The 57671-nt window shown below is 74.8% G+C and carries 24 protein-coding genes (1 of these 24 running past the window's edge); 15 read left to right on the top strand and 9 right to left on the bottom strand.

The annotated features are described in order from the left end of the window. Nucleotides 1-98: 98 nt before the first annotated feature. The 3 genes from ACZ7EC_RS27280 to ACZ7EC_RS27290 form a co-directional block, all read right to left on the bottom strand. A complete protein-coding gene (locus tag ACZ7EC_RS27280; RefSeq protein WP_182790363.1) occupies nt 99-728 on the bottom strand; it encodes a dTDP-4-dehydrorhamnose 3,5-epimerase family protein in 630 nt (209 codons plus the stop codon). A gap of 20 nt (nt 729-748) precedes the next feature. Next, on the bottom strand, nt 749-1525 hold the full coding sequence (locus tag ACZ7EC_RS27285) for a class I SAM-dependent methyltransferase (RefSeq protein WP_037663946.1): 777 nt from the start codon (nt 1523-1525) through the stop codon (nt 749-751). Nucleotides 1526-1714: 189 nt separating this feature from the next. Beyond that, a complete protein-coding gene (locus tag ACZ7EC_RS27290) occupies nt 1715-3415 on the bottom strand; it encodes a TlrC/CarA/OleB/SrmB family ABC-F type ribosomal protection protein (protein ID WP_471066631.1) in 1701 nt (566 codons plus the stop codon). Nucleotides 3416-3842: 427 nt separating this feature from the next. Between ACZ7EC_RS27290 and ACZ7EC_RS27295 the strand changes: the two genes are divergently transcribed. Together ACZ7EC_RS27295 and ACZ7EC_RS27300 are read left to right on the top strand one after the other, a co-directional pair. After that, entirely contained in the window at nt 3843-5012 is a 1170-nt protein-coding gene (locus ACZ7EC_RS27295) for a macrolide family glycosyltransferase (protein ID WP_011113124.1), read from the top strand. A 153-nt stretch (nt 5013-5165) separates the two neighbouring features. Then, nucleotides 5166-6140 (top strand): Gfo/Idh/MocA family protein, encoded by a 975-nt coding sequence (locus ACZ7EC_RS27300; RefSeq protein WP_471066634.1) that lies wholly within the window; start codon nt 5166-5168, stop codon nt 6138-6140. A 13-nt stretch (nt 6141-6153) separates the two neighbouring features. On the opposite strand, the gene ACZ7EC_RS27305 is transcribed toward ACZ7EC_RS27300, so the two are convergent. Continuing rightward, a complete protein-coding gene (locus ACZ7EC_RS27305; protein WP_471066635.1) occupies nt 6154-7131 on the bottom strand; it encodes an NAD-dependent epimerase/dehydratase family protein in 978 nt (325 codons plus the stop codon). A 157-nt stretch (nt 7132-7288) separates the two neighbouring features. On the opposite strand from ACZ7EC_RS27305, the gene ACZ7EC_RS27310 reads away from it, so the two are divergent. After that, a complete protein-coding gene (locus tag ACZ7EC_RS27310) occupies nt 7289-8566 on the top strand; it encodes an activator-dependent family glycosyltransferase (RefSeq protein ID WP_471066636.1) in 1278 nt (425 codons plus the stop codon). A 14-nt stretch (nt 8567-8580) separates the two neighbouring features. Here the strand turns inward: ACZ7EC_RS27310 and desII are convergent, their stop codons facing one another. From desII to ACZ7EC_RS27330, 4 genes are read right to left on the bottom strand one after another with little or no spacing between them, the layout of a single operon-like run. Then, the gene (desII, locus tag ACZ7EC_RS27315; RefSeq protein WP_011113120.1) at nt 8581-10053 is read right to left on the bottom strand and encodes a dTDP-4-amino-4,6-dideoxy-D-glucose ammonia-lyase; all 1473 of its coding nucleotides are present in this window, start codon (nt 10051-10053) and stop codon (nt 8581-8583) included. Between the two features lie 42 nt (nt 10054-10095). Beyond that, nucleotides 10096-11295, bottom strand: a complete 1200-nt coding sequence (locus ACZ7EC_RS27320; protein WP_471066638.1) for a dTDP-4-dehydro-6-deoxyglucose aminotransferase — start codon at nt 11293-11295, stop codon at nt 10096-10098. A gap of 4 nt (nt 11296-11299) precedes the next feature. After that, the gene (locus ACZ7EC_RS27325; protein WP_011113118.1) at nt 11300-12514 is read right to left on the bottom strand and encodes a cytochrome P450 family protein; all 1215 of its coding nucleotides are present in this window, start codon (nt 12512-12514) and stop codon (nt 11300-11302) included. Continuing rightward, a complete protein-coding gene (locus tag ACZ7EC_RS27330; protein ID WP_471066640.1) occupies nt 12511-13734 on the bottom strand; it encodes an acyltransferase family protein in 1224 nt (407 codons plus the stop codon). Before ACZ7EC_RS27330 ends, ACZ7EC_RS27325 begins: the two co-directional genes overlap by 4 nt. A 436-nt stretch (nt 13735-14170) precedes the next feature. Here ACZ7EC_RS27330 and ACZ7EC_RS27335 point away from each other — a divergent pair, with 436 nt between their 5' ends. The 12 genes from ACZ7EC_RS27335 (at nt 14171) to rfbB (ending at nt 57207) form a co-directional block, all read left to right on the top strand. Then, the gene (locus ACZ7EC_RS27335) at nt 14171-25135 is read left to right on the top strand and encodes an SDR family NAD(P)-dependent oxidoreductase (RefSeq protein ID WP_471066642.1); all 10965 of its coding nucleotides are present in this window, start codon (nt 14171-14173) and stop codon (nt 25133-25135) included. A 12-nt stretch (nt 25136-25147) separates the two neighbouring features. Beyond that, the gene (locus tag ACZ7EC_RS27340; RefSeq protein WP_471066644.1) at nt 25148-36118 is read left to right on the top strand and encodes an SDR family NAD(P)-dependent oxidoreductase; all 10971 of its coding nucleotides are present in this window, start codon (nt 25148-25150) and stop codon (nt 36116-36118) included. Continuing rightward, a complete protein-coding gene (locus ACZ7EC_RS27345; RefSeq protein WP_471066646.1) occupies nt 36115-46002 on the top strand; it encodes an SDR family NAD(P)-dependent oxidoreductase in 9888 nt (3295 codons plus the stop codon). The genes ACZ7EC_RS27340 and ACZ7EC_RS27345 overlap by 4 nt, the downstream gene beginning before the upstream one ends. Next, nucleotides 45999-47102, top strand: coding sequence for a cytochrome P450 (locus tag ACZ7EC_RS27350; RefSeq protein ID WP_471066648.1), 1104 nt, complete (start codon nt 45999-46001; stop codon nt 47100-47102). Before ACZ7EC_RS27345 ends, ACZ7EC_RS27350 begins: the two co-directional genes overlap by 4 nt. A gap of 11 nt (nt 47103-47113) precedes the next feature. Then, entirely contained in the window at nt 47114-48391 is a 1278-nt protein-coding gene (locus ACZ7EC_RS27355) for an activator-dependent family glycosyltransferase (protein ID WP_359382791.1), read from the top strand. 165 nt (nt 48392-48556) lie between these two features. Next, nucleotides 48557-50998 carry a glycoside hydrolase family 3 C-terminal domain-containing protein gene (locus ACZ7EC_RS27360; RefSeq protein ID WP_471066650.1) on the top strand — a complete coding sequence of 814 codons (2442 nt, stop codon included), beginning with the start codon at nt 48557-48559 and terminating at the stop codon, nt 50996-50998. Nucleotides 50999-51042: 44 nt separating this feature from the next. After that, nucleotides 51043-52050 (top strand): aldo/keto reductase, encoded by a 1008-nt coding sequence (locus ACZ7EC_RS27365; protein ID WP_471066652.1) that lies wholly within the window; start codon nt 51043-51045, stop codon nt 52048-52050. 52 nt (nt 52051-52102) lie between these two features. Next, nucleotides 52103-52915: an SAM-dependent methyltransferase gene (locus ACZ7EC_RS27370; protein WP_471066653.1), complete on the top strand. Its 813-nt coding sequence runs from the start codon at nt 52103-52105 to the stop codon at nt 52913-52915. A gap of 14 nt (nt 52916-52929) precedes the next feature. Further along, entirely contained in the window at nt 52930-54165 is a 1236-nt protein-coding gene (locus ACZ7EC_RS27375) for a class I SAM-dependent methyltransferase (protein WP_471066655.1), read from the top strand. A gap of 33 nt (nt 54166-54198) precedes the next feature. Next, nucleotides 54199-55419 carry a cytochrome P450 family protein gene (locus ACZ7EC_RS27380; protein WP_471066657.1) on the top strand — a complete coding sequence of 407 codons (1221 nt, stop codon included), beginning with the start codon at nt 54199-54201 and terminating at the stop codon, nt 55417-55419. After that, on the top strand, nt 55416-56207 hold the full coding sequence (locus ACZ7EC_RS27385; protein ID WP_471066658.1) for a thioesterase II family protein: 792 nt from the start codon (nt 55416-55418) through the stop codon (nt 56205-56207). The genes ACZ7EC_RS27380 and ACZ7EC_RS27385 overlap by 4 nt, the downstream gene beginning before the upstream one ends. Nucleotides 56208-56220: 13 nt before the next feature. After that, nucleotides 56221-57207 carry a dTDP-glucose 4,6-dehydratase gene (gene rfbB, locus ACZ7EC_RS27390; protein WP_037663520.1) on the top strand — a complete coding sequence of 329 codons (987 nt, stop codon included), beginning with the start codon at nt 56221-56223 and terminating at the stop codon, nt 57205-57207. Nucleotides 57208-57280: 73 nt separating this feature from the next. On the opposite strand, the gene ACZ7EC_RS27395 is transcribed toward rfbB, so the two are convergent. After that, nucleotides 57281-57671 carry the end of an outer membrane protein assembly factor BamB family protein gene (locus ACZ7EC_RS27395; RefSeq protein ID WP_471066659.1) on the bottom strand. It continues 1241 nt past the right edge of the window, so the window shows 391 of its 1632 coding nt (coding positions 1242-1632); the start codon falls outside the window, past its right edge — the gene reads right to left on this strand; the stop codon is at nt 57281-57283.

Consider the following 57671-nt stretch of genomic DNA (forward strand, 5'->3'; position numbering starts at 1 on the left):
CACCCCCCCCCCCCCCCCCCACCCCCCCCCCACCCCCCCCCCCCCCCGCCCCCCCCCCCCCCCCCCCCCCCCCCCCCCCCCCCCCCCCCCCGCGGTCCCTACAGGGCCGCCTCCAGCGCCAGGCAGGTCTCGTAGTCCGGCAGAATGCCCGCCTCCAGAGCCCCGGCCAGCGAGGGAGCCGCGACATCGCGCTCGGACAGCACCGGTTCGACGTCGTCGAGTCTGACGGGCAGGCCGAGCGCCGGGTCCAGCGGGGAGACCGCCAGCTCGTTCTCCGCCACGTACGGACCGGACATGAGGTACACCATCGTGGTGTCGTCCTCCAGCGCCACGAACACATGGCCCACGCCGACCGGCAGATACGTCGACCGGAAGCTCTCCCCGCCGAGCTGGACGGTGTCCCACTTTCCGAAGGTGGGCGAGCCGACCCGCAGGTCGACGACGAAGTCGAGCGCCCGGCCCCGCCCGCAGTAGACGTGCTTGGCCATGCCGGGAGGCGTCGAGGTGAAGTGCACACCGCGCACCACACCGCGGCGCGAGTGGCTCTGGCAGGTCTGGAAGACGGGGAAGGAGTGCCCGGTCGTCTCCGTGAACTGCGGTTGCTGATACGTGGTCACGAACAGGCCGCGACTGTCCGGGAACACCGTGGGGGTGAACTCGTAGGCACCCTCGACGGCGAGTTCCCGGACGGTCGTGGGCGCGGTCGCGCCGATGGGTCGAGTCGTCATCGCGGAGGCCGGCGATCCGTTCACTCGCCCCACTTCAGGTAGATGACCGGCGGCTCACGGCCGGGCAGCTGGCGCAACGGCGCGTGGTCCAGGCCGAAGACCTCCCGCAGCGCGGTGGTCTCACCGGGCCACTTGGGGTGGGCCAGCTCGTCGAACGCGAGGATGCTCCCCTTGGTCAGATGCGGCCGGATCGCCTCCAGCAGTTCCCTGGTCGGCTGGTAGAGATCCAGGTCGAAGTAGGCCATGGCGATGACCGTCTCCGGGTTGTCCGCCAGGTACTGCGGCACCGTCTCGCGTACGTCGCCCTGGACGACGAAGGAACGCTGCGTGTGCCCGAAGGGCTCGCCGGCCTCGTGCGCCGCCAGGACCTCGCGCAGATGGCCGACCTCGTCCTCCGGCACCGCGAAGCGTCCGGGATGGGCGCTCGTGCTGACCTTGTCCACGTCGTCGATGTCGTCGGGGAAGCCCGTGAAGGTGTCGAAGCCGATGATGCGGCGCAGCGAGTTGTACGGCTCGTAGATGCTGCGCAGGGCCGTGAGCGTGGCCAGGTGACGGCCGTGCAGTACCCCGAACTCCATGATGACGCCCGGTATCTCGGGCAGCATCCGGTACAGCGCGTCCATGCTGAGCAGATCGGCGAGCTGATGGCGGCGCAGATAGACGGGCAGGTTGTCGATCAGGTACTTCGGAGGGATGGGGCTGTCCACGAGGAGCTTGGTGAGCCGCTCACGCGCGTCCCGTTCCTGCTCCGACTCGTGGGGAACGATGCGCGGGTCGGTGAAGCCGTCCTTGGCCATGAGGGGCCGTTCCTTTCGCCAGTGGTTCAGAAGAACCGGAACGTGGTCACTTGCCGGGGGGCCGGTCCCCGCGAACCGCCGGAGGGGACCGGCGGGGGAGTCCGCACGGCGCCGCGCCACTGCGCGTACCGACTCCCCCCGGCGAACCCCGAGGATCGTTGCACGGGGTGCGTGACAGGAACAGCCGGATCAGTCGCGGATCGAGCCGTCCTCCAGCCGCACCGTGCGGCCGTTGAACCGCCTTTCGAGCATGCGGTCGTGGGAGACGACGACCAGTGCCCCGCGGTAGTGCGACAGGGCCTCTTCGAGGTCCTCCACCAGCGCCGGCGACAGATGGTTCGTCGGCTCGTCGAGCACCAGCAGGTCCACCGGCTCGTGCAGGAGACGGGCCAGGGCGAGCCGCCGGCGCTGGCCGACGGAGAGCCGGCCCACCGCGGTGGCCAGATCCGACGGCCGGAACAGCCCGAGGCCCAGCAGCGCCCCGCGATGTGCCTCGGCGTCACCGGGCAGCCCCTGGCTGAACGCCTCCAGGAGGCTGAGTCCGGGCGAGGTCACCGGGGTCTCCTGCGGCAGCCAGCCGGTGCGCGCCGGATGGACGCTCGTGCCCTGGTCCGGTTCCAGATCCCCGACCAGCACCCGCAGCAGGGTGCTCTTGCCGGCTCCGTTCGGACCCGTGATCAGCACGCGCTCCGCCGGGCGCACCTCGAAGTCCGGCACGTGCAGCCGGTCCGCCACCTCGACGTGGTACAGCCCGGCGACCACCGAGGTGCCCGCGGCGTCGCCGCCCTGGATGCGGGGGGCGAAGCGCATCGGCCTGGGCGGGCGGGGGACCGGGTTCTCCTCCAGCCGGCGCAGCCGCTCCTTGGCGTTGCGCACGCGCGCCGAGATCTGCTTCTCCACACTGCGCTGATGACGGCCGTTCGTCCGGTCGGTGTTGCCCCGCGGCCCGGCGGCCGCGTGGTCCGTCGCGGCGCGCGTCAGCTCGCGCTGGCGGGCCAGGTCCTCCTTCCACTCCTGGTGCTGCTGCTCCCAGCGCAGCCGCGCCGCCGCCTTGGCCTTCACATAGCCGGCGTAACCACCGCTGTGCCGGTGGATGGTGTGCTGTTCGCCGTCGACGTCCCACAGGGCCGTCGCGACCCGCTCCAGGAAGACGCGGTCGTGGGAGACGACCAGGACGCTGCCGCGGTGGGAGCGCAGGTGCTCCTCCAGCCATTCCAGCGCGCTCCGGTCCAGGTGGTTGGTGGGCTCGTCGAGCAGCATCAGCTGCGGTGCGGCGGCCAGCACACAGGCCAGGCCCAACCGCGCCTGCTCACCGCCGGACAGGCTGGCCAGCCGCCGTGTGGTGTCCACGGACGCCAGGCCCAGGCCGTGCATGGCGGCCTGCACGCGGGCGTCGGCCGCGTAGCCGTCGCGCGCCTCGAAGGCCTCCATGAGATTGCCGTACTCGGCCAGCAGGTCCGTGAGTTCGTCGCCGTCCGCCTCGGCCATCGCCGCTTCGCAGCGGCGCAGTTCCTGCTCCAGCGCGCGCAGTTCGGCGAGGGCGTGGTCGATGGCGTCCCGCACGGTGTCGTCGGGTGCCAGCTCGGGTGTCTGCGGCAGATAGCCGGTGCCGCCGGGGGCACGCACCAGCACCCGGCCCGCGTCGGGCTTGTCCAGCCCGGCGAGCAGCCGCAGCAGGGAGGACTTGCCGCAGCCGTTCTCCCCGATGACACCGATGCGTTCGCCGAGGGCGACGGACTGGTGCACGCCGTCCAGCAGGCGGCGGTTGCCGCGGCTGAGCTGGATGTCGTCCAGGACGACCTGGAAGCCGCCCGGCGACTGGGCGTCCGGTGCCGCCGGGCGCTCCTCGACGAGGGCGGGGGAAGAGGAAGTGGAGGGGGAGTTATGCATGAGTACGCACGCCGTTTCATCCGTGGGTCCGAAAGGTCGACCGAGGGCGAGCACTGCTCGAACGGGTTGCCGGAGAAAGGCATGACCGCATGGCGCAGGACACGGAACAGAAGGCTGTCGTGACAGACCAGTGCGGCGCTTGAACGACGCTGGAGGGCCGCTCAAGGAGCGGCGCGCGCCGTGCCTGTGGCGCCCGGAGCCTGAAGTGCTCGCGGGGGCGGCGTCAGATGTAGTAGAAGCCTGCGGCGGCGAAAGCGGTAATCACGCATTGGATCTTAGCAGAGATCCCGATGCGGTGGGACGCCACCCGGACGGAACCGGCCAAGCCCCGATCGTTTTCGGCACCCGTGGCGGCGGGCAGACGCGCACTCGCGCCCGCGCTCGTTCTTCCCGGCGAACCGCCCAGCACCGAAATGAGCACAGCCCTATGTTCCGTCGCCACATCGCGATGATCGGCAGCCCCATCGTCAGCCATGTCCTGCCCGGCATCGAGGTCATCCGGGAACTCGTCGCACGGGGGCACCGGGTGACGTACGCCGACGCCCCGAACGTCGCCGACCTGATCCGGTCCACCGGCGCCGAGTTCGTCCCCTGCCCCACCACCCTGCCCGTCGCCGACAACGACTGGCCGCACGACCCGATCGCGGCGGCCTCCCTCTTCCTCGACGACGCGATGCAGGCCCTGCCCCGGCTGCGCGCCCACTACGACGAGGACCCCGCCGACCTCTACCTCTACGACATCGGCTCCTTCGCGGGCCGCGCCCTCGCCGAGGCGCACCGCCGCCCGCTGGTGCAGCTGTCCCCGAGCTACGTGGCCTGGAAGGGCTACCAGGACGAGGTCGGGGACCTGCTGAATCAGCTGCCGGGCGCCGACGCGTACCGGCGGCGGTTCGCGTCCTGGCTGGCCGGGTGCGGCGCGACCACGCTGGACGTGGACACCTTCACCGGCATGCCCGCCCGCACCGTCGCCCTGATCAGCAGGGCCATGCAGCCCCACGCGGACCGCGTGGACGGCGGCGCCGTGACCTTCGTCGGCCCCTGCCTGGGGGACCGCAGCGAGCAGGGCGGCTGGACCCGGCCGCCGGGCGCCCGGAAGGTGCTGCTGGTCTCCCCCGGCTCCGCCTACACACCGCCCCCGGAGTTCTTCCGCGAGTGCCTGGCGGCCTTCGGCCCGCTGGCCGGCTGGCACGTGGTCCTCCAGATCGGCAGGCGGACCGACGCGCGGGAGCTCGGGGAGATCCCGCCCAACGTCGAGGTGCACCACTGGGTGCCGCAACTCGCGATCCTGGAGCAGGCCGACGCCTTCGTCACGCACGCCGGCATGGGCGGCAGCAGCGAGGGGCTGTACACCGGCGTGCCCATGATCGCCGTGCCGCTGGGCGCCGAGCAGTCCGGCAACGCCGACCGGCTCGTCGCGCTCGGCGTTGCCCGCCGTATCGACACCGCGGACGCCACCGCCGATACTCTGCGCACGGCGCTGCTGGAGCTGACCGCCGACCCGGAGGTCCGCCGCCGCTCGGACGCGCTGCGCGCCGAGGTGCGGGCCGAGGGCGGCACCCGGCGGGCCGCCGACATCATCGAGTCCGCCCTGCCCTAGGAGCTTTCGGCTGGATCAGGCCGGATCAGGGAGCGGCGCCGGGGCCCGCGGGTCCGGCAAGATCCAGCGGGAGGTCCCAGCGCCCCCTGCCCGCTCGGGCCGCCTCGGGGCTGCGGCGACGGGCCCCACGCTGCGCCACGAGGAGGAACTGCCATGGACAGGGTACGGATGGGCGTGCTGGGCTGCGCCGACATAGCCTGGCGGCGCATGCTGCCCGCGCTCGCCTGCCATCCCGGCGTCGAGGTGGTCGCGATCGGGAGCCGGGACGCGGCCAAGGCGGCCGTGTTCGCCCGGCGGTTCGGCGGCCGGCCGGTGACCGGGTACGAGGCCGTGCTCGACCGGTGCGACCTCGACGCCGTCTACATCCCGCTGCCACCCGCGCTCAACGCCGAGTGGACCCGGCGGGCACTGGAGGCGGACAAGCACGTCCTGTGCGAGAAACCCATGACCGTCTCCGCACGGCAGGCGGGCGAACTGCGGGACCTCGCCCGCGCCCGCGCCCGGACCCTGTTCGAGAACTACATGTTCCTCTGCCATCCCCAGCACCGGGTGGTCGACGACCTGGTCGCCGCCGGAAGGATCGGTGAAATCCGTTCCCTGACAGCCGACTTCACCATTCCCGGCAAACTGCCCGGCGACATACGCCACCGCCGGGACCTGGGCGGCGGCGCGCTCACCGGCGTCGGCGGCTATCCGCTGCGCACCGCCCTGCGCTACCTCGGCCCCGGCCTGCGGGTCGTCGGCGCGCATCTCAAGCGGGACGCGCGCACCGGCGTCGACACCGGCGGGGCGGCGCTGCTCGCCGCGCCCGGCGGCGCCGTCGCCCACCTCGGGTTCGGACTGGAACACGCCTACCGCGGCCGCTACGAACTGACCGGGTCCACCGGACGCATCGTCGTCCCCAGGGCCTACACACCGCCCCCGGACCACACCGCCGTCGTCCGCCTCGAACGGGACGGATCCCACGAGGAGTTCGCCGTGCCCCCGCACGACCAGTTCCGCTCCGTGCTGACGGCCTTCGCCGAGGGCATCCGCTCGGGCACCCCGTCCCCGCTCACCGGCCGGGCCCTGACGGACCAGGCCGCGCTGGTCGAGGACGTCTACGCGGCCGCGCGGCGCGGCGGCTGACGGCCCGCGCTCGTCAACGCACCGGTGCCCGGCGCCGGGCGACCGCCGCCACGACGTCGTCGACGGCCCGGCTCAGCGGGACCTCGGGCCGCCAGCCGGTCACGTCCCGGAAGGCCGAGGAGTCGACCCGGAGGTCGTGGAAGTCGCCCGTCTCGGCGTACTCGGGCGGGGCCACCGACCGCACCGGGACCGGCGGGCGGCCGGTGTGGCGGGCCGCGCTGGCGGCGATGGCCCGGAACAGCTCGCCGAGCCCGACGACGTGCCCGCCGACCGCGCAGGCCCGGCCGTCGAGGTCCGCCGCGTGGTCCAGCGCGGTGACGAGCGCGCGGGCCGCGTCGGTCACATCGAGGAACTCGCGCCGCACGGCGCCGTCGTGCCACAGGGTGAGGGCCTCGCCCGCCAGGGCCCGGCCGGCCATCGCGGGGGCCACGCCCGCTTCGCTGCCGACCGTGGTGGGCAGGCGCAGCGCGATACCGCGGACGGTGCCCCGGAGCGCGGCATCGAGCAGGTGCCGCTCCGCGGCGGCCTTCTGCCGGGCGTAGGCGCTGCGCGGGGGGCCGCCGTCCGTCACCTGGTTGGTGCTGGCGAGGACGACCGTGGGGGCCGGCCGCCCGCCGGGGGGCGCCGCGCAGCGTTCGACCACCTCGCGCACCAGGTCCACGTTCACCCGCTCCGTCTGCGGGTCCGAGGCGGCCGACCGCCACGAGCCCCGCCCCGTCATGCGGGCCACCAGGTGGATCACCGCGTCGGCGCCCCGGACGGCCTCGGCGACGGCGTCCGGCGCGGTGAGGTCGGTCCGCATCACCGCCGCCTCCGCGCGGCCGCCGGCCGGCACGGTGAACGGCCCGCGCGCCACGGCGCGCAACCGCACCGGACGGCGGGCGAGTTCCCGGACCACGGCCGATCCGATGTACCCGGAGGCGCCCAGGACGACGATCAGGGGACGGCGGGAGGTGTCCCGCCCGGTGCCGGGGGAAAGGGGACCGGCCATTGCTGCTGCCTCTTTTCGTGGGGTGCCGCCGCGCCGCGCCCTCGAGAGAGACTCGTCCCCGTGTCCAGGGAGGATCGCCTCGCGTAGGCAGAACGCGGCCGCCTCGGCAGAATCACCGACCGTCCGTCGGTTGTTTTCGAGTCTGGGGAGTCGGCTCATGCGTGTGCTCATCGCGGCTTTCGCACACACTTCGCACTTTCACGGCATGGTGCCCCTCGCGGGGGCGCTGCGTGCCGCGGGACACGAGGTGCGCGTGGCCAGTCAGCCCGGCTTCGCGGACGAGATCACCGGCGCCGGGCTCACGGCCGTACCCGTGGGGGCGGACCACCGGCTGATGGAGGCGATGCAGGAGAAGGGCGCGGAGATCCAGCGGTACTCCGCGGACATCGACCTGTCCCGCCCCGAAGTCTTCGACTGGGACTACGTGTTCCGTCTGTACGACCTGTCGGTGCCCTACTTCTACTCGGTGATCAACGACGAGTCGTTCGTCCGGGAGCTGGTCGGGTACGCCCGCCGGTGGCAGCCGGACCTGGTGCTGTGGGAGCCGTACACGTTCGCCGGGGCCATCGCGGCGCGGGCGTGCGGCGCCGCCCACGCCCGTGTGCTCGGCGCGAGCGACCTGAACGCCTACTTCCGCCGGACGTTCCTCGACCGGCTCGCCGAGCAGCCCGCCGGACGGCGCCCCGACCCGCTGCGGGAGTGGCTGGCGGACGCCGCCGGGCGCCACGGGGTGCCGTTCGACGAGGAGCTGGTGGTCGGCCAGTGGAGCGTCGACCTGCTGCCCGAGCGGTTCCGGCTCGACCTGTCGCTGCCGACGGTGCCGCTGCGGTACGTGCCGTACAACGGCCGGGCCGTCGTGCCGGACTGGCTGCGCACGGCCGGGCCCCGGCGCCGGGTGTGCCTGACGACGGGCTCCACGGGGACCGGCTTCACCGCCGACCCGGCCGTCTTCCACCGTTACCTCCGGGTGCTCGCGCAGGTCGACGCGGAGATAGTCGTCACCGCCGACGCCGCCGCCCTGCGGGCGGTCGGCCCCCTGCCGGACAACGTCCGGGTCGTCGGCTTCGCCCCGCTGGACGTCCTGTTGCAGACGTGCGCGGCGGTGGTCCACCACGGTGGCTTCGGCACCTGGTCGACCGCCCTGTACCACGGGGTGCCGCAGGTCATGGTGCCGTTCATCTGGGACACCGTCCTGCGGGCGCAGCAGACGGCCGCCGCCGGCGCCGGCCTGTTGCTGCGGGAGGGCGAGGTGACCGCCGAGGGCCTGCGGGACAGCGTGGCGCGGGTGCTCGCCGAACCCTCGTTCCTCGACGGGGCCCGCCGGCTGCGGGGCGAGGTCCGCGCGGAGAGCAGCCCCCACGATGTGGTGCCGGTGCTGGAGGAACTCACCGGCAGGCACAGGGCCGCCGCGCCCGTGGCGGCGGCCGCGGGCTGAGCCGCGGGGCACGCTCACGCCGGAGCGTCCGCGCCCAGCAGACCCCGGTACGCCCCCCAGCCGTCGGCGACGTCCTGCTCCATCTGGTTCAGCCGGGCCGTCACGACCTGGTCGAATCCGTCGAGGAAGAACTCGTCGCCGGGCCGCGGCTCGATATGCGGATTGCTCTCGACGAACGCGCGGACGACGTCGTGCAGGCTCCTGTCCGGGGTGACGCGTCCGGCGATGTAGCGGTCCGCGCCGGCCAGGCCGGGGAAGCCCGACTCGCGGTAGAGGTACACGTCGCCCAAAAGGTCGACCTGCACCGCGATCTGCGGGTGCGCGGAACCGCGCATGGCCGCCGGGGTGATGCGCGGCAGCCGGGCGTCCACCCCGCTGCGCAGGCTCTCCAGGGCGTACCCCAGATCGATGTGCAGCGAGGGCGTCCGCTCCCGCGCGTACGCGGTGAAGTCCCGCAGCGCGTCGCGCAGCCGGGCGCGCTCGTCGGCCGCGAGCCGGCCGTCGTCCCGCCCGCTGTAGTCCTCGCGCACCGTCACGAAGTCGAGGGGGCGGCCGGGGGAGCGCTCGTCCAGGCCGGCCACGAAGTCCACGAGGTCCATGAGCCGGTCGGCCCGGCCGGGCAGGATGATGTAGTTGAGGCCGAGCCGCGTCGGGGCGCCGTGCTCCGCCCGCCTCTCCATGTACGCGCCCAGGTTCTCCCTGACCCGCCCGAAGGCGCGCGGCTTGGTCGTGGTGGCTTCGTACTCCTCGTCGCTCAGCCCGTACAGCGAGGTGCGGATCGCGTGCAGCGACCACAGCCCCGGCTGGCGCTCCAGCGTGCGGTCGGTGAGCGCGTAGGCGTTGGTGTACAGCGTCATGTCGAGGCCGCGCCGGCCGCCGCGCGCCGCGAGTTCGCCCAGCCCCGGATTGGTGAGCGGTTCCAGCCCGCCGGAGAAGTAGACCGTCGAGGGCTGTGTCTCGGGCACCTCGTCGATGACGGACGCGAACATGGCGTTGCCCGCCTTGAGCGCGGACGTCTCGTAGCGCGCGCCGGTGACGCGCACACAGAAGTGGCAGCGGAACATGCAGGTCGGCCCCGGATACAGGCCGACGCTGTAGGGGAAGGCCGGGCGGCCGTGCACCGCGGCGTCGAGCGCGCCCGTCCGCTCCAGCGGCAGGATGGTGTTGGTCCAGTACTTCCCCTGCGGGCCCCGCTGCACGGCCGTGCTCAGCTCGGGTACCCGGTGGAAGAGACCGAGCAGCGCGGCGAAGGCCGGGCGGTCCACGCCCAGCAGGTGGCGGGCCTCTTCCAGGGTGGTGAACGGGTGGGAGCCGTACCGCGTCGCCAGGTCGACGAGGTGCTCCGCCCGCTGCCGGGCCCCGTCGCCGGTGTCGCCGAGCTGGCCGAGGCGGATGCGCACCGCCTCGATCGCCGCTGCACGGTCGCCTCCGGGGCGTGCCGCGTCCTGTATCGCGGGGGCGGGCGCTGCCGCTTGGACGGTGTCCACGAGAACTGTTACCTCCGGGTCGGACTGGGGGACGGACGGCGCTCAGGAGAGCGCTGTTTGGGCCCACATCGCATCGATCTGCGCGCCGCGCTCCGCGGCGAGCCGGATGATGCTGCACACCCGGCGGATGTCCTCGAAGGACACCGACGGCCCGGTGGGCAGCGCGAGTACCTGCTCGGACAGGTGCTCGGTGTGTTCCAGCCGCAGCGGGGGGTCGGTCCGGTAGGCGGGCATCAGATGGCAGGGGGGCGAGAAGTACAGCTGGGGGAAGACCTTTTCGGCCTGCAGCAGGGCCCGCAGCCGGTCGCGGTGCAGACCGGTGACGGTGCGGTCCGTCCGCAGGATCACGTACTGGTGGTTGTTGCGTTCCTGCTCGTGGAAGGAGAGCACCTCGGTGCCGGGGACGCCGCTCAGTTCCGCCTGGTAGAGGGCGTGGTTCTCACGATTGCGCTCGCGGGTCGCCGGGAAGGCGTCGAGGGAGGTCAGACCCATCGCGGCCGAGCACTCGCTCATCTTGGCGTTCATGCCGACCGCGGTCACGGACTTGTCCCGGTCGATGCCGAAGTTGCGCAGGGCCACGAGCCGTTCGGCCAGTTCGCCGTCGTCGGTGGTCACCGCGCCGCCCTCGAAGGCCATGACCGTCTTGGTGGCGTGGAAGCTGAACACTTCCGCGTCCCCGAAGCCGCCGACCGGCCGGCCGCCGGAGGTGCAGCCGAAGGCGTGGGCCGCGTCGAAGAACAGTCGCAGCCCGTGCTCGGCGGCCAGCTTCTCCAGCTCCAGGACCGGAGCCGCCCGGCCCCACAGGTGGACGCCGAGGATGGCCCCGGTCTCGGGGGTGATCAGCTCCTCGACCCGGCCGGGGTCGAGGCAGCCGGTGACCGGGTCGACGTCGCAGAACACCGGCTCGAGCCCCACCCAGCTCGCCGCGTGCGGAGTCGCCGCGAAGGTCAGCGAGGGCATGATCACCTGTCCGGTGATGCCCGAGGCCTTCAGGACCAGTTGCAGCGCCGCGGTGGCGTTGCAGGTCGCCACGGCGTACCGCACCCCGGCGATGTCGGCGATGCGGCCCTCCAGTTCGGTGGCCAGCGGGCCGCCGTTGGTCAGCCACTCGTTGTCCAGGGCCCATTCGAGCCGGGCGAGGAACCGCGCCCGGTCGCCGACGGTGGGCATGCCCACCAGGAGCGGGCGCAGGAACGCCTCGGGACCCCCGAAGACCGCGAGATCGGTGAGCGCGCGCTTCATGGACTCACCCCCAGGAGACGGGCAGCTCGACCGGGCCCCGCATGAAGGCGTGGCGCCAGGTCAGGTCGGATGCGGAGGCGGCCAGTCGCAGGTCCGGGAAGCGCTCCAGGAGGGCCTCGAAGGTGACTTCCGCCTCCGCCCGTGCCAGCGCGGCGCCCAGGCAGTAGTGGATGCCGTGGCCGAAGGTGAGGTGGCCGCCGTCGTTGCGGTCGACCCGGAAGGACTGCGGGTCCTCGAACCGCGCCGGATCCCGGTTGGCGGCGGCCAGGTTGATGAGCACGGTGCTCTGCGCGTCGATGGACACCCCGCCGATCTCGACGGGCTCCAGGGTGTGCCGGCTCGTGATCTCGATGGGTGCCATGTAGCGCAGCATCTCCTCCACGGCCGGCCCCAGCAGGGCGCCGTCCGCGCGGAGCCGGGCGAGCTCGCCGGGGTGGGTCAGCAGCAGGAAGGTGCCGGTGCCGAGCACGTTCACCGTGGTCTCGATCCCCGCGACGAGCAGCAGGAACACCGTCGAGATGAGTTCGTTCTCGGAGAGCCGGTCCGCCACGTCGCGCAGGTCGACCAGTGCCGACAGCAGGTCGTCTCCCGGCTCGTCGCGCCGGCGGCGGATCAGGGAGCGGACGCACTCGAACAGACTGCGGTAGGAGACGGCGTTGCGCTCCGCGAACTCCGGGCTGCTCTCGACGATGTGCTGGGACCAGGTCTGGAAGTCCGCGCGGTCCTCCTCGGGCACGCCGAGCAGTTCGCACATGACGGTGAGCGGAAGCGGGCGGGCGAGCGCCTCCACCAGGTCCCCGCCGCCGGTGGCGGCGAACTTCTCCAGCAGGTCGTCGGCGATCTGCCGGATCCGCGGCCGCAGCGCGTTGATGCGCCGCACGGTGAATTCCCTGGTGACCAGCTTGCGCAGCCGGCCGTGGTCCGGCTCGTCGCTGCGGAACATGTTCCGCTGGAAGTACTCGATCAGGTCGGCCGGGATGCCGGTGGCCGCCGAGAGGTCGATGTCCGACTGCTTCATGGGGTCGTTGCTCAGCCGGGGGTCGGTCAGTGCGGCCCGTACGTCCTCGTGGCGGTTGACCAGCCAGACCAGGGAACCGTCGTAGAAGCGGACCCTGGTGACCGGACGCTGCTCCAGGATCTCCCGGTAGGTCGCGTACTGGTCGGTGTGGAACAGCTCGCTGTTCAGGGCCGGGATCTCGGGCAGTTGCGGCTGGTTCATGGTGTCCTTTCACCGGTGAGGGGTTCGGATCGCTCGGATGCGCGGGCCGGCTCACGGGGCGCGCGGGCGGTCGCCGGAGGGCGGCCCCAGCGGCGCATGGCGGGTGTCTCGACCGCGGTGTGCAGGAGCCAGGCCGCCGCCCAGCAGACGAAGAACAGCGCGACGGCCACGCCGGTGAGCCCGAGCAGACCCGGCCGGAAGCCGTCCGGCAGCACGGCGGTGAAGCAGGCCGTCAGGATCATGTGGTGCACCAGGTAGAAGGCGAAGGAGAGTTCGCCCAGCCGGAGCAGGCGCGGATGGCGGGCGGCGGAGGGCAGGCCGCGCCGGTCGCGGGAGGCGGCCGTGGCGATGAGGACCGCCAGCGGGATGACGGTGGCGCTCACCATCGCCCACAGGTGGGGCAGCTTGGTGACCATCGTCGTGACGCCGGCCACCGCGTATCCGGCGCAGCACAGGACGACGGCGAGCCGGACGCTGACGAGGGGCCACATGCCGTTGCGCACAAGGAGAGCGAGCACGATCCCGAGCGCGAACTCCAGCAGGCGCACCGGGGGCGCGGTGTAGACGAACCAGAACTGCGTGAGGCTGTACCCCGCCAGCGGCATGACCTTGCCGGGCAGCAGAGTGGCCAGCTGCGGTACGGCCAGGATCAGCGCCGTCAGCAGGCCCGCGGCCGGCCACAGCCCCTGCCGCGGCAGCCGGCGCAGCGCCCGGAGCAGGAAGGGGAACAGCAGGTAGAAGAACAGCTCGCAGGCGAGCGACCACGAGATCGGGTTGACCGTGGCGGTCATGATCATGTGCGGCCACCACGCCTGCACGAGGAAGAGGGCGGCGGCCGTCGTCCCGGCCGACAGGGCGGCGCCCGTGGCGAGGACCAGGACGAGACCGGCCACCCACGTCACGACGTGGTTCGGGTAGATCTTCGCCATCCGCCGCCGCCAGAAGCCGAGAACGGTGTCGCCCGGCCGCGCCGCGTACGTCAGCACGAACCCGCTGAGGACGAAGAAGAAGGAGACCCCGACGGGGCCGGCCGGCAGCAGGAAGTAGGCCAGGTTCCGCGAGGCGGTGTCGGCCTGCGGGTTGAACTGGCTCCACGCATGGCAGACGAACACCAGGAGCGCGGCGAAGAACCTCAGCCCCGTCAGCGACGGCAGCCGGTCGGCCCGGCCTCCCGCTGTGCCGGCCGCGTCGGCAGGGGAGGGCTTGAGGGTTTCGTCCATGGGTGGCAAGGGTCACCGGCCCTTCTCTTCGTTGCCGCTGTCCGGGAGGTCCGGACCACTCTTAGCTGGTAATGCCGGGTGGGCGGGACCGAAGGCGAATGGGGTTGCCCGAGCCGTTCGTATTCCGGCAGGAGGATGATTCCGGGGGGTGGTCGAATCCGGCTAAAGGGAAACTAGAGGATTGCGCCGCAGTCGCCGAAAAAAACTGATGAAGCCTCACTATAGCTGTGTGACCTGCTGGTTCGCTGAAATGCCGGGGATTGGTCGAGTGAGATTCAATCGGTTCGGAAGGGGGGCGGGTATACCTTCGACTGACCACTGGCCGACGGTAGCCGACCGTTTATGGTCTGCGGACTCTCAGGTGGTCGGCATTTCCTCAGGTCGTCATTCGCGCAGGCCCGGTCCCTGGTGACGTGCGGACAACTAGGAGTCAGGTGTGAACGCCAGCCCCCTACAGGGTGAGAACATTTCCGCCGCCACCCGAGGGGCGGCCCGGCCGTGGGTTCTGTCGGCCGCGGACGACCGCGCGCTGCGCGTTTGGGCGCGCCGGCTGCTGGACCACCTCCGCGCGCACCCCGAATCCGGCGCCGACGGCGTCGGCGCCGCGCTCGCCCATCAGGACCGGCGCCTGCCGCGGCGCGCAGTGATCGTCGGCTCCTCCCGCGCGGAACTCCTGGACGGACTGGCCGCGGTCGCCGACGACCGCCCGCACCCGGCGGTCGCGCGCGGAACGGCCGCCGCCCCGGCGCCCGTCACCTTCGTCTTTCCGGGCCAGGGCTCCCAGTGGCCCGGCATGGCCACCGAACTCCTCGGCGAGTCGGCGGTGTTCGCCGATGCGATCGAGCGGTGCGCGCAGGTCTTCGCCGCCGAGTCCGGCTGGTCCCTGACCGAGGCCCTGGAGACCGCGGCCGCCCCCGGCACCGTGCCCCGCGTCGAGATCGTGCAGCCCGCCCTCTACGCGGTGAGCGCCGCCCTCACCGAGCTGTGGCGCTCCTTCGGGGTCGAGCCCGACGCCGTCGTGGGACACAGCATGGGCGACCTCGCCGCCGCCCACGCCGCGGGCGCTGTCGCGATCGAGGACGGCGCCAGGGCGGTGGCGCGGTGGAGCAAGGAGCTGCGACCCCTCGTCGGCAAGGGGGACATGGCATCGGTGGAGCTGCCCGCCGACCTGGTCGCACCGCGGCTGGCCGACTGGGGCCCGGACCTGGTGCTGGCCGGGATCAACGGCCCGCGCTCGGTGCTGCTGGCCGGCGCGACCGACGCGATCGAGCGGTGCGTGGCCGAGCTGACCGCCGAGGGGGTCCGCGCCCGGACGATCGGCGTCTCGATGGCCGCGCACTCCCCGCACATGGACCGGGTCGTGGCCCGCGTGCGCGCGGCGCTGGACTGGTTCACACCGGGTGCGGGCGCGGTGCCCCTCTACTCCAGCCGCACCGGCGCCGTCCTCGACACACGCGAGCTGACGGCGGAGCACTGGTGCGCCAACTTCCGCGGCCGCGTCGAGTTCGAGCGCTCGGTGCGCGACTGCGCCGCCGAACGGGGCGGCGTGTTCCTCGAACTGAGCCCGCATCCCGTCCTCGCCGCCGCCGTACGCCAGACGCTCGACGCGGCGGGCTCCGGCCACCCGGTGCTCGCCACGCTGCGGCGCGGGCAGGGCGGGCTGCGGCGCTTCCTGGCCGCGGCGGCCGACGCCTACACGAACGGGGTGGACATCGACTGGGCGGCCGCCTTCCCCGGCGCCGGACCGGCCACGGACGCCGGCCTGCCGGACCTCCCGGAGGCCGGAGCGGACCTCCTGGACGCCGGAGCGGACCCGGCGGAACCGGACGTCCGGGCCGCCGCGCCCACCCGGCCGCAGCTGTGCCCGCCCGGCACACCGGAGCACGAGGTACGGCAGCGGCTGGCCGGCCTCGTGCACGCGGAGACCGCCGCCGTCACCGGAGCACAGGCCGCGGACGGCTCGCTCACCTTCGCCGAACTCGGGATCGACTCGGTCCTCGCGGTGCAGCTGCGCGACCGCCTCGCGGCGGCCCTCGGCCGGGACATCGCCATCGCCACGCTGTTCGACCACCCCACCCCGCAGGCGCTCACCGAAGCGCTGTACGACCTGATCGGCCCGCGCGCCGGGCACCGCGCCCCGGCCGGCCGGCCGGACCCGCGGCGGCGGGAGGAGGCGGCCGGTCACACCCCGGACGAACCCATCGCCGTCGTCGCCATGGCCGTACGGCTGCCCGGCGGGGTGCGCACCCCCGAGCAATTCTGGGAGCTGCTCGCGGACGGGCAGGACGCCGTGGCGGGCCTGCCCACGGACCGCGGCTGGGACCTGGAGGCGCTCCTGCACCCGGACCCGGCGCGGCCCGGCACGGTCCGGCAGCGCTCCGGCGGCTTCCTGCACGACGCCGCCGACTTCGACGCGGACTTCTTCGGCATATCACCGCGCGAGGCACTGGCCATGGACCCGCAGCAGCGGCTGCTGCTGGAGACCGGCTGGGAGGCACTCGAACGGGCCGGTATCTCCCCCGAGTCGGTGCGCGGCACGCCCACCGGCGTGTTCACCGGCGTCATCGCGCAGGAGTACGGCCCGCGCCTCGCCGACGGCGGCAAGGACGTCGGCGGCTATCTGGTGACCGGCACGACCACCAGCGTCGCCTCCGGACGGATCGCCTACACACTGGGCCTGGAGGGGCCGGCCCTCACCGTGGACACGGCCTGCTCCTCCTCGCTCGTCGCCCTCCAGCTCGCCTGCCGCTCCCTGCGCACGGGCGAGACGGACCTGGCGCTGGCCGGCGGCGCGACCGTGATGCCGGCACCCGGCATGCTCGTCGACTTCAGCAGACTCGGCGCGCTCGCCCCCGACGGCCGGTGCAAGGCCTTCTCCGCCGACGCCGACGGCTTCGGGATGGCGGAGGGCGCCGGAATGCTGCTGCTGGAGCGGCTGTCCGACGCCCGGCGCCTGGGCCACCCCGTGCTGGGCCTGATCCGTGCGGCGGCGGTCAACCAGGACGGCGCGAGCAACGGGCTGTCCGCGCCCAGCGGCCGGGCCCAGGCCCGCGTGATCCGGCAGGCGCTCGCCGAGGCCGGACTGTCCGCGGCCGACGTGGACGCGGTCGAGGCGCACGGCACCGGCACCCGGCTCGGCGACCCGATCGAGGCGCGGGCCCTGATCGAGGCGTACGGAGCGGACCGCCCCGCCGGGCGCCCGCTGTGGCTGGGCTCGGTCAAGTCCAACATCGGCCACACCCAGGCCGCCGCCGGTGTGACGGGCGTCATCAAGATGCTGCTCGCGATGCGCCACGGCACGCTGCCGCGCACCCTGCACGCCGACCGCCCCTCCACGGAGGTGGACTGGTCCCGCGGCGAGGTGCGGCTGCTGAGCGAACCGGTCCCGTGGTCCGGCGCCGCCCGGCCGCGCCGCGCGGGCGTCTCGTCCTTCGGCATCAGCGGCACCAACGCGCACGTCGTCCTCGAAGAGGCACCACGCGACGTCCGGACCGCCGGCTCCTCGGCCGGGCAGGGCGCCGCCCCGGACCGGCGGGCCCGGATCGTGGCGCCGTGGGTCGTGTCCGCGCACAGCGAGGCCGCGCTGCGGGACCAGGCCGGCCGGCTCGCCGCGCACCTGCGCGAGCAGCCCGGACACACCCCCGCGGACGTGGCGTTCTCGCTGGCCACCACCAGGGCGGCGGCGCGCCACCGGGCCGCGTTCGTGCCCGGCGGGTACGACGCGGCGCTGGACGCGCTCGACGAGCTGGCCGGAGGCGGCACCGAGGGCGTCGTCACGGGCACGGCCCGGCCGGGAGCCTCGCCCGTCTTCGTCTTCCCCGGCCAGGGCTGGCAGTGGGCCGGCATGGCGGTGGCGCTCTACGACAGCTCGCCGGTGTTCGCGCGCGCCCTGGACGAATGCGCCGCGGCCCTGCGGCCGCACCTGGACTTCTCCGTCCTCCCCTTCCTGCGCGCGGAGGCCGCCGCCGCGGCCGGCCGCCCCGACGCCGACCTGTCCAGCGACCGCGTCGACGTGGTGCAGCCCGTCCTCTTCGCGGTCATGGTGTCGCTGGCGGCGCTGTGGCGGGCCCACGGCGTGGAACCGGCCGCGGTGATCGGGCACTCCCAGGGCGAGATCGCCGCCGCCTGCGTCGCCGGTGCGCTCTCCCTCGACGACGCCGCCCGGCTGGTGGCCGTCCGCAGCCGCGTCATCGCCGGGCTGCGGGGCGGCGGCGGCATGGCCGCGGTCGCCGCGACCGCCGCCGACCTGGCGGAGCGGATCGCCCGCTACGACAGCCGGCTGGAGACCGCCGCGCTGAACGGGCCGCGCTCGGTGGTGGTGGCCGGACCCGACGACGACCTGGACCACCTCCTCGCCGCCCTCGGCGCGGAGGGCGTACGGGCCAGGCGCCTGCCCGTCGACTACGCGTCGCACACCGCGCACATGGACGACGCCCGCGCCGCCCTGCACGAGGAACTGGCGGACATCGAGCCGCTGCCCGGCGGCGCCGTGCCCTTCTTCTCCACGGTGACCGGCGACTGGGCGGCCCCCGCGGCACTGGACGGCGCCTACTGGTTCCGCAACCTCCGCGAGACCGTACGCCTCGAACCGGCCGTAAGGGCGCTCACGGAACAGGGATACCGGACCTTCATCGAGGTCAGCGCCCACCCCGTGCTCACCACCGCCATCGAGGAGACCGGGCAGGACGCCGGGGCGGACCTGGCGGCGGTCGGCACCCTGCGCCGCGGCCAGGGGGGAGCGGAGGACTTCGCCCACGCCCTGGCGACGGCCTGGGCCGCGGGCGTACCGGTGCGCTGGGAGTCGGTGTTCCTCGGCACGGCGGCCCGCGCGGTGCCGCTGCCCACCGCGCCGTTCCAGCGCGAACGCCACTGGCTGGAGCCCGCGCCGCAGGCCACCGCCCCGAGCGGGGCGGCGCACGACGCGGCCGACGCGCTGCGCTACCGCATCGACTGGCAGCGCATATCCGCACCGGAACCCGCCGCCACCGGCCCGCGCCGCTGGCTCCTGGTCCGGTACGACGGGGCCGCGGAACCGGCCACGCGGGCGGCGCGCGCCGCACTCGAAGCGGCCGGCGCGACCGTCACGGACCTCGTGGTCGCCGGGGCGCCGGCGCCGGACGCGCTCGCGCTGGAGCTGCGCCGCGCCGCCGAGGGCGCGGACCGGATCGGGGTGCTCTCGCTGCTGGCCGTGGACGAGCGGGGGGAGGGCGCCGCGACCCCCCTCGGCCTGCCCTCGCTCGGCGGCACCGTCGCCCTCGCCCGCGCCCTCGCCGGCTCCGGACTCGACGGCTTGCTGTGGTGCCTCACCGAAGACGTCCAGGTCACCTCGGCGGACGAGCGCCCCGGTGACCCCGCGCGGGAGGCCCTGTGGGGACTGGGGCGGGTCATCGCCCTCGAACACCCCGGCCTGTGGGGCGGTCTGATCGACGTGCCCGCCGGTTCCACCGCCGAGCTCACCCGGTCGCTCGCCGGGGTGCTGACCGGCGGCAGCGGTGAGGACCAGCTCGCCCTGCGGCCCGCCGGGGTGTTCGCGCGCCGCTGGAAGCGGGCCGCACCCCGGACCGCGCCCGGCGGCTGGGAGCCCACCGGTACGGCGCTGGTCACCGGCGGCACCGGCGGCATCGGCCGCAACGTCGCCCGGTGGCTCGCGCAGCACGGCGCCCCGCACATCGTCCTCGTCAGCCGCAGCGGCCCCGAGGCTCCGGGAGCCGGCGAACTGGCCGCCGAACTGCGCGCCCTCGGCTCCGCGGTGACCCTCGCGGCCTGCGACGTCACCGACCGCGAGGCGCTGCGCTCGCTCCTGGCGGCGCTGCCCGCGGACCAGCCCCTGACCTCGGTGTTCCACACCGCGGCCACCCTGGACGACGGCACCCTCGACACCCTGACCGGAGAGCGGATCGAACAGGCCGGCCGCGCCAAGACCCTGGGCGCCAGGAACCTGCACGAACTCACCGCGGACGCGCCCCTGACCGCGTTCGTCCTGTTCTCCTCCTTCGCCTCCGCGTTCGGCGCGCCGGGCCTGGGCTGCTACGCGCCGGGCAACGCCTACCTGGACGGCCTGGCCCGCCGGCGGCGCGCCGACGGGCTGCCCGCCACCTCGGTGGCCTGGGGGACATGGGCCGGCAGCGGCATGGCGGAGGGCCCCGTGGCGGAGCGCTTCCGCCGGCACGGCGTCGTCGAGATGGCCGCGCCCGAGGCCCTCGACGCGCTGCGGACGGCACTGGACCGGGCGGAGGTCTGCCCGGTGATCATCGGGGTCGACTGGGAGCGCTTCCTGCTCGCGTACACCGCGCAGCGGCCCACCCGGCTGTTCGACGCGCTGCCCGAGGCCCGGCACGCACACGAGGCGCTGCGCCGGGAGCACGGCGCACCCGCGGGCCCGGCCGGCGGCCTCGCGGAGCTGCCCGCCGCCGAGCGCGGACGCGCGCTGCTGGACCTGGTCCGCCGGCACGCCGCCTCGGTACTGGGGCACCGGGACGCGGAACGGGTCCCCGCGGACCGGGCGTTCACGGAACTCGGGTTCGACTCGCTGGCCTCCGTGGAACTGCGCAACCGGCTCACGGCCGCGACCGGCCTGCGGCTGCCCACCACCCTGGTGTACGACCACCCGCACGCGCGGGCCGTCGCCCTGTGCCTGGAGGCCGAACTCTTCGGCGGGGCGCGGCCCGAGCCCGCGGCCGGGGTCGCCGGTTCCGGGCCCGCCGGCGCCCCACAGGCGTCCGGCGGGGACGGCGGGGACGACCCGGTGGTGATCGTGGGCATGGCCTGCCGGCTGCCCGGTGGCATCGGTTCCCCGGAGGACCTGTGGGAGTTCGTCGCCGCCGGCCGCGACGCGGCCGGCGCGGCGCCGGACGACCGGGGCTGGGAGCGGCGCGCCGCGCCGGGCACCGGTACCGGCCGCCCGCAGGGCAACTTCCTCGACGACGCGGGAGGCTTCGACGCGGCGTTCTTCGGGATCTCCCCGCGTGAGGCGCTGGCGATGGACCCGCAGCAGCGCCAGGTGCTGGAGGCCACCTGGGAGGCGCTCGAACGGGCGGGCATCCGGCCGGAAACCCTGCGCGGCAGCGACACCGGCGTGTTCGTCGGCATGTCCCACCAGGGGTACGCGGCGGGCCCGTTGGAGGGCCGGGACGAGGTCGAGGGCTATCTCCTCACCGGCAGCACCGGCAGTGTCGCCTCCGGCCGGGTCGCGTACCTGCTCGGCTTGGAGGGGCCGGCGTTGACGGTGGACACGGCGTGTTCGTCGTCGTTGGTGGCGTTGCATCTGGCGGCGCGGTCGTTGCGGGACGGGGAGTGCTCGCTGGCGGTGGCCGGTGGGGTGTCGGTGATGGCGGGTCCGGAGGTGTTCACGGAGTTCTCGCGGCAGGGGGCGCTGGCGGCGGACGGGCGGTGCAAGGCGTACTCCGACGACGCCGACGGCTTCGGCATGGGCGAGGGTGTCGCCCTGCTGGTGCTGGAGCGGCTCTCGCAGGCGCGGCAGCGGGGGCACCGGGTGCTCGCCGTGGTCCGGGGCAGCGCGGTCAACCAGGACGGAGCCAGCAACGGACTCGCGGCGCCGAGCGGCCCCGCGCAGCAGCGGGTGATCCGTCAGGCACTCACCGCCGCCCGCCTGACGCCCGACCAGGTCGATGCCGTGGAGGGTCATGGGACGGGGACGGCGCTGGGTGATCCGATCGAGGCGCAGGCGTTGCTGGCGACGTATGGGCAGGGGCGTGATCCGGGTCGGCCGTTGTGGCTGGGGTCGGTGAAGTCGAACATCGGGCATGCGCAGGCGGCGGCGGGTGCGGTGGGTGTGATCAAGATGGTGCTGGCGTTGGGGCGGGGTGTGTTGCCGGGGTCGTTGCATGCGGGGGTGCCGTCGTCGCATGTGGACTGGTCTTCGGGTGGGGTGCGGGTGCTCGGGGAGGCGCGTGCGTGGCCGTCCGGTGGGCGGGTGCGGCGTGCGGGGGTGTCGGCGTTCGGGGTGAGTGGGACGAACGCGCATGTGATCGTGGAGGAGGCGCCGTCGTTGCCGGTGGAGGCCGGTGCTGCGGGTGGGCCGGTGGGGGTGCTGGAGGCGGCGGGTGTGGTGCCGCTGGTGGTGTCGGCGCGTACGGAGACCGCACTGGCCGCCCAGTCCCGCCGCCTGGCCGAACACCTGACGCGGCATCAGGACACGGTGCTGCGGGACGCGGCCGGGACCCTCACCGGGGCACGGCAGCACTTCGACCGGCGGGCCGTGGCCCTCGCGCGCGGCGTGGCGGACGCCACGGGCACCCTGCGCGCCCTCGCCGAGGGGTTGCCGGCTCCCGGTCTGGTCACCGGTGTGGGTGGTGGGGGTCGTCGTGTGGTGTGGGTGTTTCCCGGTCAGGGGTCGCAGTGGGTGGGGATGGGCCGCGGCCTGCTCGATGTGCCGGTGTTCGCGCAGGCGTTGGCGGAGTGTGATGCGGCGCTGGCGGAGGTGGCGGGTTTCTCGGTGGTGGATGTGGTGCGGGGTGTGGAGGGGGCTCCGGGGCTGGACCGGGTGGAGGTGGTGCAGCCGGTGCTGTTCGCGGTGATGGTGTCGCTGGCGCGGTTGTGGCGGGCGTGCGGCGTGGAGCCGGACGCGGTGGTGGGCCATTCGCAGGGCGAGATCGCGGCGGCGTGTGTGGCGGGGGCGCTGTCCTTGCCGGACGCGGCGCGAGTGGTGGCACTGCGGGCCCGGGCCCTGGCCGAACTCGCCGGCCCCGGCGCCATGATGTCGCTGCGCACCGGCCGCGCAAACGCCGAGGAACTGCTCGGCGGCGCGCCCGGCGCACCGGAGCTGGCCACGGTCAACGGCCCCGGCGCCGTCGTGGTGGCCGGCGACCCCGAGGCGGTGCGCGGCTTGCGGGACACCTGCGCCGCGGCGGGCGTCGACGCGCGGATACTCCCCGTCGACTACGCCTCGCACACCTCCCACATGGAGCCCCTGCGGGACGCGGTCACCGCACCGCTGTCCGGCATCGTCCCGCGCACACCCGCCGTTCCCCTCTACTCCACCCTGCGGGGCGCCTTCGTCGAAGGACCCGAGCTGGACGCCGGCTACTGGTTCGACAACCTGCGCCACACCGTGGAGTTCGAGGCCGCGGTCGAGGCGCTCGCGGCGGCGGGCCACGACGTGTTCGTCGAGGTGAGCCCCCACCCGGTGCTGAACGGCAGCATGCAGGACACGCTCGGCGACACCAGCGCCGTACTGGGCTCCGTCCAGCGCGACGACGACACGCCCGAACGCTTCCTGTCCGCCCTGGCCGAGGCGCACGTCAACGGCGTCACGGTGGACTGGCGGACCGTGCTCGGCGACGCCGAACCGGCCGACCTGCCGACGTACCCCTTCGAACACCAGCGGTACTGGCTGATGCCCGACGCGACCGGGCCGTCGCGGCCGGACGCCGGCTGGCGCTACCGCATCGGCTGGCAGGAGACCGCCGTCACGGACGCCTCCGCCGGCCCGGCCGGCCGCTGGCTGCTCCTGCTGCCCGCCCCGTCCGGCACCGGCCCCGGCCGGCCGGTCTGGTACGAGGCCGCCGCCACCGCCCTCGCCGAACACGGGGCCCGGCCGCACCCGGTCACCGTCCCGCTCGACGACCCGCAGGCCCTGACCACCGCCGTCCGCGACGCCCTCGCCACCGAGGCGGCGTCCGGCGCCTACGCGGGCGTGCTCTCCCTGCTGGCCCTCGACGACGCGGACACCGGCGCCGAGGCCACGCTCGGCCTGCTGCGCGAACTGGCCGCGGCGGACGCCGACACGCCCGTCTGGCTGGCGACGTGCGGCGCCGTCGGCACCGGCGCGGACGACCCGGTGACCTGCCCGGCCGGGGCGCAGGTCTGGGGCCTCGGCCAGGCGGCCGCCCTCGAACGCGGCGCCCGGCACACCGGCCTCGTGGACCTGCCACCGGAGGCGACAGAGACCCAACGGGCCCTGTTCGCCCGTGCGTTGACCGGCACGGAGGACCAACTCGCCATCCGGGCACAGGCCGTGCTCGCGCGGCGGCTGCTGCCCGCCGCACCCGGCGCGGACCGGATACCGGCCCCCGCGGACGGTCTGGTGCCGCAGGGCACGATCCTTGTCACGGGCGGCACCGGCGGCCTCGGCGCGCTCACCGCGCGTCGGCTGGCGGCCAGGGGCGCCCAGCACCTGGCCCTGGTCAGCCGCCGGGGCGCGGCGGCACCGGGCGTCCCCGAACTGGTCGCCGAACTCACCGGACTCGGCGCCCGTGTCACCGTGCACGCCTGCGACGTCAGCGTCCCCGAGCAGGTGGCCGCGCTGACCGGCGGACTGCGCGCGGACGGCGCGACGATCACCGGCGTGGTGCACGCCGCCGGAGTGAACCAGCAGAGCGCCGTACGGGAGATGACCCGCGAGGAGTTCCGTACGGTCCTCGCCGCCAAGGTGGACGGCGCGCGCAACCTCGCGCACGCCTGCCCCGGCCTGAGCCTGTTCCTGCTGTTCTCCTCCGGCGCCGCCGTGTGGGGCAGCGCCGGACAGGGCGCGTACGCGGCGGGCAACGCCTTCCTCGACGCCTTCGCCCAGCACCGCCGCGCCCGCGGCCTCGCCGCGACGTCCGTGGCCTGGGGACTGTGGGCGGAGGGCGGCATGACGGACGACGCGCAGGCCGTCGCCCGGCTCCGGGACCAGGGCGTGCGCCCCATGCCGGGGGAGCGGGCGCTCGACGCGCTGGAGACGGTGCTGGCCGGGGCCGAGACCGCCGTGGTCGTCGCCGACGTCGACTGGCCGCGGTTCACCGAGACCTACACCGCCCTGCGCGCGCGCCCCCTGCTCGACACGGTCCCCTCGGCCCGGCCCGCCGCCCCCGCGCGGCCGGCACCGGCGGCGGGAGCGACCCTGCGCGACCGGCTCGCCGGCCGGCCCCGGAGCGAACAGCACCAGGAACTGACCCGGCTGGTGCGCTCCCACGCCGCCGCGGTCCTCGGCCACCAGGACACCCGCGCGGTGGCGGTCGACACCGCCTTCCGCACCCTCGGCTTCGACTCGCTCGCCGCCGTACGCCTGCGCAAGAGCCTGGCCGAGGCCACCGGGCTCGCCCTGCCCACGACCCTCGTCTTCGACCACCCCAACCCCGCCGCCCTGGCCGACCACCTGCGCTCCCAGCTGTGCGCGGACCCGCACGACGAGGACCCCGCCACGGCCGTCCGCGACGGACTGGACCGCCTCGAAGCCGGACTCGCCGACGTGCCCGCCGAGCGGCGCGCCGAACTGGCCCAGCACCTCGACCGCGTACTGACCGCCCTGCGGGCCGGTACGCCCGGCACCCGGCACGACGGCGCCCCCCGCCCCCCGCACACCCCGGAGCCGGATCTCGCCGAGGCCGGATTCGACGAACTGCTGGAGGCCCTCGGCCACGAACTGGGCGACAACGAACAGCCGACAGCGAACAGGTAAAGGACACAGACGGTGACGGACAACGACAAGGTCGCTTCATACCTGCGCCGGGCCACCCTGGACCTGCGAGCGGCCCGGCGGCGCATCCACGAGCTGGAGGCCGACCCGGTCGCGATCGTCGGCACGGCCTGCCGGCTGCCCGGCGGGATCGAGACCCCCGAGGCCTTCTGGGACGTGCTGGCGGCGGGCGAGGAACGGCTGTCCGCCTTCCCCGAGGACCGCGGCTGGGACCTGACCGGCCTCTACCACCCGGACCCCGACCACCCCGGCACCATCTACGTGCGCACCGGCGCGTTCCTGGAGCGCGCGGGCGAATTCGACGCCGCCTTCTTCGGCGTCTCCCCGCGCGAGGCCGCCGCGATGGACCCCCAGCAGCGCCTCCTGCTGGAGACGAGCTGGGAGCTGATCGAGAACGCCGGACTGGACCCGCACACCCTGCGCGGCACCGACACCGGGGTTTTCCTCGGCGTCGCCCGGCACGGCTACGGCGACACCGGCGGCTCCGCCGAGGACGCCGAGGGCTACACGGTCACCGGCGCGGCGCCCTCCGTCGCCTCCGGCCGGATCGCCTACACCCTCGGTCTCGAAGGCCCCGCCATCACCCTGGACACGGCCTGCTCCTCCTCCCTCGTGGCCCTGCACCTGGCGGTGGCGTCGCTGCGCCGCGGCGAGTGCGGCCTCGCGATCGTGGGCGGCGCCGCGGTGATGGCCGGCCCCGAGGTGTTCGTCGACTTCGCCCGGCAGCGCGCCCTCGCCGCCGACGGCCGATCCAAGGCGTTCGGCGCGGGCGCCGACGGCTTCGGCTTCGGCGAGGGCGTCGCGGTGCTCCTCCTGGAGCGCCTGTCGGACGCCCGGCGCCGCGGGCACACCGTGCTCGCCGTCGTCCGCGGCACCGGCATCAACCAGGACGGCGCCAGCAACGGCCTGGCCGCACCCAGCAGAGCCGCCCAGCGCAAGGTCATCGAACAGGCCCTGGCCAACGCGGGCGTGGCCCCCGGCGATGTCGACGCGGTCGAGGCGCACGGCACCGGCACCACCCTCGGCGACCCCATCGAGGCCCACGCCCTGCTCGACACCTACGGCCGGGGCCGCGGCCCGCAGCGACCGCTGTGGCTCGGCTCGGCGAAGTCGAACATCGGCCACACCCAGGGCGCCGCCGGCGCGGTCGGCGTACTCAAGATGGTGCTCGCCCTCCGGCACGAGCGGCTGCCCAGGACCCTCCACGTCGAGGAGGCCTCGCCGCACGTCGACTGGTCCTCGGGCGCGGTCGCGCTGCTCGCCGAGGAGCAGCACTGGCCGCGCGGCGAACGGCCCCGGTACGCCGCCGTGTCGGCGTTCGGCATCAGCGGCACCAACGCCCACGTCGTCCTCCAGGAAGCCCCCGCACCCGAGGAGACCGGCGAACGCGCGGCCCCGCGGCCGGCCACGCCGCAGCACCCGGTGCCGCTGGTCGTCTCGGCCCGCAGCGAGGAAGCCCTGCGCGCCCAGGCACGGCGGCTGTCCGACGTGCTCGCGGACACCGACGCCGAACTGCCCGGCATCGGCCTGACGCTGGCCACCGCACGGGCCCGGCACGAGCACCGCGCGGTGGTCGTGGCCGGCTCCCGCGACCTCGCGCTGCACGGGATGCGCGAGGTGGCCGCCGGCGCGGCACGCCTCACGGGCACCGTCGAATCGGGCGGGCGCTCCGCCGTGTTCCTCTTCCCCGGCCAGGGCTCCCAGTGGGCGGGCATGGGCGCCGACCTGCTGGCCTGGTCCCCGGTGTTCGCCGAGACGATCCGGGCCTGCGACGAGGCGATGGCCCCCTGGCAGGACTGGTCGGTGGCCGCGGTGCTGCGGCAGGAGCCCGGCGCCCCCGGACTCGACCGCGTCGACGTGGTGCAGCCCGCGCTGTTCGCCGTGATGGTGTCCCTGGCCGCGCTGTGGCGCTCCTACGGCGTGGAACCGGCGGCCGTGGCGGGACACTCGCAGGGCGAGATCGCCGCGGCGTACGTCGCCGGGGCGCTGACACTGGAGGACGCCGCCCGGCTCGTGGTGCTGCGCAGCCGCCTGCTGCGATCACTGGCCGGAAAGGGCGCCATGGCGGCCGTGGCACTGGACGAGGCCGCGGTCCGCGAACTGCTCGCGCCGTACGCGGGCGCCGTCGAGGTGGCCGCGGTCAACGGGCCCGCCTCCGTCGTCGTCTCCGGCGAACCCGCCGCGGTGGACTCCTTGGTGGCGGACTGCGCCGGCCGCGGAGCGCGCGCCCGGGCCATCGACGTGGACTACGCCTCGCACTCCGCGCAGATGGAAGAGGTCCGCGAGGAACTGGCCGCGGCCCTGCGGGACCTGCGCCCCGGCCGCGCGCGGGTCCCGTTCTACTCGACGGTGACCGGCCGCCCGATGGACGGCGGGGAACTGGACGCCGGCTACTGGTACCGCAACCTGCGCGAGCCGGTGCGCCTGCACGACGTCGTACGCCTCCTCGCGGACGCGCACCACGACACCTTCATCGAGGTCAGCCCGCACCCGGTGCTGGCGGCGACGGTCGAGGAGACGCTGGAGGCGGCGGGCCGGGAGCCCGGCGCGGCCCTGGCCCTGGGCACCCTGCGGCGCGGCGCGCCCGGCCCGGAGTCCTTCCTCACCTTCGCGGCGAGCGCCCACGTCGAGGGCGTGGACGTGCGCTGGCAGCCCGCCTTCGGCGACGACGCGCGGCCCGTCGCGCTGCCCACGTACCCGTTCCAGCGCAAGCACTACTGGACGGCCCCCGCCGGGCCCGCCCGCCCCACCGGCGGGGTGACCTACCGGGTGGCGTGGACGCCGCTGCCCGCCCCGGAACCGGCCGACGCGCGCGGGCCCTGGCTGATCGTCGGCCCGGCCGCGTCCCCGGCCTGGGCCGGCCTGCTGCCGGCCGCGATCCGCGAGGCCGGCGGCACGCCGCTGGAGTGCGCCCTGGACCCCGGCCTGGACCGCGCCGGGGCCGCCGCCGCGCTCACCGCGGCCATCGCGGGCACCACCGGTGTGCGGGGCGTGCTCTCGCTGCTCGCGGCCGACGAATCGGACCACCCCGGCCGGCCGGGCGTGCCCGCCGGCGCGGTCGCCACCCTCACGCTCGCGCAGGTCCTCGCCGACGCCGGGGTGGACGCGCCGCTGTGGTGCCTCACCCGCGGCGCCGTGCAGACGGACGAGGACGACGGCATCGGGTCGTACGCGCAGAACGCCGTGCACGGCCTGGGCCGGGTCGCCGGTCTGGAACTCGGGCGGCGCTGGGGCGGCGTGCTGGACCTGCCGCACCCGGACGGGGCCGACGCGGCCCTGCTCGGCCGGGTGCCGGGCCTCCTGGCCGGCGCGCACGCCGCCGAGGACCACCTCGCCCTGCGGCCCGGCGGCCTGTACGGGCGGCGGCTGGTGCCGGTGCGGACCCCGGCCACGACGGACGGCACCGGCCCGCGCCTGCACGGGACCGTCCTGCTGACCGGGGCGGACAGCCCGATCGGCGCCCGGCTCGCCCGGTGGGCGGCCGACAGCGGCGCCGACCATCTCCTGCTCGTCGGCGAGGCGGACGAGGAACTGCTGAACGCGCTGCGGGAGCGCGGCACGACGGCCACCCGCTGCGCGGCGGACGAGGACGCCCTGCGGGCCGCCGTCGAAGCCGCCCCGCACGACATCAGCACCGTCGTACACGCCGCGACCCGCACGGAGTTCGGGCCGGTCCTCGCCACCGACCCGGAGGACTTCGCCGCCACCCTCCAGGCCAAGACCGGACTCGCCCTGACCCTCGCCGCGGTCCTCGACGGCCGGCCGGTGGAGCGGGAGATCCACTGCTCGTCGGTGGCCGGCGTCTGGGGCGGTGCCGGCATGGCCGGATACGCGGCCGGCAGTGCCTGCCTCGACGCGTTCGCCGCCCACCGGCGGGCCCAGGGCCACCCGAGCACCGCCGTGGCCTTCAGCCCCTGGGCCCTGCCCGGCACCGTGCCGTCCGCCCCGCAGGCGGCGCAGCGCGGGCTGCGCGGCCTGAGCGCCGACCGCGCCCTCGCGGCCCTCACGTCCGCACTGGACTCGGGCGAGAGCGCCGTCGCGGTGTCCGACGTGGACTGGCCCGCCTTCGCCGCGGGCTTCGGCGCGGTGCGGCCCACCGCGCTGTTCGCGGAGATCTCCGAAGCGCGCGAGACGGCGGAACCCCCGGCGGCGCCCGCCGCACCGGACGGCTCACCGGCCGCCGACCTGGCCGCCCGGCTCACCGCCCGCACGCCCGCGCAAGCCGAGGAGCTGCTGATCGGCGTGGTCGCCGAGGCCACCGCGGCGGTCCTCGGACACGACAGCGCCGAGGACGTCAGCGCACGGCGGGCGTTCACCGAACTGGGCCTGGACTCGCTGGGCACGGTGCAGCTGCGCAAGCGGCTCTCCGCGGCCACCGGTCTGCGCCTGCCCGCCTCCCTGGTGTTCGACCACCCGACCGTCACCCGGCTCGCCCGCCATCTGCTGTCCCTGCTGGCCGCCGACTCCCGCCCGGAGCTCGCCGCCGCGGTGGGGAGCGCGCCGCCGAGCGCCGGGGACGAGCCGATCGCCATCGTCGGCATGAGCTGCCGCTTTCCGGGCGGCATCGGCTCGCCCGAGGAGCTGTGGCGGGCCGTCGTCGACGGACAGGACCTCACCGGCGAACTGCCCCGCGACCGGGGCTGGGACCTGGGGGCCCTGTACCACCCCGACCCCGACCACCCCGGCACCAGCTACTCCGACCGGGGCGGGTTCCTCGCCGACGCGGCGGGCTTCGACGCGGAGTTCTTCGGCATCACCCCCCGCGAGGCGCTCGCGATGGATCCGCAGCAGCGGCTGATGCTCGAAGTCGCCTGGGAGGCCGTCGAGCGGGGCGGTATCGACCCGGACGCGCTGCGCGGCAGCCGCGTCGGCGTGTTCGTCGGGTCCAACGGCCAGTCGTACATGCCGCTCCTGCGCGGCGAGGCCGACCGGGTCGAGGGCTACCAGGGGCTCGGCAACTCGGCGAGCGTGCTCTCGGGGCGCCTCGCCTACACCTTCGGCTGGACAGGGCCGGCCCTCACCGTGGACACGGCGTGCTCGTCCTCCCTGGTGGGCATCCACCTGGCGATACGGGCCCTGCGCGACGGCGAGTGCGCCATGGCGCTGGCCGGCGGGGTCACCGTGATCTGCGACCCCTACACGTTCGTGGACTTCAGCAGGCAGCGCGGTCTGGCCGCCGACGGCCGGTGCAAGCCGTTCTCGGCGCAGGCCGACGGCTTCGGTCTCGCCGAGGGGGCCGGCGCCCTGCTCCTCGAACCGCTCTCCCGAGCCCTCGAGTCGGGCCACCCGGTGCTCGCCGTGCTGCGGGGCAGCGCGGTCAACCAGGACGGCGCGAGCAACGGACTGGCCGCGCCGAACGGTCCCGCCCAGGAGGAGGTGATCCGGCAGGCGCTCGCCGACGCCCGGCTGTCGGCGGCCGACATCGACCTGGTGGAGGCGCACGGCACCGGCACCCGGCTCGGCGATCCGATCGAGGCCGGCGCGCTCCAGGCCACCTACGGCGCACCGCGCGCACGTCCCCTGGCGCTGGGCTCGGTGAAGTCCAACATCGGCCACACCCAGGCCGCGGCCGGTGTCGCCGGTGTGATCAAGGCGGTGCTGGCGATGCGGCACGGCGTCATCCCGCGCAGCCTGCACGCCGAGGAACTCTCCCCCGAGATCGACTGGTCGCCGGGGACGATCCGGGTCCAGCGGGAGAACGAGGACTGGCCGGCGGGCCCGCGGGTGCGCCGGGCCGGCGTGTCCTCGTTCGGGGTCAGCGGCACCAACGCCCACGTCGTCCTGGAAGAGGCCCCCGCGGTCCCGGAATCGGCACCGGCCGGCGCGGAAGCAGCCCCCGCGGTACCGGAAGCGGTGGCCGCGGACGTGGCCGCACCGGCCGGGCGGCCCGGCGGACGCGGACTCGCGGCGGACACCGCGGCCCTCGTGCTCTCGGCCCGTACACCGAGCGCGGTGCGCGCGCAGGCCGGCGCCCTCGCGGCGCTGCTGCGCACCTCGCCGGCGACCTCCCTGGCCGACACCGCACGGACGCTCGCGACCGGCCGGACCCGGTTGGACATCCGGGCCGCGGTACTGGGCGACGACCGGGACTCGGTGTGCGCGGCGCTCGACGCGCTGGCCGCCGGCGAGGCGGCCGCCGACGTCGTGCCGCCGCGCACGGCGGCCCCCCGCAAGGCCGTCCTGGTCTTCCCCGGCCAGGGCTCGCAGTGGGCCGGCATGGCCGCCGACCTCCTCGGCCGGTCGGAGGTCTTCGCCGCCGCCATGGCCGACTGCGCGGCGGCGCTCGCCCCGTACACCGACTGGGACCTGCTCGCCACGCTGCGCGGCGACGGCCCCGAGGACGCCTTCGAACGGCCCGACGTCGTCCAGCCGCTGCTGTTCGCGGTCATGGTGTCGCTGGCGGCGCTGTGGCGCGCCCACGGCGTCGAGCCGGCCGCCGTGGTGGGCCACTCGCAGGGCGAGATCGCCGCCGCCTGCGTCGCCGGGGCCCTCACTCTCGACACCGCCGCGAAGGTCGTCGCGCTGCGCAGCAAGGTGCTCGGCGAGCTGAACGGGCAGGGCGGCATGGCCTCCGTCACCGCCGCGCCCGGCGAACTCCGCGAAGCGCTGGCCCCGTGGGACGGCCGGCTGAGCGTCGCCGCCGTGAACGGGCCGCGCTCCCTCGTCGTCGCCGGCGAGGCCGCCGCCCTCGACGAGTTCCTCGGCTCCCCGCGGGCCGAGGAGATGTCCCCGCGGCGGATCGCGGTGGGCTACGGCTCCCACTCCCCGCAGGTGGCCCAGGTCGAGCAGCGGCTCGCCGACGTCCTGGGCACGGTCCCGGCCCGGTCCGCCGCCGTGCCCTTCTGCTCGACCGTCACCGGCGCCCCGCTCGACACCGCCGGACTCGACGCCGCGTACTGGTACCGCAACCTGCGCGGCACGGTCCGCCTCGACCAGGCCGTACGCACCCTCATGGAGCAGGGCTTCGACACCTTCGTCGAGGTCAGCCCGCACCCGGTGCTGCTCCCCGGCATCGAGCAGACCGCCGAGGACCTCGGCCGGGACGTCGTCACCCTCGCCTCCCTGCGCCGGGACCGCCCCGGCGCGCGCACCTTCCTGCGCAACCTGCTGGAGGCACACACCGACGGCCTGCCCGTCGACCTGCTGCCCGCCCTGGAACCCGGCGGGACGGCGGAACTGCCGACCTATCCGTTCGAGCACACCTCCTACTGGCCACGCCCCTGCCGCACCCGCGCCGACGCGGCATCCTCGGGCATGGACAGCGTCGCCCACCCCGTCCTGTCCGCAGCGCTGGAGACACCCGACGGCGGACACGTCCTGACCGGGCGGATCACCCTCGGGGACCAGCCGTGGCTGGCCGACCACGCCGTCGGCGGCGAGACCCTGCTGCCCGGCAGCGCACTGGTCGACCTCGCCCTGACGGCCGGCCGCCACGCGGGCACGCCGGCCGTGGCGGAACTGGTGCTCTGCGCCCCCCTGGTGCCCGGTGCGGCCACCGCCGTCCGCGTGACGGTCGGCGCCCCCGCGGCGGACGGCACCCGCACGGTGGACATCCACGCCCGCGACACGGACGCGCCGGGCACGCTCTGGACCCGGCACGCCACCGGCGTCCTCGGCGAGGCCGCGCCGCCGCCGGCCACCCCCGCGGTCTGGCCGCCGGCGGACGCCCGGCCGATCGACCTGGACGCGGCCTACGCACGCCTGGCCGACCGCGGTTACGGCTACGGGCCCGCCTTCCGGGCACTGCGCGCGGCCTGGCAGCGCGGCGCGGAGGTGTTCGCCGAGGCCGAACTCCCGGCGGCGGCGGGCCCCGACGACGCCGGGAGCGCGGGCTACCTGCTGCACCCCGTGCTCCTCGACGCCGCCGCCCAGACCCTCGGCCTCGGCCCCCTCGCCGACCGGGACGGCGCGTTCCTGCCCTTCTCCTGGACCGGGACCACGCTGTACGCGTCCGGGGCCACGACGATCCGGGTGAGCGCGGCCCCCGCCGGCGCCGACGCGATGAGCCTGTCGGTGACCGATCCCGCGGGAGCGCCGGTCGCCGTCGTGAGCGCCGTGACCGTGCGTCCGGCCGGCGGGGAGCCGGGCCCGCGCGCCGGGGAGGAGACCGGCGCCGACGACCTCTACCACCTGACCTGGCGGCCCCTGCCCGAGACCGCCCACCGGGCCGTCGGCTGCGCGACGATCGGCGGCCCCTGCGGACTCGGCAAGGACCACCCGGACCTGGCGGCACTGGCCGCGGCGGTCGCGGCCGGCGAGCCGGAACCCGAGGCCGTCGTCGTGCCGTGCCGTCCATGGCAGGCGGCGGACCCGGCCGGCTCCGTGCGCGAGAGCGTGCTGCACGCCGCCGGGCTCGTCCGCCAGTGGCTCGACGCGCCCGAACGCACCGGCCGCCTGGTGTTCCTCACCCGCAACGCCGTGAGCACCGGCCCTGCCGACACCGCGGCGGACCCCGCACAGGCCGCGGTCTGGGGCCTGGTCCGCTCCGCCCAGGCGGAGTCACCGGGGAACTTCGCGCTCGTCGACATCGCCGACGGCGCCGATCCCGCGGTCCTCGCCGCCCTCCCGGCCGTGCTCGACCATCCGCAGCTGGCCGTGCGCGGCGACCTCGCGCTCGTGCCCCGGCTGGCCTCGACGCGCACCGCCCCGGCCCTGCTGCCGCCCCGCACGCCCGCCCGCCTGGAGCCCGCCGGCACCTCCCTGGACGCCCTCGCGTTCGCGGCGGCGCCGGACGCCGGCCGGCAGCCGGGACCGGGTGAGGTGCGGGTCGAACTGCGGGCCTGCGGAGTGAACTTCCGCGATGTCCTGATCGCCCTCGGCATGTATCCCGGCGCCGCCGTCATGGGCACCGAGGGCGCCGGGGTCGTCACCGCCGTCGGCCCGGACGTGACGGGCGTCGCGGTGGGCGACCGGGTCATGGGCCTGTTCGAAGGCGCCTTCGGGCCGGTCGCGGTCACCGACCACCGGCTGGTCACCCCGGTCCCGCCGGGGTGGAGCACCACCGAGGCCGCCGCCCTGCCCATCGCCTTCACCACCGCCCACTACGCGCTGCACGACCTCGCCGGAGTGCGGCCCGGACAGGCCGTCCTGGTGCACGCCGCCGCCACCGGCGTCGGCATGGCCGCGGTCCGCCTGGCCCGGCTGGCCGGGGCGGAGGTCTTCGCCACCGCCAGCCCCGCCAAGCAGGGCGTCCTGCGCTCGCTCGGACTCGACGACGACCACATCGCCTCGTCCAGGGAGCCGGGATTCGGCCGGCGCTTCAGGGCCGTGCGCGGCGGACGCGGCATGGACGTCGTGGTCAACTCGCTGACCGGCGCACTGCTCGACGAGTCGGCCGAACTCCTCGCCGAAGGCGGTGCGTTCGTCGAGATGGGCAAGACCGACCTGCGCGACGCCGACCGGTTCCGCGGGCGCTACCTGCCCTTCGACCTCGCCGAGGCGGGAGCGGACCGGCTCGGCGCGATCCTCGCCGAGGTCGCCTCCCTGGCGGCCGGCGGCGAACTCGGCCGCCAGACGGTCACGGCCTGGCCGCTGCAACGGGCGTCGGCCGCCCTCCAGCACATGAGCACGGGACGGCACACCGGAAAGCTGGTGCTCGTCCAGCCGGCCCCGCTCGACCCCGAGGGCACCGTGCTCGTCACCGGCGGCACCGGCACCCTGGCCAGGCTGCTGGCCCGCCATCTCGTGACCGAGCACGGCGTACGCCATCTGCTGCTGCTCGGCCGCCGCGGGCCCGACGCGCCGGGAGCGGCCCGGTTCGAAGCCGAACTGGGCGAACTGGGCGCGACCGTGACCACGCGCGCCTGCGACGTCTCCGACCGCGCCGCGCTCGCCGCCGCGCTCGACGGCATCCCGGCCGGGCACCCGCTGACCGGCGTCGTGCACACCGCGGGCGTGCTCGCCGACGGCCTGGCCGCGTCCCTCGGCGAGGACGAACTGGGCACGGTCCTCGCGCCCAAGGCGGACGCCGCATGGCATCTGCACGAACTCACCGCGGACCGCGAACCGAACTTCTTCGTCCTGTTCGGTTCGGGTGCCTCCGTGCTGGCCGGACCGGGCCAGGGCGCGTACGCGGCGGCCAACGCCGCACTGGACGCGCTGGCCCGGTACCGGCAGGCCCGCGGGCTGCCCGCGACGTCCCTCGGCTGGGGGCTGTGGGAGGAGGCCAGCGGCCTGACGGGCGCCCTGGACGAGCGGGACACCCGGCGGATGGCCCGCGCGGGCATGCGGCCCCTGCCGACCGCGCGGGCGCTGGCCCTGTTCGACCTCGCGATCCGGCGCGGCGATGCGGTGGCGTACCCGCTGCACCTGGACACCGCGCGGGCGCAGGGCGCCCAGGACGCGCCCGAGGTGCTGCGCGGGCTGCTGCACACGCCGCTGCGCCGGGCCGCGCGGGACCAGTCCGGCGGTGACGGACTCGCCGCCCGCCTGGCGCCGCTGCCGCGCCCCGACCGGCTCGCCGCGCTGACCCATGCCGTACAGGCGCAGGCCGCCGCCGTCGCCGGGTACGACACGGCCGACGCGGTGGCAGCCCGACGGCAGTTCAAGGACCTCGGCTTCGACTCCCTGGCCTCCGTCGAACTGCGCAACCGGCTGGGGTCCGCGCTCGGCCTGCGGCTGCCGAGCACCTTGGTCTTCGACCACCCGACACCCGAGGCGGTGGCCGTCTTCGTGGACGGCCGGCTGTTCGCCGGCGCGGACGCGGCCGGCGCCCCGGCGCCGGAGCCGGGGCGCTCCGTCGCCGAGCACCTGGCGGCGCTGGAGGCGGCGCTGGAGGGCTGGCAGGAGGCCGGCGAGGACACGGCCGGTGAACGCCGGGCCATCGGGGCGCGGTTGACGGCCCTGTCCGACCGATGGAGCGCCGTGGCCGCCGGGGACTCCCGCACGGCCGTCGACACCGTCGACGACGAGGAACTGTTCGCACTGCTCGACCAGCGGTTCGGTGAGGGGAACGAGGAACGATGAGCGGGAGCCAGGAGACCAGCGGGACCACCGGGACCACCGGGTCCACCGAGACCACCGAGTCCACCGAGGACAAGCTGCGCCGCTATCTGCGGCGGACCGCCGGGGACCTGGAGGCCGTCAGCGCGCGGCTGCGCGAGACGGAGTACCGGGCCGGCGAACCGATCGCGGTCGTCGGCATGGGCTGCCGCTTTCCGGGCGGCATCGACGGCCCCGCCGCCCTGTGGGACTTCCTCGCGGCCGACGGCGACGCCGTCTCCCCCGCGCCCGCCGGCCGCGGCTGGGACAGCGCCGCCCTCGACGGCTGCACCGGCGGGTTCCTGCACGACGCCGCCGGTTTCGACGCGGACTTCTTCGGCATATCGCCGCGCGAGGCCCTGGCCATGGACCCGCAGCAGCGGCTGCTGCTGGAGGTCGCCTGGGAGGCACTGGAACGCGCCGGCTTCGACCCCGCCGCGCTCGGCGGCACCGCCACCGGCGTCTTCGCCGGGGTCGGCGCCGTCGACTACGGGCCGCGCCCCGACGAAGCGGCACCGGAGGTACTGGGCTACCTCGGCACGGGCACGGCCTCCAGTGTGGCCTCCGGCCGGGTGGCGTACACGCTCGGCCTCGAAGGCCCGGCGCTGACCGTGGACACCGCCTGCTCCTCCTCCCTCACCGCGACCCACCTGGCCATGCAGTCGCTGCGTCGCGGGGAGTGCACGACCGCCCTCGCGGGCGGCGCCACCGTCATGAGCACCGCCGGGGCCTTCACCGAGTTCCGCGCCCAGGGCGGACTGGCGGCGGACGGCCGGTGCAAGCCCTTCGCCGAGGCCGCCGACGGCTTCGCGCTGGCCGAGGGCGTCGGCTTCCTCGTACTCCAGCGGCTGTCCACGGCCCGGCGGGAGGGCCGCCGGGTGCTCGCCGTGCTGCGCGGCAGCGCGGTCAACCAGGACGGTGCCAGCAACGGCCTGACCGCGCCCAACGGTCCCGCCCAGCAGCGGGTCATCCGGCAGGCGCTGGAGGACTCCGGGCTCGGCCCCGCCGACGTCGACTACGTCGAGGCGCACGGCACCGGCACCACGCTCGGCGACCCCATCGAGGCACACGCCCTGCTGGCGGCCTACGGTGCCGGACGGCCCGCGCACGCCCCGCTGTGGATCGGCTCGGTGAAGGCCAACATCGGCCACACCCAGGCCGCCGCCGGTGTCGCGGGGCTCATCAAGACGGTGCTCGCCCTCCAGCACGGCCGGCTGCCCCGCCTCCTCCACTTCGACGCCCCCTCCTCGCGGATCGACTGGGAGAGCGGAGCCGTCGTACCGCTCGCCGAGAGCCGGCCGTGGCCGCGCGGCGGCAGGACACGCCGCGCGGGCGTCTCCTCGTTCGGCATCAGCGGCACCAACGCGCACATCATCGTCGAGGAGGCCCCCAAGCCCGACCCGGAACCCGACTCGGCCCCCGAGGCGCCCGCCGCCGACCAGGGGACGGGCCCCTACCCGATCCTGCTGTCCGGCCGCGGCGAGGAGGCCCTGCGGGCCCAGGCCGAACGGCTCGCCGCCCACCTGGAGCGGCCCGGCGCCGCCCCGTTGCCGGACGTCTCCTTCACCCTCGCCACCCGGCGCACCGCCTTCCCGCACCGCGCCGTGGTCGTCGGCGGCGCTGCGGACGTGCCGGCCGCCCTGCGCGCCGTGGCCCGCGAGGAGCCGCACGCGCAGGCGGTCACCGGCACGGCGCGGGCGGGCCGCAGGATCGTGATGGTCTTCCCCGGCCAGGGCTCGCAGTGGGAAGGGATGGCCGCCGGACTGCTGGCCGCCTCACCGGTCTTCGCCCGCTCCGTGCGCGAGTGCGAGCAGGCGCTGGCCCCCTACGTCGACTGGTCGCTGACCGAGGTGCTCGCCGGCGGCGCGCCGCTGGAGCGGGTGGACGTCGTCCAGCCCGCGCTGTTCGCGGTCATGGTGTCGCTGGCGGCGCTGTGGCGGGCCCACGGCGTGGAGCCGGACGCGGTGATCGGGCACTCGCAGGGCGAGATCGCCGCCGCCTGCGTCGCCGGTGCCCTCTCGCTCCAGGACGCCGCGAAGGTGGTCGCGGTGCGCGCCAAGGCGCTGCGATCCCTCGCCGGCAGCGGCGGCATGGTCTCCCTCGCCCGCTCCCCGGAGCAGGCCGAGGCGCTGCTGGCCCGCTACGGCGGCGCCCTGACGATCGCCTCGGTCAACGGCCCGGACGCGGTCGTGGTGGCCGGTCCCCGCGCGGACCTGGACGCGCTGCTGGACGCCTGCGCGGCCGACGGCGTCCGGGCCCGGAACATCCCGGTGGACTACGCCTCCCACTCGCCCATGGTCGAGCCGCTGCGCGCGGAGCTGACGGCCGCGCTGTCCGGCGTGGTCGCCCGCACGGCCCCCGTACCGCTGTACTCCACGACGACCGGCGCGCCGATCGACACCGCCCTCATGGACGGCGACTACTGGTACCGGAACCTGCGGGAGACGGTGCGGTTCGAGACGGGGACGCGGCTGCTGGCCGAGGCGGGCTTCGACACCTTCGTCGAGGTGAGCCCCCAGCCCGTCCTCGCCGCGGGGATCGAGGCGACCCTGGAGGCGGCGGGCGCCGACGCCGCCGTCCTGAGCACACTGCGGCGCGGCGCGGGCGGCCCGGACCGGTTCCTGACGGCGCTCGGCGAGGCCCATGTGCGCGGCGTCCAGGTCGACTGGAGCCCCGCGCTTTCGGCCGGCGCCGTGACCGAACTGCCCTGCTACCCCTTCCAGCACCGCCCGTTCTGGCACACCGCCCCCGGCCGCCGCGCCGAACCCGCCGACCGGGAACGGCGCTACCGGGTGCGGTGGCACGACGCCGGGTGGGCGGCGGCCCCGCTCACCGGCCGCGTCCTGCTGGTGACCGGCCGCCGGGTGCCGGACGCCTGGTACGACACGGTCCGCGCGGCCCTCCAGGACGCCGGGGCCACGGTCGGCACCGTCGACTGCGACGCACCGGAGCGTGCCGCGACGGCGGCGGCCCTGCGCGCGGCCACGGCCGCCGGGGAGCCGGCGGCGGTGGTCTCGTTGCTCGCCCTGGACACCGCAGGGGAAGCCGCCGACGACACCGCAGGGGAATCCGCCGCCGCGCCGCACCTGCCCGCCTGGCGGACCCTGAGCCTGATCCAGGCGTTGGGCGACGCGGGCGTCGAGGCGCCGCTGTGGGTGCTGACCCGGCGCGCGGTGGCCGTGACCGAGCAGGACGGGGAGCCGGACCCCGCGCAGACGGCGGTGGCCGGCCTCGGCCGGGTCGCCGGCCTGGAACACCCCGCGCGCTGGGGCGGGTCGATCGACCTGCCCGCCCCGGACCGGGACCTGCTCGCGCGGCTGCCGTGGGTGCTCGCCGATCCCCGCGACGAGGACCAGGTGGCCCTCCGCGCGAGCGGCGACAGGGTCCCCCGGCTCGTGCCCGCCCCGGCGGACGCCCCGGTGGACGCCCCGGCCGGTGCGGACGGCTGGCGGCCCGGCGGCACCGCCCTGGTGACCGGCGGCACCGGCGGACTCGGCGCCCATGTCGCACGCCGTCTGGCCCGCGCCGGCGCCACCCGTCTCGTCCTCACCAGCAGGCAGGGCCCGAACGCGCCGGGCACCGAGTCGCTCAGGGCGGAACTGACCGCGCTGGGTGCCCAAGTGACCCTCGCGGCCTGCGACGTCACGGACCGGGCGGCGCTGGCCGCGCTGATCGACGCCGAGCGCGCGCACGGCCGGGCGATCGACGCCGTCTTCCACACGGCCGGCGTGCCGCAGTCCACGCCGCTGGAAGCCATCACCGAGGAGGAGTTCACCCGCGTCACCGCCGCCAAGATCACCGGGACGGCGCACCTCGACGAACTGTGCCCCGACGCGGACACGTTCGTGCTGTTCTCGTCCAACGCGGGCGTGTGGGGCGCGTCCCGCGCCGGCGCCTACGCGGCGGCCAACGCCTTCCTGGACGGCTTCGCGCACCGCCGCCGCCGCCGCGGGCTGCCCGCGCTGTCCGTCGCCTGGGGGCTGTGGGACGGACCGGGCATGGCCGGCGACGCGGGCCAGGACTTCCTGCGCCGCCAGGGCATGCGGCCCCTGCCGCCCGAGCAGGCCCTCGCCGAACTGGGCACGTGCCTGGCGGGCGCCGAAACCTGTGTCTCCGTGGCCGACCTCGACCGGCGGGCGTTCCTCGACCTCATGGGCGCGGTCCGGCACCGGCCGCTGTTCGACGAACTCGCCCGTACGCTGCCCGCCGCGCCGCCGGCCGGAGAGCCGCGGGAGGAACCGGAGGGCCGCTCCCGGCTGCGCGACAAGCTCCTGCCGCTGCCGGCCGGGGAGCGCCGCGAACACCTGCTGCGCCTGGTGCGGGCCGAGGCCGCCGCGGTGCTCGGGCACACCGACGCCGGGGCCGTCGACCGGGACCGCGCCTTCCGGGAACTCGGCTTCGACTCGATGTCCGCGGTGCAGCTGCGCAACCGCATCACCGCGGCGACCGGCCTGCGCGAGGCGACCACCCTGGTCTTCGACCGGCCCAGTGTCACCGCGCTCGCCGACTATCTCCTCGACCGGCTGTTCGGCTCCGAGGAGACCCCGGCGGACGGGGCGGAGTCCGCGGCGGGGCCCGCCGGCGCCGCACAGGCGTCCGGCGGGTCCGGCGGGGACGGCGGGGACGACCCGGTGGTGATCGTGGGCATGGCCTGCCGGCTGCCCGGTGGCATCGGTTCCCCGGAGGACCTGTGGGAGTTCGTCGCCGCCGGCCGCGACGCCGTCGCGCCGATGCCCGCCGACCGGGGCTGGGACCTCGACCTCCTCGGCGCCACCACCGCCGACGGCGCGAGCGGACCCCGCCACGGCGCCTTCCTCGACGACGCGGCGGGCTTCGACGCGGCGTTCTTCGGGATCAGCCCGCGCGAGGCGCTGGCGATGGACCCGCAGCAGCGCCAGGTGCTGGAGGCGACCTGGGAGGCGATGGAGAACTCCGGCATCGATCCGCGCGCGCTGCGCGGCAGCGACACCGGTGTCTTCCTCGGCGCCGCCTACCAGGGCTACGGCCACGGGGCCGAGACCCCCGAGAGCAGCGAGGGCTATCTCCTCACCGGCGGTTCACCCGCCGTCGCCTCCGGCCGAGTGGCGTACGTACTGGGTCTGGAGGGGCCGGCGTTGACGGTGGACACGGCGTGTTCGTCGTCGTTGGTGGCGTTGCATCTGGCGGCGCGGTCGTTGCGGGACGGGGAGTGCTCGCTGGCGGTGGCCGGTGGGGTGTCGGTGATGGCGGGTCCGGAGGTGTTCACGGAGTTCTCGCGGCAGGGGGCGCTGGCGGCGGACGGGCGGTGCAAGGCGTACTCCGACGACGCCGACGGCTTCGGCTTCGCCGAGGGTGTCGCCCTGCTGGTGCTGGAGCGGCTCTCGCAGGCGCGGCAGCGGGGGCACCGGGTGCTCGCGGTGGTCCGGGGCAGCGCGGTCAACCAGGACGGAGCCAGCAACGGGCTCGCGGCGCCGAGCGGCCCCGCGCAGCAGCGGGTGATCCGGCGTGCCTGGCAGGCCGCCGGGATCTCGGGCGCGGACGTCGACGTCGTGGAGGGTCATGGGACGGGTACGGCGCTGGGCGACCCGATCGAGGCGGAGGCGCTGTTGGCGACGTATGGGCAGGGGCGTGATCCGGGTCGGCCGTTGTGGCTGGGGTCGGTGAAGTCGAACATCGGGCATGCGCAGGCGGCGGCGGGTGCGGTGGGTGTGATCAAGATGGTGCTGGCGTTGGGGCGGGGTGTGTTGCCGGGGTCGTTGCATGCGGGGGTGCCGTCGTCGCATGTGGACTGGTCTTCGGGTGGGGTGCGGGTGCTCGGGGAGGCGCGTGCGTGGCCGTCCGGTGGGCGGGTGCGGCGTGCGGGGGTGTCGGCGTTCGGGGTGAGTGGGACGAACGCGCATGTGATCGTGGAGGAGGCGCCGCCGCTGCCGGTGGAGGCCGGTGCTGCGGGTGGGCCGGTGGGGGTGCTGGAGGCGGCGGGTGTGGTGCCGCTGGTGGTGTCGGCGCGTACGGAGACCGCACTGGCCGCCCAGTCCCGCCGGCTGCTCCCGGTGCTGGACGACGACGCGCCCGACCCGGACACCCTGGACCGCGTCGGCCGCACGCTCGCGACCGGACGCACCCACCACGAGCAGCGCGCCGTCGTCCTCGCCGAGGACACCGGCATGGCCCGAGACCTGCTGCACCGGCTCGCCGAGGGGTTGCCGGCTCCCGGTCTGGTCACCGGTGTGGGCGGTGGGGGTCGTCGTGTGGTGTGGGTGTTTCCCGGTCAGGGGTCGCAGTGGGTGGGGATGGGCCGCGGGTTGCTCGATGTGCCGGTGTTCGCACAGGCGTTGGCGGAGTGTGATGCGGCGCTGGCGGAGGTGGCGGGTTTCTCGGTGGTGGATGTGGTGCGGGGTGTGGAGGGGGCTCCGGGGCTGGACCGGGTGGAGGTGGTGCAGCCGGTGCTGTTCGCGGTGATGGTGTCGCTGGCGCGGTTGTGGCGGGCGTGCGGGGTGGAGCCGGATGCGGTGGTGGGGCATTCGCAGGGCGAGATCGCGGCGGCGTGTGTGGCGGGGGCGCTGTCCTTGCCGGACGCGGCGCGGGTGGTGGCACTGCGGGCCCGGGCCCTGGCCGAACTCGCCGGCCCCGGCGCCATGACCTCCGTAGCGCTGCCCGAGGACCGGGCGCGGGAACTGATCGCCGAGTGGCCGGAGCGCGTGAGCGTCGCCGCCGTCAACTCCCCGGCGTCCGTGGTGGTGGCCGGCGACCCCGAGGCGCTGACCGCGTTCGAGGAGCGCTGCGCCGCCGACGGGATCCGGGCCCGCCGCATCCCCGTCGGCTACGCCTCGCACTCGCCCCACATGGAGCGGCTCCGCCGGCGCGTCCGCACCGACCTGACGGGCGTGACCCCGCGCCCGTCCAAGACGCCCCTGTACTCCACGCTGCGCGGCGAACGCTGCGACACCGGCACGATGGACGCCGCGTACTGGTACGACAACCTGCGCTCCCCGGTCCGCTTCGAGGCGGCCGTCCGCGCCGCCGTCGAGGACGGCTACGACACGTTCGTCGAGGTCAGCCCGCACCCCGTGCTCACCACCAGCGTCCAGGAGACCGCCGAGCGCCACGGCAGCGAGGTGCTCGTCCTCGGCAGCCTGCACCGGGACGAGGGCGAGCGGCACTTCGTCCGCGAACTCGCCCGCGCACACGCGGGCGGCGTGTCCGTCGACTGGCGGGCCGTCTTCCCCGACGGCGCGCCCGCCCGGCTGCCCAACTACCCCTTCGAACACGAGCGGTACTGGCTGGCGCCCGAGATCCCCGACCGGGTGGGCGACTGGCGCTGCCGCATCGAATGGCGCCCCCTGTCCCCGGCCACGGACCCGCTGAGCGGCACGTACCTGGTGGTCGGCACCGGCACCGGTCCGCAGGAGGACACCCTGGCCGGTGCCGTGGAGGACGCCGGCGGCACGGTGCTGCGGGTCACGGCCGACGCCGTGGCGACCGGACGCGAGGAGCTGGCGAGGACGCTGCGGGAGGCGGCCCCCGGCGGCGTCACCGCGGTCATCTCGCTGCTGGCCCTGGCAGCCGACCCGTCCGACCCGTCCGACCCGAACGACCCGTCCGGCCCGGACGACGAGCTGCGGGCCGCCACCGCCGCCCTCACCCTGCACCAGGCACTCGGCGACGCGGGCGTCGAGGCGCCCCTGTGGCTGGTGACCCGCGGGGCCGTGGCCGTCGGACAGGACGCGGCGGACGACACGGCCGACCCGGCGCAGGCCATGGTCTGGGGCATCGGGCGGGTGATGGGCCTGGAGGCCCCCGGACGCTGGGGCGGCCTGCTCGACCTGCCCGGCGAACTCACCCCGTCCGTCCTGCGGTGGTTCACCGCCTGCCTCCAGCACGCGGGGGACGAGGACCAGCTCGCGCTGCGCGAGGGCGGCTGCCTCGTCCGACGGCTCGTCAGGGCCCCGCTGGAGCCCGTCGCGGCTCCCTGGCAGCCGGCCGGCACGGCCCTGGTCACGGGCGGCACCGGCGCCCTCGGCGGTCATGTCGCCCGCCACCTCGCCCGCGCCGGGGCGGACCACCTGGTGCTGGTCGGCCGGTCGGGCGGACCGGCGCCGCAGCACGCGGAACTGGCCGCGGAACTGACCGCCCTGGGTGCCCGCGTGACCTTCGCGGCCTGCGACGTCACCGACCGCGCCCGGCTGACGGAACTGATCGACGGGCTGCGGCGCCAGGGAGAGCCGGTCCGTACCGTGATGCACCTCGCCGGTGTCCCCGACGGACGCGCCCTGACCGACCTCGACCCGGACGAACTGGCGCGGGTGACGCGGGTCAAGACGGTCGGCGCCCGGCTGCTGGACGAACTCTGCCCGGACGCCGAGACGTTCGTCCTCTTCTCCTCCGGCGCGGGGCTCTACGGCAGCGGCCTGCTCGGCGCCTACGCCGCGGGCAACGCCTACCTCGACGCGCTGGCGCACCGGCGCCGGGCCGCGGGCAAGCCCGCGACCAGCATCGCCTGGGGAGCCTGGGCCGACGGCGGCATGGCCGACGCCGACCTGCCCGGTCTGATCCGCCGCGGGATGCGCCCGATGGCCCCCGACAAGGCGGTGCGGGCCCTGCAACAGGCCCTGGACCAGCGGGACGTCTGCGTCTCGATCGCCGACATCGACTGGAACCGGTTCGCCGTCGGCTTCACCGCCGCCCGGCCGCGCCCGCTCATCGAGGACCTGCCCGACGCCGTCCGGCAGGCACCCGCCGAACCCGTCCCCGACGGGCCCGGCCGCCGCTCCACCTGGCCGGAACGGCTGTCCGGCCTGCCCGCGGACGAGGCCGAGGCCATGCTCGCCACATGGATCCGCGCACAGGTGGCCGCCGTCCTCGGCCACCGGGACCCGGACGCGGTGGGACTGCACCAGCCCTTCGCCCAGCTGGGCTTCGACTCGCTGTCGGCGATGGGGGTGCGCAACAGGCTGCAGGACGCCACCGGCCTGCCGCTGGCCACCACCCTGGTGTTCGACCACCCCAGCGTCACCGACGTCGCCGCCTACCTGCGGCCCCTGCTCACCTCGGAAACGCCGCACCCCGCGGCCGACGGCGGCGGCATGCTGCGCGGCCTCTACGAGCGATCCGTCCAGCAGGGACGCTTCGACTCCTACCTGGAGCTGCTCGGCGAACTGGCGGGCCACCGGGACCACTTCACGGGCCCCGAGGACCTGGCCGCACCGGTCGACCTCGTGGAACTGGCCTCCGGTCCGGGGGAGATCCGGCTGATCTGCGTCGCCGGTACGGCGCCGGTGGCGGGCCCGCACGAGTTCCTTCGGCTGGCCGCCGCCTTCGAGGGCAGCATGCCGGTGTCCGCGCTTCCGCAGCCGGGCTACGAGCCGGGCGAGCAGCTTCCCGCGTCGCTGGCGGCGGTCCTCGGCGTCCAGGCGGACGCCGTCCTGAAGTCCGTGGACGGGCCGTTCGTGCTCGTCGGCCACTCGGCGGGCGCCCTGATGGCGCACGCCCTGGGCGCCGAACTCGCCGACCGCGGCCGTCCGCCGCACGGCATCGTCCTGATCGACGTCTATCCGCCGGGACGGCAGCAGGCGGTGCAGGGCTGGCTCGCCGAGCTGACCGACACCATGTTCGGCCGCGAGGGGGTGCGGGTGGACGACACCCGGCTCACCGCGCTGGGCGCGTACCACCGCTTCACCAGCACCTGGCAACCACGGGACCTCGCCGTCCCGACCCTGCTGGTACGGGCCTGCGAGCCGCTCGGAGAGTGGCCGGACGGCACGTCCTGGCAGTCCACCTGGCCGTTCCCGCACACGTGCGTGGACGTGCCCGGCAACCACTTCTCGATGGTGCAGGAGCACGCCGGCGCAGTCGCCGAACGCATCCGCACATGGACAGGGAACGAGGCATGACCACCACCGACCGACGCCGGCTCGGCAGCCGGCTCCAGATGGCCCGCGGCTGGTACTGGGCCTTCGGCGTGAACGGCGACCCGTACGCGATGCTCCTGTGCGGGCAGGACGACGAACCGGGCCACTGGTACGAGCGGATCCGCACGGCCGGCGCGGGGATCTTCCGCAGCCGCTGCGGGGCCTTCGTCGTGACCCGCTACGACGCCGCCGCCCGGATACTCGACGGCCCGGAGTTCAGCCGGGCCGCGGGGGAGACGGCCCCGGACTGGGCCCGGCCGTTCCTGGACCTGCGCACGGCCGCCGGCCCGCCGCCGCCCGCCGTGGAGGAGCTGGTCCCGCACTACCGCGCGGCGCTGCCGGGCACCGGCACGCGCTTCGACCTGATGCGGGACTTCGCCCGCGAGGTCCCGGTCCGTGCCGAGGCCGCGCGCCTCGGTGCGGACGGCGCGGACGGCGCGGACGGTGCGGACGCGGAAGGCATCGCCGCCCTGCTGCGCTCGGCCGCCACGGCACCGGACGCCCGGCTGACCCCGCAGACGCTGGCCGTGACCGAACAGACGGTGGCCGCGCTCCGGGCGCTGCGCGAACAGGCGGGCACCGCGGGCCCGTCGGCGGCGGCCGGCTGCGAGATGGCGGCCAACACGGTGTGCAACGCCGTGCTCGCCACGCTGCGCACTCCGGGGCTGGCCGGCCGGCTGGCCGACGACCCGGACCTGGCGGACCGCATCGCGGCCGAGACCCTGCGCACCGCGCCCCCGGCCCACCTCGAAAGCCGCCGCGCCACCGCCGCACAGACCATCCAGGGCACCGCGATCGCGGCGGGCGACGAGGTGGTGGTGGCCGTCGCGGCGGCCAACCGCGACCCGGAGGTGTTCGCCGGGCCCGACCGGTTCGACGTGGACCGCGCGGCCGCGCCGCCGCCCCTGACGTCGGGCCTCGGCTGCCGGGACGGCCTGGACGAGTTCGCCGCCCGGCACGCCGCCGCGGCCCTGCGCGCCCTCGCCGGGACGCTGCCCGGCATGACGCGGACGGGCCCCGTGGTCCACCGCCGCCGTTCGCCCGTCGTGCGGGGCATCAGCCGGTGCCCGGTCGAGATCTAAGGACTGTCCAGATGCGCATCGTCTTCTCCGCCATGACGAGCAAGACCCACTTCTACCCGCTCGTCCCGCTCGCCTGGGCCTGCCGCGCGGCCGGCCACGAGGTGCGGGTCGTCGGCTCACCGGGGCTGACGGACATCACCACCGCCGCCGGTCTGACCGCGGTGCCCGTGGGCGAGGACGTCGACCTCGTCGGGCACATGAGCGCCGTCGGCGAGGACATGATCAAGTACGTGCGGTCGCTGGACTTCACCGACGCGGGACTCCAGAACGCGGGCTGGAACCACGTGCTGGGCATGCAGACCGCCCTCACCCCCAACCTCTACGGGCTGATGACCCCCGACTCGCTGATCGACGGGATGGTCGACTTCTGCCGTTCCTGGCAGCCGGACCTGCTGATCTGGGAGCCGCTGACCTTCGCCGCCCCGATCGCGGCCAGGGTGACCGGAGCGGCCCACGCCCGGCTGCTGTGGGGCCCGGACGTCGTCACCAAGTCCCGCCGGGCCTTCCTGGACCTGCGGGACCGGCAGGAGCCGGAGCACCGGGAGGACCCCTTCGCGGAGTGGGTCGAATGGCACCTGGACCGCCACGGGGTGGCGACCGGCCGGGGCTTCGACGAGGAGCTGGCCACCGGCCAGTGGACCATCGACCCGGTACCGGCGAGCATGCGCCTGGACCTGGGCCTGCCGACCGTGGGGATGCGCTACGTCGACTACAACGGCCCCTCCGTCGTACCGGAGTGGCTGCACGAGCCGCCCGCCCGGCGCCGGGTGGCCCTCACCCTGGGCGTCTCGGGACGCGACAGCGGGGTGGAGGTCATCACCACCGACCAGATCCTGGACGCCGTCGCCGGCATCGACGCCGAGTTCGTCGCCACGCTCGACGCCCACCAGCTCGAATCGGTGGCGCACGTCCCGGACAACGTCCGCGCGGTCGACTTCGTCCCCATGCACGCCCTGCTGCCCACCTGCGACGCGGTCGTCCACCACGGCGGGCCGGGCACCTGGCACACCGCGGCGATCCACGGCGTGCCGCAGGTCATGATGCCCGTCGGCTGGGACACCGACCTGCGGGCCCGCGGGACGGTGGACAGCGGCATGGGCCTCGCGGTGCCGCTCGCGGAACTGACGGCCGACCGGTTCCGGGAAAGCGTCGTCCGTGTTCTGGAAGAGGCGGAATTCCGCGAGGGCGCGGCGAAAGTAAGGGACGAGATTCTGTCCGAGCCGGCGCCTACCGAAGTCGTCGCGGTTCTGGAGAAGATGACCGCCGAACGGCGCCTGCACCGCCCCTGAGCAGGAATTTCCTGGGTTCCTCGCAACTGCCTCGCAACGGGGTCGAGTTCGGATCGAGAAGCCTTGAGGGGCAACTGGCGGCCTTGCTACGGTCGCTGCGGATACCGAGGCGTCTGTGCGCCGGAATTCTTGGCTACGGAGACACCACCTGCCGGGAAGAGAGAAATGAAACGACGAATATGGGTGCCCTCCGTATTTCTGACGGTGCTGGCGCTGCTCAATCTGGGTTCCGCACCGGCGTCCTCCGGTACCGGGGAAAGCCGCGTCGATCGCCTCGTCGACCAGATGACGCTGGACGAGAAGCTCTCGTTCGTGCACTGGGACTACTCCACGACGGACCCCACGGCCCTCGTCTACCTGCCGGGCGTACCCCGCCTGGACATCCCGGAGGTGCGCGCCAGTGACGGGCCCGCGGGCGTCACGATCCACCGCCCGTCGCTGGCCATGCCCGCGCCCGTCAGCCTCGCCTCGTCCTTCGACGACGGCCTCGCCGAGAAGTACGGGCAGGTACTGGGCCGCGAGGGCCGCGCGTTCGGCATGGACGTCCTGTTCGCCCCGATGGTCAACGACATCCGGGTGCCGCAGGCCGGGCGGAACTTCGAGACGTTCAGCGAGGACCCGCTCCTCACCGGGCGCACGGCGGCCGCCGAGGTCACCGGCATCCAGAGCCAGGGCCTGATGGCGACGGTCAAGCACTACGCCGCCAACACCCAGGAGAACAACCGCATGGGCGTGGACGTCGAGGTGGACGACCGCACGCTGCACGAGACGGAACTCCCCGGCTTCGAGGCCGCCGTCGGCGCCGGGGCCGCCGCGGTGATGTGCGCCTACCCCCGCGTCGACGGCGAACCCGCCTGCGGCAGCGACACGTTGCTGACCGGCATCCTCCGCGAGCAGCTGCACTTCCAGGGCTTCGTCACCTCCGACTGGCTGGCCACGCACAGCACCGACGCCATCACCAAGGGACTCGACCAGGAACTCGGCATCGACTCGACCACCGCCATCCCGCCCGGCGGGCAGGTCCCCGGCGGCAAGTACTTCGGCGACACCCTGAAGAAGGCCATCACGGACGGCACCATCCCCGTGTCGGTCCTCGACCGGTCGGTGCGCCGCATCCTCGGCCAGATGGACCGCTTCGGCCTGCTGGCCGAGAACAAGCCGCCGCGGCCCCAGCGCGACCTCGCGGGCGGCACCCGCGTGGCCAGGCAGGTCGCCGAGTCCGGCGCGGTGCTGCTGCGCAACCAGGACCGCATGCTGCCGCTGGACGCCGCCGCCACGGACCACCTCGCGGTGATCGGACCGACGGCCAAGACCCCCAAGGTGACGGGCCTCGGCAGCTCCTACATCGTCCCCGACACGGCCACCGCCCCGCTGGACGCCATCACCGCGAAGCTGGGCCGGGGCGCGCAGGTCTCCTACGCCGAGGGCGAGGACGTCGAGGGCGAGCCGATCCCGGCCGCCGCCTTCGAACCGCCGTTCTCCGGCGGCACGGTCCTGCAACCGGCCCGCAGCGGCGTCGTCTACGACGGCAGGCTGACCGTGGACAAGGCGGGCCTCTACCGCATCGCGGCCCGCGTGACCGGCGGCAACGGCTCCCTCCAGATCGACGGCGGCGATCCCGTCAGCTTCGGCGAGGTGTTCGGCAAGCTCACCAGCGTCCCGCTGCGGCTGAGCGCCGGCACGCACACCGTCAAGATCAGCGGCGGGGCGCTCGTCGACCAGCCGATGACGCTGGACCTGAGCTGGGTGACCCCGGCCAGGGCACAGGAGGCGATCGACCAGGCAGTGGAGACCGCCCGCAAGGCCACCACCGCGGTGGTCTTCGCCTACGACGACGGCGCCGAGGGCAGCGACCGCACCTCCCTGTCCCTGCCCGGCTACCAGGACGAGCTGATCAAGGCCGTCACGGCCGCCAACCCCCGTACGGTCGTCGTCCTGAACACCGGCTCGTCCGTCACCATGCCCTGGCTCGACAAGACCCGTGCCGTGCTCGACATGTGGTACCCCGGCCAGGCCGGTGCGGAGGCCACCGCCGACCTGCTGTTCGGCGACGCCGAACCGGGCGGCCGGCTCAGCCAGACCTTCCCCGCCTCCGACCAGGCCACCCCCGTCGCCGGCGACCCCGCACGCTATCCCGGCGTGGACGGCGTCGTGCACTACTCCGAAGGCATCTACAGCGGATACCGCTGGTACGACCACGAGGGCGTCAAGCCTCTCTTCCCGTTCGGCTTCGGCCTGTCCTACACGTCCTTCGCGTACGAGGACGAGTCCGTCACCCGCACGGCGGACGGACTCGACGTCGACGTGACCGTGCGCAACACCGGCGACAGGCCGGGCAGCGACGTCGTGCAGGTCTACCTCGGGCCCAGCCCGCGCCTCGCGCTCGACCAGGCCGACAAGGCCCTGGCCGGCTACCGGAAGGTGGCACTGGACCCCGGCGAGTCCCGGCGCGTGCGCATCCACGTGGCCGAACGCGCCCTCCAGTACTGGGACACCTCGGGCGGCGCCTGGAAACTCGCGGGCGGCGAGCGCCGCGTCCTCGTCGGCTCCTCCTCGGACCGGATCCGGCTGACCGCGACCGCGCAGACCGACCGGCCCGGCCGGTAGGGGGGATCGTGTCCGCAGACCAGGCCCGACCGGAGCAGGAAGCCATGACCGACACCGCGGAACCGGACCCGTACGTACGGCTCGGACGCCTGGCCACGCGGGTGAGCCGGCTGTGGCTCGGCACCGTCAACTTCAGCGGCCGCGTCACCGACGAGGACGCCCTGCGCCTCATGGACGAGGCCCTCGACCGCGGGATCAACTGCGTGGACACCGCCGACATCTACGGATGGCGCGTCCACAAGGGACACACCGAGGAACTCGTCGGACGCTGGCTGGCCCGAGGCGGCGGACGCCGCGACAGGGTCGTCCTCGCGACCAAGGTCGGCGGGGAGATGAGCGAACGGGTCAACGACGGCGGCCTGTCCGCCCGCCACATCGTCACCGCCTGCGAACAGTCCCTGCGCCGGCTGGGCGTGGAGTGCATCGACCTCTACCAGATGCACCACATCGACCGCGCCGCGCCGTGGGACGAGGTATGGCAGGCCATGGACCGCCTGGTGGCGAGCGGCAAGATCTGCTACGTCGGCTCCTCCAACTTCGCCGGATGGCACATATCCGAGGCGCAGGCGAGCGCCCGGCGCCGCGGCTCGCTCGGCCTGGCCTCCGAGCAGTGCCTGTACAACCTGGCGGTACGCCACGCCGAACTGGAGGTCCTGCCCGCCGCCCGCCACCACGGCCTCGCGGCCGTCGCCTGGTCGCCGCTGCACGGCGGCCTCCTCAGCGGCGTACTGGACAAGCTGCGTTCCGGCACGGCCGTCAAGTCCGCCCAGGGGCGGGCCCAGACCCTGCTGCCCGCGCTCCGCCCCGCCATCGAGGAGTACGAAGCGTTCTGCCGCGGCATCGGCCACCACCCCGCGGAGGTCGGCCTGTCCTGGGTGCTGTCGCGGCCGGGCGTCACCGGCGCCGTCATCGGACCGCGCACCACCGGGCACCTCGACTCCGCGCTGCGCGCCACCCGCCTGCGCCTCGGCGGCGCCGAACTCGCCGCACTCGACCGCATCTTCCCGCCGGTCGGCCAGGGCGGCCCGGCACCCGAGGCATGGGCCCACTGACCCCCACCACCCGGCCCCACCAGCGCGACCAAGAAACGAAGGGACGAACCGCATGACTTCCGGAGCACAGGCACCCGAGGACCGGGTCGAGGACAAGGTCGTCGATTTCTACGACAACTTCACCGAGGTCTTCAGGGAGATCTGGGGCGACAACCTGCACGTCGGCTACTGGCACGACGAGGCCGACGACGCCCCCATCGAGAAGGCCACCGACCAGCTCACCGACCAGCTGATCGCACGGCTGGCGCCCGCGCCGGGCCAGCGCATCCTGGACGTGGGCTGCGGCGTCGGCGAGCCGGCCTTCCGGCTCGCCCGCACGGCCGACGTCGAGGTCGTCGGCGTCTCCATCAGCGCCTACCAGGTCGGCCGCGCGGGCGAGCGGGCGCGCGACTTCGGCCTGGCCGACCGGGTGAGCTTCCGGCACGCCGACGCCGCCGAACTCCCCTTCCCCGACGCGTCGTTCGACGGCGGCTGGGCCTTCGAGTCGCTGATCCACATGCCGGACAAGGAAAAGGTGCTGCGCGAGATCAAGCGCGTCCTGCGGCCGGGCGCCACCCTGGTCCTCGCCGACATGTTCAGCCAGCCCGACACCGAGCTGACCTTCCAGGACATCATCACCACCCCGGAGATGGCCGACTACCGCGCCGTCATCGAAAGCGCCGGACTCGTCGTGCGCGAGTTCACCGACATCACCGCCCACACCCTGGCCCCGCCGGCGGTGCGGGAGAGCGTGGCCGCCGACCTGCTGGCGCGCAAGGACGACGTCATCGCCATGACCGGCCCCGAGGAGTTCGCGCGGATGGTGGACGGCGTGCGGGTCCCCAAGGCCTACGGCTACCTCCTCGCCACGGTCACCACCGACTGAGAAACGGGCAGAAGATGGTCATCACCCAGTGCCGTGTCTGCGGCAATCACGAACTGCTACCGGTCCTCGACCTGGGGGAGCAGGCGCTGACCTGCGTCTTCCCCAAGAGCCCCGACGAGAAGGTGCCCGCGGTCCCGCTGGAACTGGTCAAGTGCTCGCCCGCGGGCTGCGGCCTGCTCCAGCTGCGGCACACCCCGGACCTCGGCCTGATGTACGGCGACGGCTACGGATACCGGCCGGGCATCCGGCCGTTCATGGTCAACCACCTGCGGGGCAAGGCCGTCGCCGCCGCCGAACTCACCAACCTCCAGGCCGGCGACGTGGTCGTCGACATCGGCAGCAACGACGGCACGCTGCTGCACCAGTACCCCGTCGAGGGACTGCGCCTGGTCGGCATCGACCCCTCGGGCGAGAAGTTCCGCGAGCACTACCCGCCCGCCGAACTGATCGCGGACTTCTTCACCGCCGAGGCCTTCACCGCGCGGTACGGCAAGCAGCGCGCCAAGGTCGTCACGACGACCGGCATGTTCTACGACCTCCCGGACCCGCTGCGGTTCATGCAGGACATCCACACGATCCTCGACGAGGACGGCGTCTGGATGACCGAGCAGAGCTACATGCCGTCCATGCTGGAGGCCAACGCCTACGACGTGGTGTGCCACGAGCACCTGGAGTACTACGGCTTCCAGCAGATCGAGTGGATGGCCGCGAAGGTGGGCTTCACCGTGCTGCGGGCCGAGGTCACCGACGTGTACGGCGGCAGTCTCTATGTGACCCTCGCCAAGAACCCGGACCGCCATCCGCGCGACGAGGCCTCGCTGGTCGCGCTGCGCGAGCGCGAGGCCGCGGCGGCCCTCGACACCATGGCCCCCTACGAGGCGTTCGCCCGCCGGGTGCGCCAACAGCGCGACGACCTGCGGGGGTTCCTCGACGACTCCCGCGCGGCCGGCCTGCTCACCTGCGGGTACGGCGCGTCGACCAAGGGCAATGTGACCCTCCAGTACTGCGGCATCACCGCCGCCGACCTGCCCTGCATCGGCGAGGTCAGCGAGGAGAAGGCGGGCCGCTTCACCCCCGGCAGCAACATCCCGATCGTGTCCGAGGAGGAGGCCAAGGCGCTCCGCCCCGACCAGCTGCTCGTCCTGCCCTGGATCCACCGCGAGGGATTCGTCGAGCGCGAGCAGGCCTACCTCCGGGGCGGCGGCAAGCTCGTCTTCCCGATGCCCGCGCTCACCGCGGTGACCGCCTGACCGTGCCGCCACCCGACGGAAAGGGAAACCGCAGTGACGACTGACGCGCACACCGCTGTCCCCAGCCTGGACAGCGATCTCTTCCACATCGACCAGTACGAGACCTACGCCGCGCTGCGCGAGCGCGAACCGGTGAGCAAGGTGAGCTTCATCGGCCGGGAGGCCTTCCTGATCACCCGGCACGCCGAGGCCAAGGCCGCCCTGGGCGACCTGCGGCTCAGCAACGACTTCAAGAAGCAGCCGCCCGGCGTGGAACTGCCCACCTACCACGGGATTCCCGAGGACGTCCGGCCGTACTTCGCCAACAACATGGGCAGCAACGACCCGCCGGCCCACACCCGGCTGCGGCGGCTGGTCTCACGGGAGTTCACCGCACGCCGGGTGGAGTCCATGCGCACGCGGGTCGCGCAGCTCGCCGAGCACCTGCTCGACGGCCTCGCCGGCGAGCGGGAGACCGACCTGGTCGAGCGCTTCGCCTACCCGCTGCCCATCACCGTGATCAGCGAGCTGCTCGGCGTCGAGGAGCGCTACCAGGGCGATTTCGGCCGGTGGAGCAACGAGTTCCTGGTGATCGACGCCGACCGGGTGGAGCAGCGCGAGCACGCCGCCCGCGCCCTGGTCGGCTTCATCCTCGAACTCGTCGACCGCCGCCGCGCCGACCCCGGCTCCGACCTTCTCTCGGCGCTCATCCACGTCCACGACGAGGACGAGGACCGGCTCAGCACCGACGAACTCGCCTCGGTGGTGCTGATCCTGCTCATCGCCGGATTCGAGACCTCGGTGAGCCTCATCGCCATGGCCACCTACCTGCTCCTCACCCACCCCGGCGAACTGGCCAAGGTCCGCGCGGACCCGTCGCTCGTCCCGAACGCCGTGGACGAGGCGCTGCGCTTCCTCGGCCCCGCCGAGATCACCACCCGCGGAACGCTCGAACCCGTCGAGATCGGCGGTGTGCACATCCCCGCGCACAGCACCGTGCTCATCGCGGGCGCCGCGGCCAACCGCGACCCCCGCCGGTTCCCCGACCCCGAGCGGTTCGACGTCACCCGCGACACTAGCGGACACCTCTCCTTCGGCCACGGCATCCACTTCTGCGTGGGCGGCCCGCTGGCCCGGCTGGAGGGCGAGATCGCGCTGCGCGCCCTGCTGAACCGCTTCCCCGGCCTGGACCTCGCGATCCCGGCGGAGCAGGTGCGCTGGCGCCGGTCCTTCCTGCGCGGCATCGAGAGCCTTCCCGTGAGGCTGGGGCGATGAACGACGCCGACGCCGCGGCCGGGACCTGGCTGCGGCGGTTCGGGCCGCCGGGCGACGGGGCGATGCGGCTCGTCTGCTTCCCGCACGCCGGGGGCGCCGCGAGCAGCTACCGCTCCCTCGCCCGCGCCCTGGGCCCGGAGGCCGAGGTCCTGGCCGTGCAGTATCCGGGCCGGCAGGACCGGCGGCACGAGCCGCCGGTGCCCCGGCTGGACGAACTGGCGGACCGGATCACCGCGGTGCTGGCCGCGCTCGACACGCCGGACGCGGCGCCGTACGCCCTGTTCGGCCACAGTCTGGGGGCGCTCGTCGCCTACGAGACGGCCCGGCGCCTGGACCGCCGCGGCAGCACCCCGCACCGGCTGTTCGTGTCCGCGCGCTGCGCGCCGACGGCCGGGCCGGGGCCGACCGACGGCCTGGACGGCGATGCCGCCCTGCTGGCCGAGGTCCGCAGGCTCGGCGGCGGCGACGCGCTCGACGACCCCGAGGTGCAGGCCCTGGCGCTGCCCGCGCTGCGCGCCGACTACGCGGCCCTGAAGTCCTACACCTGGCGGGAGGGGCCCGCGCTGCGGTGCCCGGTCACGGCGCTCACCGGCACGGACGACCCCCTGTGCACCCCCGAGCAGGCGCTCGGCTGGCTCCGGCTGGCGGTCGTACCGGGGCGCTCACGGGTCTTCGGCGGAGGCCACTTCTATCTGGAGGACCGTGCCACCGAGGTGGCGTCGGCCGTTCTGACCGATCTCGGGCTGCGTACGCCGCAAGCCGCCCTGTCCCGTGCGACCGACACTTGAGAAAGGGAAGCCCGTGCGTTTGCTCGTCACCGGCGCCGCCGGATTCATCGGGTCGACCTATGTGCGCAACGTGCTCGCCGGAGCCTACGGCGAGGCCGGCGAAGTGCGGATCACGGCACTGGACAAGCTCACCTACGCGGGCAATCCCGCCAACCTCGCCGAGGTGCGGGGCCACCCGGACCTGACCTTCGTGCAGGGCGACATCTGCGACACGGAGCTGCTCGCCGACCTCGTGCCGGGGCACGACGCGGTGGTCAACTTCGCCGCGGAGAGCCATGTGGACCGCTCGATCGCCGGTGCGGACGACTTCGTGCGCACCAACGTCCTCGGCACCCAGGCCCTGCTGTCCGCGGCGCGTGCCGCGCGGGTGCCCCGGTTCGTGCACATCTCCACCGACGAGGTGTACGGATCGATCGAGTCGGGCTCCTGGACCGAGGACTGCGCCCTGCTGGCGAACTCGCCCTACGCCGCCTCCAAGGCCGGGGCCGACATCCTGGCGCGCGCCTACGCCCGTACGTACGGGATGGACGTGAGCGTGACCCGGTGCAGCAACAACTACGGCCCCCGCCAGTACCCCGAGAAGCTCATCCCGCTGTTCGTGACCAACCTGCTGGAGGGCGAGCGGGTGCCGCTGTACGGGGACGGCCTGAACGTCCGGGACTGGCTGCACGTGGACGACCACTGCCGGGGCGTGCAGCTGGTGCTGGAGAAGGGCAGGGCGGGTCAGGCGTACAACATCGGCGGCGGCGAGGAGCTGACCAACCTCGAACTGACCCGCCTGCTGCTCGCGGAGTGCGGGGCCGATCCGGAGCGGATCGTCCACGTGCCCGACCGGCCGGGCCACGACCGCCGCTACTGCGTCGACGACAGCAGGATCCGGGAGCTGGGATACGCCCCGCGCGTCCCCTTCCGGGACGGCCTGGCCCGCACGGTCGAGTGGTACCGCGACAACCCGCAGTGGTGGAAGCCGCTGCGCCGTACGCCGGCGGTCGCGGTCTGAGGCCGCCGCACACGGTCGCGAAACGGCCCGGACAGTCGCTGTCCGGGCCGTTTCCCATGCCGTGGGCCGCAGGTCAGCGGCCGTCGGGGGTGAAGCGGTAGAGCTTGTTGTTGTGGCCGCTCAGACCCTCGCCCACATTGGAGATGTAGTAGCCGGAGCCCCAGTACACGCTGCCGTCGACCACGGCCGCGCCGCCCCAGACGGAGCCGCCGCTGGCGTAGTCCCACAGGATCTTGCCGGTGTCGGCGTCCAGCGCGTACATGTTGGTGCCGCTCGGGGCGGAGGAACCCGCGTACATCACGCCGTTGGCATGGGTGATGAAGGAGTCGTCCAGCCACTTGCCGGCCTTGCCCTGCGGGTCGGCGGTCTGCCACTCGATCTTGCCGGTGGCGGCGTCGACCGCGGCGAAGAAGCCGCTGTCCACCGTGGACTTGGTGCCGTCGGCCGCGGTGATGGTCCAGGGC

Source organism: Streptomyces sp. NPDC037203 (assembly GCF_055605065.1).

Coding starts and splice junctions, on each gene's coding strand:
- ACZ7EC_RS27280 (WP_182790363.1), bottom strand. CDS start 728: ATGACGACTCGACCCATCGGCGCGACCGCGCCCACGACCGTCCGGGAA.
- ACZ7EC_RS27285 (WP_037663946.1), bottom strand. CDS start 1,525: ATGGCCAAGGACGGCTTCACCGACCCGCGCATCGTTCCCCACGAGTCG.
- ACZ7EC_RS27290 (WP_471066631.1), bottom strand. CDS start 3,415: ATGCATAACTCCCCCTCCACTTCCTCTTCCCCCGCCCTCGTCGAGGAG.
- ACZ7EC_RS27295 (WP_011113124.1), top strand. CDS start 3,843: ATGTTCCGTCGCCACATCGCGATGATCGGCAGCCCCATCGTCAGCCAT.
- ACZ7EC_RS27300 (WP_471066634.1), top strand. CDS start 5,166: ATGGACAGGGTACGGATGGGCGTGCTGGGCTGCGCCGACATAGCCTGG.
- ACZ7EC_RS27305 (WP_471066635.1), bottom strand. CDS start 7,131: ATGGCCGGTCCCCTTTCCCCCGGCACCGGGCGGGACACCTCCCGCCGT.
- ACZ7EC_RS27310 (WP_471066636.1), top strand. CDS start 7,289: ATGCGTGTGCTCATCGCGGCTTTCGCACACACTTCGCACTTTCACGGC.
- ACZ7EC_RS27320 (WP_471066638.1), bottom strand. CDS start 11,295: ATGAAGCGCGCGCTCACCGATCTCGCGGTCTTCGGGGGTCCCGAGGCG.
- ACZ7EC_RS27325 (WP_011113118.1), bottom strand. CDS start 12,514: ATGAACCAGCCGCAACTGCCCGAGATCCCGGCCCTGAACAGCGAGCTG.
- ACZ7EC_RS27330 (WP_471066640.1), bottom strand. CDS start 13,734: ATGGACGAAACCCTCAAGCCCTCCCCTGCCGACGCGGCCGGCACAGCG.
- ACZ7EC_RS27345 (WP_471066646.1), top strand. CDS start 36,115: ATGAGCGGGAGCCAGGAGACCAGCGGGACCACCGGGACCACCGGGTCC.
- ACZ7EC_RS27350 (WP_471066648.1), top strand. CDS start 45,999: ATGACCACCACCGACCGACGCCGGCTCGGCAGCCGGCTCCAGATGGCC.
- ACZ7EC_RS27355 (WP_359382791.1), top strand. CDS start 47,114: ATGCGCATCGTCTTCTCCGCCATGACGAGCAAGACCCACTTCTACCCG.
- ACZ7EC_RS27360 (WP_471066650.1), top strand. CDS start 48,557: ATGAAACGACGAATATGGGTGCCCTCCGTATTTCTGACGGTGCTGGCG.
- ACZ7EC_RS27365 (WP_471066652.1), top strand. CDS start 51,043: ATGACCGACACCGCGGAACCGGACCCGTACGTACGGCTCGGACGCCTG.
- ACZ7EC_RS27370 (WP_471066653.1), top strand. CDS start 52,103: ATGACTTCCGGAGCACAGGCACCCGAGGACCGGGTCGAGGACAAGGTC.
- ACZ7EC_RS27375 (WP_471066655.1), top strand. CDS start 52,930: ATGGTCATCACCCAGTGCCGTGTCTGCGGCAATCACGAACTGCTACCG.
- ACZ7EC_RS27385 (WP_471066658.1), top strand. CDS start 55,416: ATGAACGACGCCGACGCCGCGGCCGGGACCTGGCTGCGGCGGTTCGGG.